Source organism: Streptomyces aureus (assembly GCF_000725495.1).
Taxonomy (GTDB): Bacteria; Actinomycetota; Actinomycetes; order Streptomycetales; family Streptomycetaceae; genus Streptomyces; species Streptomyces aureus_B.
On record NZ_JNZD01000028.1, the window covers coordinates 115344 to 157897 of the forward strand.

27 protein-coding genes and 4 pseudogenes (1 of these 31 only partly in view) are annotated in these 42554 nt (G+C 67.7%); 13 read left to right on the top strand and 18 right to left on the bottom strand.

The features are described from left to right. Positions 1–181: the start of a helix-turn-helix domain-containing protein gene (locus IO36_RS43405; protein ID WP_051901043.1), read on the bottom strand. It extends 671 nt beyond the left edge of the window; only the first 181 of its 852 coding nucleotides appear in the window; it begins with the start codon at positions 179–181; its stop codon lies off the left edge, out of view. A 10-nt stretch (positions 182–191) separates the two neighbouring features. After that, a complete protein-coding gene (locus IO36_RS29455; RefSeq protein WP_158997567.1) occupies positions 192–458 on the bottom strand; it encodes a hypothetical protein in 267 nt (88 codons plus the stop codon). 771 nt (positions 459–1229) lie between these two features. On the opposite strand from IO36_RS29455, the gene IO36_RS47080 reads away from it, so the two are divergent. Next, positions 1230–1391, top strand: a complete 162-nt coding sequence (locus IO36_RS47080) for a hypothetical protein (protein WP_158997569.1) — start codon at positions 1230–1232, stop codon at positions 1389–1391. 357 nt (positions 1392–1748) lie between these two features. On the opposite strand, the gene IO36_RS29460 is transcribed toward IO36_RS47080, so the two are convergent. The 3 genes from IO36_RS29460 to IO36_RS43410 all read right to left on the bottom strand — a co-directional run bounded on the left by IO36_RS29460 (position 1749) and on the right by IO36_RS43410 (position 5811). Continuing rightward, positions 1749–1928 (bottom strand): hypothetical protein, encoded by a 180-nt coding sequence (locus IO36_RS29460; RefSeq protein ID WP_037624132.1) that lies wholly within the window; start codon positions 1926–1928, stop codon positions 1749–1751. Positions 1929–2098: 170 nt separating this feature from the next. Further along, positions 2099–5044, bottom strand: coding sequence for a tetratricopeptide repeat protein (locus tag IO36_RS29465; protein WP_158997571.1), 2946 nt, complete (start codon positions 5042–5044; stop codon positions 2099–2101). Between the two features lie 350 nt (positions 5045–5394). After that, positions 5395–5811: a hypothetical protein gene (locus tag IO36_RS43410; protein WP_158997573.1), complete on the bottom strand. Its 417-nt coding sequence runs from the start codon at positions 5809–5811 to the stop codon at positions 5395–5397. Positions 5812–5987: 176 nt separating this feature from the next. On the opposite strand from IO36_RS43410, the pseudogene IO36_RS29475 reads away from it, so the two are divergent. Next, positions 5988–6431, top strand: a pseudogene (locus IO36_RS29475) (transposase); the annotation flags it as partial. A gap of 846 nt (positions 6432–7277) precedes the next feature. Here the strand turns inward: IO36_RS29475 and IO36_RS48475 are convergent. Then, positions 7278–7520, bottom strand: a complete 243-nt coding sequence (locus IO36_RS48475) for an NUDIX hydrolase (protein ID WP_063764913.1) — start codon at positions 7518–7520, stop codon at positions 7278–7280. 404 nt (positions 7521–7924) lie between these two features. Between IO36_RS48475 and IO36_RS47765 the strand changes: the two genes are divergently transcribed. The 4 genes from IO36_RS47765 (at position 7925) to IO36_RS29500 (ending at position 11388) form a co-directional block, all read left to right on the top strand. Continuing rightward, on the top strand, positions 7925–8110 hold the full coding sequence (locus IO36_RS47765) for a hypothetical protein (protein WP_209441286.1): 186 nt from the start codon (positions 7925–7927) through the stop codon (positions 8108–8110). Between the two features lie 679 nt (positions 8111–8789). Beyond that, positions 8790–9383 (top strand): sigma-70 family RNA polymerase sigma factor, encoded by a 594-nt coding sequence (locus tag IO36_RS29490; RefSeq protein WP_037624134.1) that lies wholly within the window; start codon positions 8790–8792, stop codon positions 9381–9383. Further along, complete coding sequence (locus IO36_RS29495; protein ID WP_037624135.1) at positions 9380–10051, top strand: hypothetical protein; 672 nt, start codon at positions 9380–9382, stop codon at positions 10049–10051. Before IO36_RS29490 ends, IO36_RS29495 begins: the two co-directional genes overlap by 4 nt. A 533-nt stretch (positions 10052–10584) precedes the next feature. Continuing rightward, positions 10585–11388, top strand: a complete 804-nt coding sequence (locus tag IO36_RS29500; RefSeq protein ID WP_051901045.1) for a hypothetical protein — start codon at positions 10585–10587, stop codon at positions 11386–11388. Positions 11389–11448: 60 nt separating this feature from the next. On the opposite strand, the gene IO36_RS29505 is transcribed toward IO36_RS29500, so the two are convergent. From IO36_RS29505 to IO36_RS29515, 3 genes are all read right to left on the bottom strand, one after another. Further along, positions 11449–11781 carry a helix-turn-helix domain-containing protein gene (locus IO36_RS29505; RefSeq protein WP_051901046.1) on the bottom strand — a complete coding sequence of 111 codons (333 nt, stop codon included), beginning with the start codon at positions 11779–11781 and terminating at the stop codon, positions 11449–11451. A gap of 388 nt (positions 11782–12169) precedes the next feature. Beyond that, complete coding sequence (locus IO36_RS29510) at positions 12170–13435, bottom strand: competence protein CoiA family protein (protein WP_051901047.1); 1266 nt, start codon at positions 13433–13435, stop codon at positions 12170–12172. A gap of 203 nt (positions 13436–13638) precedes the next feature. Further along, positions 13639–14997: a hypothetical protein gene (locus IO36_RS29515; RefSeq protein ID WP_037624136.1), complete on the bottom strand. Its 1359-nt coding sequence runs from the start codon at positions 14995–14997 to the stop codon at positions 13639–13641. 291 nt (positions 14998–15288) lie between these two features. Between IO36_RS29515 and IO36_RS43415 the strand changes: the two genes are divergently transcribed. Together IO36_RS43415 and IO36_RS47085 are read left to right on the top strand one after the other, a co-directional pair. Beyond that, entirely contained in the window at positions 15289–17241 is a 1953-nt protein-coding gene (locus IO36_RS43415; RefSeq protein WP_051901048.1) for a helix-turn-helix domain-containing protein, read from the top strand. Positions 17242–17324: 83 nt separating this feature from the next. After that, on the top strand, positions 17325–17708 hold the full coding sequence (locus IO36_RS47085) for a hypothetical protein (protein WP_158997575.1): 384 nt from the start codon (positions 17325–17327) through the stop codon (positions 17706–17708). Between the two features lie 977 nt (positions 17709–18685). Here the strand turns inward: IO36_RS47085 and IO36_RS29535 are convergent. The 3 genes from IO36_RS29535 to IO36_RS29545 form a co-directional block, all read right to left on the bottom strand. Then, positions 18686–19783: a hypothetical protein gene (locus tag IO36_RS29535; protein WP_037624140.1), complete on the bottom strand. Its 1098-nt coding sequence runs from the start codon at positions 19781–19783 to the stop codon at positions 18686–18688. Between the two features lie 38 nt (positions 19784–19821). Continuing rightward, complete coding sequence (locus IO36_RS29540) at positions 19822–22392, bottom strand: NACHT domain-containing protein (RefSeq protein WP_158997577.1); 2571 nt, start codon at positions 22390–22392, stop codon at positions 19822–19824. An 834-nt stretch (positions 22393–23226) separates the two neighbouring features. Further along, complete coding sequence (locus IO36_RS29545; protein WP_037624142.1) at positions 23227–24558, bottom strand: hypothetical protein; 1332 nt, start codon at positions 24556–24558, stop codon at positions 23227–23229. Between the two features lie 805 nt (positions 24559–25363). Here IO36_RS29545 and IO36_RS29550 point away from each other — a divergent pair. Then, complete coding sequence (locus tag IO36_RS29550) at positions 25364–25888, top strand: DUF4760 domain-containing protein (RefSeq protein WP_037624143.1); 525 nt, start codon at positions 25364–25366, stop codon at positions 25886–25888. Positions 25889–26062: 174 nt separating this feature from the next. After that, entirely contained in the window at positions 26063–27259 is a 1197-nt protein-coding gene (locus IO36_RS29555) for a hypothetical protein (protein WP_158997581.1), read from the top strand. A 513-nt stretch (positions 27260–27772) separates the two neighbouring features. On the opposite strand, the gene IO36_RS29560 is transcribed toward IO36_RS29555, so the two are convergent. The 5 genes and pseudogenes from IO36_RS29560 to IO36_RS49225 form a co-directional block, all read right to left on the bottom strand. Then, positions 27773–34117 carry a P-loop domain-containing protein gene (locus IO36_RS29560; protein ID WP_037624146.1) on the bottom strand — a complete coding sequence of 2115 codons (6345 nt, stop codon included), beginning with the start codon at positions 34115–34117 and terminating at the stop codon, positions 27773–27775. A 361-nt stretch (positions 34118–34478) separates the two neighbouring features. Continuing rightward, positions 34479–36494, bottom strand: a complete 2016-nt coding sequence (locus tag IO36_RS29565; protein WP_037624147.1) for a hypothetical protein — start codon at positions 36492–36494, stop codon at positions 34479–34481. A gap of 928 nt (positions 36495–37422) precedes the next feature. Then, positions 37423–37671 carry a hypothetical protein gene (locus IO36_RS47090; RefSeq protein WP_158997584.1) on the bottom strand — a complete coding sequence of 83 codons (249 nt, stop codon included), beginning with the start codon at positions 37669–37671 and terminating at the stop codon, positions 37423–37425. A 393-nt stretch (positions 37672–38064) separates the two neighbouring features. Continuing rightward, entirely contained in the window at positions 38065–38637 is a 573-nt protein-coding gene (locus IO36_RS48480; protein WP_078943513.1) for a TerD family protein, read from the bottom strand. Further along, positions 38626–40419 (bottom strand): annotated as a pseudogene (locus IO36_RS49225) (DUF742 domain-containing protein); the annotation flags it as partial. The gene IO36_RS48480 and the pseudogene IO36_RS49225, both read right to left, overlap by 12 nt. A gap of 255 nt (positions 40420–40674) precedes the next feature. On the opposite strand from IO36_RS49225, the gene IO36_RS47100 reads away from it, so the two are divergent. After that, a complete protein-coding gene (locus IO36_RS47100) occupies positions 40675–40842 on the top strand; it encodes a hypothetical protein (protein ID WP_158997589.1) in 168 nt (55 codons plus the stop codon). Positions 40843–41275: 433 nt separating this feature from the next. Continuing rightward, complete coding sequence (locus IO36_RS29580; RefSeq protein WP_037624149.1) at positions 41276–41545, top strand: hypothetical protein; 270 nt, start codon at positions 41276–41278, stop codon at positions 41543–41545. Positions 41546–41902: 357 nt separating this feature from the next. Here the strand turns inward: IO36_RS29580 and IO36_RS48490 are convergent. Continuing rightward, positions 41903–42049, bottom strand: a pseudogene (locus IO36_RS48490) (citrate synthase); the annotation flags it as partial. Here IO36_RS48490 and IO36_RS29585 point away from each other — a divergent pair. Then, positions 42018–42323 (top strand): annotated as a pseudogene (locus tag IO36_RS29585) (citrate/2-methylcitrate synthase); the annotation flags it as partial. The pseudogenes IO36_RS48490 and IO36_RS29585 overlap by 32 nt on opposite strands. Positions 42324–42554: the final 231 nt, after the last annotated feature.

Sequence of the window (42554 nt, forward strand, 5' to 3'; positions counted from 1 at the left end):
GCGGGAACGGCGGCAGATAGCTGCCGCCGGCCGCCCGCTTCAGCTGTGCGGCCGAGTACGGCACCAGCTCGGCAAGCTCGCGGTACGTCAGGCCTGCCGCCTTTCGCAGGCACCGCAGGTACTGCGCGAACACACCCCGCTCCGGCACGGTGAAGTCGACGGGAATCTCAGGACGTCCCATGCCCGCCCCCTCAGCTGCCGGTGCCGTTGTTCAGCGCCGCCCTCAAGAAGTGCTGCACCAGACGACGGCTTCCCGTCCCGCCGCTCGCGCAGATCAGCACGGCGACGGAGATTCCGCCACCGGCTGACAGCAGCGTCACGATGTCCGCGGCACCCATTCCCGCACCGATCCGCAGGGTGACCGTGGCGGTGACGAAGCCCAGAACGACCAGGGCCCTGGCCATGCCGAAGCCGTACCCGGCCGACGACGAGGGGGACACCTCGCACTTTCCACTCATGAAAGAAACGTCTCCTGTCCGAAGGGCGGGCGGGACCATCGCGGTGACCGCCCGCACCACCTGTTTGCTGCTGACTCCGCGAACCCGGCTGGCCGCGCAGGGGCTTGGCAGGCCCCCGCGAAACGCGGCCGTGAGTTCGTGACGGGGATCGGCCACCGGCCATTTGACGTATGGCCGCGCATGACACCGGTCCTCCGGTGCCCTAGCCTCGCACCCAACGCCCTTAGCGTGCGGACGAGTTACGGGTTGGCTCATGTTTCGTCTAAGTTGGAGGGCTACACCACTCACCCGTCTGACCTGGGCGTTCGCCACCGTACAGAGGGTTGGCTCATCATTTGTCCAGCTCAAAAAAACGGATTTCCATTGGTTTGTATCTACACTCACATCTGTAAGTGACCGTGGATGAACATGCTTCTTCACGCTCACGCTGTCCCCTGCATTGCTGCTGACTCCAACAGTCCGGGGAAACGAGGAAAGCCGCGATTGACGCGCGGCCGCGGTCCGGGGTGCCTCTGCCTGGCAGCGAGGCACCCCGAACCGCCACACAGAAGCGGGCGCCGCCCGCCGATCAGGGACGCGGTCGACCCTTCGGCCAGCCATACGGTCCTCCGCGCTCCTAGCTCCTCAGTGTCTTGCCGCTGTTCTGCTCAGCACCTTCGAGCGGCCACGAAAACCACCCGCTCAGGCGCCATACGCGATATTCCCCGGGCCGACCGCAGCCGCATCAAAACGGCTACCTCGCGCGGTCTTTGCGTTCTACCGTTGTCCGGCATGGGCATGCATGCCTTCCAGGGCCCCTGCCTTCTGCGGCTGTTCCACGCGATCGAGCAGGCCCGCGGTGAGCATGCCTACCGGCAACTGCCCGCACCCGTACCGGTCAGCAGCCTGGCCGCCGACGACGCCCCGCTCAGCCCGTACTCGCCGCGCACCTGATCCAGAACTTCTACACCGCGGACCTCGCCCTCACTGACGCGCTGCGCCGCCTGACAGCAACCGGCGAGGTCGATCCGACCACTCCCTGGCCGCTGCTGCGCGGCGCCCTGGAGAACTTCGCCATGGGCCTGTGGCTCCTCGACGGCACCGGGCGCGGCGAGCGCCGACGCCGCGCCCTGTCGCTGTGGGACGAGGACATGCGCAACCGGCAGCAGCACGAGACGGACACAGGCCACCTCCCGTCCAGCGGCGGCATGACCGGTGCGCAGCGCCGGACCGAGATGGGTGCGGCTCTTCTGGAGGGAAGGGCTGAGCTGGAAGAACGCTGTCGGGGCTGTTCGCGGGGCTGTCACGAACTCAGCACTCTGCGGTCTGGGCGGTGGACGCCGCCGCGTCGGCTTCCTTGACGAGGTTGTCGCCGGTGGCCTGGTAGCCGCCGCCCTTGCCCATCCACTGTTGTACGTCCGCAGCCGCCGTGGATTGCAGTTGGGTGACGTCGGCCACGGAGGTCACTTGGGCGGTGTACTGCGGTTGCATCGCCTGGGGCTGCTGGAACGTCGACCAGTCGGTCTTGAGTTGGCTCAGGGCACTCGGTCGAGGGCCCTGAGCCCTGCCGCTTCGCGGCGGCGTCCTGCTGTGTCTTTGCCAGTCGCTGCGGGTCTGGGCGAGGGCATTGTGGAAGCTGGAGAAGTCGACGCCCTGACCCTTCAGCGTGAGGGCTGCCCCTGGAGGTACGGCGGGATGGGCTGGCCGGTCATCTGTCGGTACTGTCGCGCAACCGCTTTCGGAGCGCCCGCGTGCGCGGTGCGGATCAGGTCCCCGATCCACGGCCCGATGTCGTAGCGTCGGTCTTCTGGTAGTTCAGGGACGAAGTTCGTGGCGAAGAGGAGCGGGACGACGGCTTCGGCGTACCGGCCGCCCCTGATGAGGACGTGGGCGAAGACGGCGGTGTTGCGGATGTAGCCCTCTCGGTGGGCGTCGGGGTCTGCGTCGAGGAGTTCCTGGAACCAACCTGTTGCCAGGCGGCAGTGCTCGAGGGCTTCGCCTTGCCGTCCGCTGTCCGCGAGGCGTGCCGCGTGGTCGCTCACTCGTGCCGCCAGGTCGGGGAGGTTGACGTCGGGGTCGTCCTGGTAGCGGCTGTAGGCGATTTCAATGGCCTCTGCCGAGTAGGTGAGCATCTCGGTGAGGCGGCCTGCTTTTTCGAGCCACAGGGCATGCCAACCGGCGGCGATGGGCAGGTCGACGGTGTCCGCCGGTCCGCCCTTCAGGTCGGCAGCTGAGGACACGGCCTCCAGGGAGAAGGTGAGGGCTTCGTCGACGCGGCCCGCTTCCATGAGGCGTGACGCGTGGGGGATCAGCGCGCGGACGAGGTCAGCGACGCTGTCAGCGGTGCGCTCACGCTGGGTCATCTCCCGGTGCAGGGCGATCGACTGCTCGGAGTATCGCAAGAACAGAGGCGTTGACGCGTCGGCTTCCCCCAGCAGGAGCAGGTGCAGCTTGATGGCTGCGATCAGGGGCGGCAGGTGCGTGGCGCGGTCCTCGGCAGCCAGCTCGCGCCGCTGGATAATCCCTTCCTCGGACACCAGCAGCGCTTCGGCCGCACGGCCCAGTTCGGACAGGCGCAGCGCGTGTCGTGCCAGTTCCTCCGCGAGTCGCGGGCGGTAGGCGCCTGGGTCGGTGTTCGCCAGTTCCTTCAGGGAATCGACGGATTCTGCCGAGTACGGCAGCGCGTCGAGGGGGCGGCCGGTCTGTTCGAGCAGGTCCGCGTGGTCGCGGAGGAGAGCGGGAAGTTCTGGCAGGAGCCGGGTGCGGTCCAGCCGGACGAGGTCCCGCAGGCCAGCCAGGGACAGTCGGGACAGGGTGAGGGCTTCGTCAGTCCGTCCCAGGTGCGCGAGGAGTTGCGCGTGACGGGCCGCGGCGGCGTTCAGGTCGTGCAGGGACGGCAGGTGCACGACGCCGCCGGGCCGCAGGGCGAGTTCACGCAGCTCGTCGATAGCGTCCTGAGACCATCTCAGGGCTTCTTCGTGACGTCCTGCTTCCGCGAGCCAGCCAGCGTAGTTGTAATGGGCTACGGCCAGTTCCGGAAGGAACCCCTCGCGGTCCTGTTTCGTGAGGATCATCAGCCACAGGATGGTCGTGTTCGCGTGGACGAGCGCGTCCTCAAGACGGCCTGCTTGGGCCAGGCGGACGGCGTAGTTGCCTTCGGCGAAGGCCGTTTCGGGCAGATACGCCGGGATGCCGTCCGGCGTCTGGCCGAAGAAACCGCCGGGGATGTCCTCCCTCTCCAGGGAGACGTAGCCCTTGAATGACTCCTCAGCCAGAATCAGGGCCCGTTGGGTCTGCCCGACGTTCGCGAGGCGGTTTGCCAAGCTCCCGCGGATCCGGGCGCGCTCAGCGTCGCTGGCGCCGTCAAGGCGACGCTCCAGCAGCCTGTCCGCGACGGCGGCGGCAGCCGGGGCCCACTCGCCACGCTCCTCAGGCAGTACCGCGTCGATGGCTTCCAGAACGTCCAGGTCGATGTGCGCGTGCGCGGCCAGCGCGGTAACGGTCGTGCTGCCCGCTTGCAGGGCAAGTGCCGGCCGGGCGAGAAGCAGTGGATACAGCTGAGTACGCGCCAGGTGAGGCCACCGGCCGGCCGCTTCAACGAGAGTCGTCAGCGCCCGGCGAGTCCACACAGGGCCGATGGCGTCCGCGCCGGCGCCGGTGCCGTCCGTCAGGGGCAGGAGCCGCGCGGGGGCTTCGTCGGACCACAAGTCGTCGGCGAAGTCGACGGAATGACCGGGCGTGAGGAGCGCGAGGTAGTCCTCGCCGAGGCGGTCCGGGTAGAGCGGCTCCAGGACCGTCAGGTGCGCCGGCGAAGCCTGGCCGGAATGCGCCCAGGCCGGGTAGCAGCGTGCGTGGTCCTTCAGAAGCGTTCCCGGCATCTCCGTGCTCTCGACGGACGCGCGACGGACCGCCCGCTTCGCGTCCGCGTAGCTGAGCGGGCCCGTGAGCGTGGCGGTGTACACCAACTGTCCCATCGCGTCCGCGGTCACCGTGAGAGGCTCCTCGCGCCGGCCGCGCAGCGCCACCCAGTGGTCGCGTTCCCGCTTGAGGAGGTAGGCCGACACCGCTGCCGGTTCACCGGGCGCCTGATCGCCCTGCCGGGCCGCGAGGACAGCGCAGAGCGCGGCCATGTGCACCGACAGGATGAGCTGGTACTCGGCGCGGACGAGCAGACCCGGCGGAGGTTGAACGCCTCGGGCTTCGGTGACTCCCAGCAGCCGGGCGAACGAGTCCCGGGCGGCCGTGAACAGCCCCTCCCGGGACACCATCGGGTCGCTCTCCACCGGCAGCAGTTCGAACCGTTCCGCGGGGACACCGACGTCCCGGTCGACGCGATAGGAGAGGTTCTGCCACCACACCCCACTCGGCCGGCTCAGCAGAAGAACGCGGACCCGAACACCCCGGCCCGCACCCACGGCCGTGTCCGCGAGCAGCGTCAGCAGGTCCTCGGTGTCCCACCGCTCCGCGTAGTCCACGACCACCAGGACCCCGGCCGCCTCCTCCAGACCGTCGGGGACGTTGAAGGCGGGCGGCGCCTGTCGATCCCGGGCATGAAACGCCTCCAGGACGATCCAGCCCTGCGCACCCCACTCCGCTGCGAGCTGCATTGCGAGCCGCGTCTTTCCCTGACCGCCAGGCCCGTGGACCAGGCCTACCCGCATCGGGCCGTCCGCGTCACGCCACTGCCGCGCCTGCGCCCGTTCGGCCAACCTGCCCGCGAACGCCACCGTAGCGGCGCCCGCCTTCAACAGCGCGCTCGGAGGCATCGAGCCTGCCTCCCCGGCGGACGGGTCGTCACCTCGATTCAGCGGCCACGGAGCGAGTCGGTACGGCTCACCGCCCTCGTACACGACCATGTCGCCGACCGCCTGGAAGACCCGGGCGAACCCGGACGCGACCGCGCGCTGCTCGATTGCGTCGCCGTTCGTATCCGCGGCTCGGTGGCCGTCCGCGGCCGTCACTGCGCTCGCTCGTGGATCGTCACGTCCCGGCCAGCCTGGATGATCTTGCTGCCTCCTGACGCGTCAGCCTTCTGATGCACGCCTCCCGGCTCGTCCGGTCCGCTCAGGTGACGGTCCAGCGCGTCGACCAGCGTCTGCAGCTCGTCCGCGAACTCGGTGTCATCCTCGGCGTGCTGCGCTACCGCGTCGCTGACGCGGCGAAGTGTACGATCGCTGACCTCTCCGTCACCGCCATCAACCTCCGTGACGAGGGTCTCCAGCGCCGGATCACCGGACAGATTCCGGGTCACGAGCTCGTGGATGGCGTCCATCCCAGTGTCGAGAACCTGATCGACTTCCTGGTCTGCACGTCCCGCCACCCGCCGCAACTTGCGGACCATATACCCGACCACGGCCCCCGCCAGCAGCTCCACGCCCGTCACCGAACCTCCCCCAGACCCAAAATGCGACGCCTTGTCCGCCCAGGCATACCCATCAGCACCACCCGGGCCACCTCCAAAGGGAACGAAAAGGGGTGCGGCTCCTCTGAAGTGAAGGTCGTGGGACTGTAAATCGTTCGGTGTAACTCCCGATCATGGAAGATGCATCGATGACCAGTGAGAACGTGTCCGAGTCCGAGACCGTCGAGCCCACGAAGGCTGCGTCGGTGAAGGCCGTGGACGACCAGTTGATCGACGAGCTGGTGGGTCGTGCCCGAGCCGAAGGCCTGCAGCTGACGGGCGAGGGCGGTCTGCTGCAGCAGCTGACCAAACGGCTGCTGGAGTCCGCCCTGGATGGCGAGATCACCGATCATCTCGGCTATGACAAGCACGACCCGGCCGGAAAGAACGGCGGCAACTCCCGCAACGGCACACGTTCCAAGACGGTGCTGACCGACGTCGGTCCACTGGAGATAACCGTGCCCCGCGACCGCGACGGCTCCTTCGAGCCGAAGATCGTCATGAAGCGACAAAAGCGCCTGACCGGCGTCGACGAGATGGTCATCTCTCTGGCTGCGAAGGGCCTGACCACCGGCAAGGGACAGGCCCGCTGGACCATGCGCTGGAAGACCGCACTGAACGCCTTCGACATCACCTTCGACGGCCGCCTCTCGGTAGCCCGTCAATAGCTCCAACTACCCCAATTACACCGCTCGTTTGACAGACCCGGCCCTGGCTGTGGCGGCAGTACCCCTCCTCCAGCCTGCTGCTGCGCGATGACCGGATCGTCGACGAGGTCCAGGCGGACACCGACCCGCGCACCCTGTGCGAACTGTTCGGCCTCACCCACAACGCCGTCACCCGCTACACCTGGCCTTACCAGGACGCCTCTCACCCACCCCGCACACCAGGATCCTGACCACTACTTCTGGCCCGGCCCGCCAGCCGTGGACCTTCGGGGCGGGCCGTCCGCTCCGGTGGTGGCCGCGGTCCTGCTCGCTTCGTCTGCCTTCGGGAATGTCCGCGTGCCGGGTCGTGTTGTGGGGGGTGTGGTTGTGAAGGGGACAGTGTCCCCGGGCCTCACCTATAGCCCATGAGGACGATCGTCCGGCTGAAGCCTCATGGAGCCTTTCGCCGCGTAGGCGACCGCCCTTCACCGCCACAGGCACGTCGACGGCCCACCCCGCGATTCCGCGGGGTGGGCCGTTCACGTTTTCCACCGGCTGCGCGACAGTATCGAGTGCTCCGCAGCCCACGGTTTGTGCCGGGTGGTCGATCCCGGGCACCCTTTGGTACCGGGTGCCGGCTGCTGCTGAAGCGGCGGTGTGCGGGGAGCAGGGGGCGTGGTCCGGCGGGCAGGAGGAACCGTTCCTCGAGCACGGCGCGCTGCGCATCCTTCACGGGCCAGGCCCTCAGTGGGAAGTCCTGCTCGGTCGCGGTCAGCTTCTTCGCTCCCAGGGTCAGGTGGCGGCCAATTCGAAGAGGTGGACGCGTGCGGGGGACTTCGAAGTGATCGCGTGCGCGCCCTGCGGTGTCCAGTGCCCGGCGCTTGCGCCGGCGTTCCCGGGGAGCTCGCGGCGGGCCAGCGGGCTCTCGCTCTCTTCCTGCCGTCCTTCGGGAAGGAAGAGATAGGCGCCGTCGTGCGCGGGGAAGTCGGCGCTCAAGAGCGTGACGAGATCGTTCTTGTCGCGCGCTACGACCACCGAGGCATCGCGCCGGGATTCATCGCTCCTGTCAGCTTCTCGAGAGCCGGTCGGTGACTGCGGGCGGCCGTGATGCGCACATCAGGCAAGAGGCCTTGAGCGAGGCGGACCGAGGAGAAGGGGGTGTGGCCCGGCCCTGCCAGAGCGCGGATTGGGCCGGGCCACGGCTGAGAACCCTAGACCGGGCAGCGGTATCCAGAGTCCTCAGCGTTCGCGCGCGGCCTGCGGGTCACCGATGACTCCACCAGCATCACGTTCCTGCCCGGCTGCTGCGACGGGCTGGAGGACTGGCGCGACTGGCACCGGCTCGTCGATGGCGGCGGCCTGCTCGGTTTCGGCCACGACCCCGTGTCACCGGTTGCGGAGCGCTTCGGCGACAACGTCCGGAGCAGATCGACAGCCCGGTGATCGAACTGTCCGTCGTCGAACTCCGCCACCTGCTCGCTGGTGCCGAGCGTGATCTGGCTGACTTCCTCGCACTGGCCGCCGACTGGGCCCTTCACCACCTGCCCGGGCACTGGGCTTCCGTCACCGCCGCCCTCGCCCGGGTCCTCGACCTGCCTGCGCCGGCCCTATCGCCAGAGCAGTAACAGCGGGCCCGGTTCCGCCAGCCGACGCAGACCGAGGCGGGCACAGTCATCGTGCGCGCCACGGTAAGCACGTCCGCGTGTACCCACCCGGGTGCTTCGTCGTGTACGCCGACAGCTGTTCGCTTGTGCGGAGGAGCGGAGCGCGGCGGTGGTGCTGCGCCGGGTCGGCGCGCTGCAGCCGTTTTGCGCGGTGCCGGTGCCCGGCCGGCAGCGGCTCGGTGCCGTGCGCGTCCTCGTGGGGCGGGGGCGGTAGGGCGACGGTTTCCGGCTGGTGCGCGGTGTCGCTCCAACGGGCGATGGCGGATCGGTTCTGCGCGCGGGTGTCAGGGTGTGGCGGGTGTTGGGCGGCGGAGCGTTCGGGCGTTGACTCAATGGGTGTGACGTGCGCCACGGTTGTGCTCGTTCTTACCGGCAGGACCGTGCTCCTCTTGCGCGTTGCCGCTGCTCACGGGCCCTGTCTTGAACAGGAGGACCCACAGAGAACTAACGTTCCGCTTACGTTGATGATCGGTGAGTAATATTTTTCGAGGTCGGCATGAGTCTTACGCCTCCGAAATCGAGAGTGTGGTGCCTGAGGACCCCGATCAACTGGGGCCTTACGCGGCCTGGTTGGCCCGCGTCTGGATACGCGCCGCTGCCCGATGAGGAGCAGGCGGGGCTTGCATCGCCTGGAGGTTTCATGGGCACTGGCGACATCAGCACCGACGTGTCGCCCCAGGACGGCGGTCATACGGCCCCTCCTGATCTGCCCCTCGACTTCGAGGGTTTTTACCTCGGCCATCAGGAGTTCTTCCACGACTTCGCGGAGATCCACCTCGGTGGCCGCCGGGTCGCGGAGGAGGTGGTGCACCAGGTGTTTCTCCAGATCCTCGGCGGCTGGGACGAGCTGCTGCAGCAGGGTGATCTCGAGCAGCAGACGCTGGCCGTGCTGCACCGGGGTGTGACGCAGCGTCTGCAGGAGGACGACCGGCCCCCGGCCTTCCTCATCGCCGGGCCGATAGCCAAGAACCTCGAGGCGGTCCGCAACCAGCTGGAGATCACCGGTGCGGCCGGCGGCCTCTACGAGGCGATCCTGGGTCTGCCGACCCGCCAGTTCACCGTCATCGTCCTGCGCCATCTGCTCGGGTATCCGACCAAGCGGATCGCCCGCTACATGGGCCTGGACACCCGCACCGTCGACTACCACGGCCGCAAGGGCAAGGAACGCCTGCGCATCCAGCTGGGCCTGCCCGCTCCCGCGGGCAAGATCGTCAAGAAGGGAGCAGGACAGTGACTGCCATCGATGACCTCCTCGCCGACGCACGGATCACCACCACACTGCGCGACGGGTTCGACGTGGGTGCGGCGCTGCGCCGCCTGGCCGCGGATGCCGCCGGCGCGGCGGCGCGGCCGAACCCGGACATGCTGCGGGCCGCGCAGGCCGGCCAGCGGCTGTCGACGGTGTGCCGGTGGATCCTCAACAAGCCGGATGCGGCCCACCACGTGGACCGTCTCGCGCAAGAACCGGATGCTCCTTCGGATGTTGCGCATCTGGATGTTGACGGCGCGCTGGTGTTTGCGTGCCTGCTCCATCTGACCGGTCATCCTGAGAGCGCCCAGTTCTGGTGGCAGCTCGCCGCGGGCGCCGGGCGCCGTGCGGCCGCCTACTGCCTGCACCTGCACCACCTCGCGCTGGGCGAGGCCCGGGAGGCGCGGCACTGGCTGCATGAAGTGACCGACGGCGTTCTGGACTCCGAGGCTCCCGATGACGCCTTCCTCGCCTTCCTGGAGAGCGTTGCCACCTACGTCCGCAAGTCCGGCCTGAGTCAGGCCAGTTCTCCGACCGGGGGGCTGGAGATGGAGGTCGACCGCCTTGCCACCGCGAAAGCCGGTTCCTGCATCATCGTCCAGCGCCCCGACCGGCGCCTGGCCGACCGGCTCTACGATTTCACGCGCCGCTGATGCCCCGGGGACGCGGCCGGCCGATGCGCCCGGGCACCCGCAAGCTCGCCGCCGGCCGGCCGCCCGCTCACCGGACGTCTGTCCGCCGGAAGCTGCTCGGTCGGCCGGCGCGGCGCAGAAGCCCGCTGCTCTCCTCTCGCGCACCCGCCCGCCATCCCCGGCTCCGCTCTTCGGCCTGGCGCGGGGGTGCGAGCGGTGCGGGAGGCGGCGGCCGTCTTCCGCCCCCCCGGGACTGTCACCGGTTGCCCCTTCCCGGCAGCAGAGTTCGCATCCCGGCCGGGGGAGGAGGCTTGGAGATCGGGACGGTGCCGCCTGACGTTCTGAGGGTGGCCGGATCTCATGCAATCCGTCACTTCACGTTGCTCAAAGTCAGACCCAAGGGCAGCGCAGGGTGAGATCATCGGGCCGTACTCATGCCGGGCGTTTTCGCCTGCCATGGGCGAGGGCTGGGCGCCGGTGCCGAGGGGGAGCCCGCCTCGCCTCTGCCGTCGGGCGACGGTCCTGCCTGTTCACTGGAAAATCTGGGGCCGTACATGCACTGGTATCAACACACGTGGTTCACCGATTTCGCATTACCGGCCGGGATCTGCGCGGGTGTCGCCTGGTTCGGTCTGCTGCGGCAGTTCGCCGGCAAGGGGCGGCTGCTGGGCACGCACCGCTCCGCGGCCCTGGCCTTCAGCGTCGTCGCCCTGATGTGCGCCATCGCCGTCGGAGCGGGCCTGCTGCTGCCGCACCTGGCGAAGGTTCCTCCGGCGGCGGCAGGCTTCGCTCTCGGCGCCACGGCAGCCCCCCGCCGCAGGCAGGACGGCACGGCCCAGCCGGTCGTCAAGTTCATGACCCTGGGCGTCGCCTGGCTCCTGGAGCGCCTCGAATACCGGATGCGCACCGACGCCCTGAACTGGAGCACCGAATTCCTCGCCGACTTCAGGGAATCACGGCAGCTGCGCCTGTTCATCCATGAACTCCAGCAGTACCTGCTGGCCCGGCAGGACCACGCAGCCGTCATCAAGTCGATCAAGGCCCAGTACGAGGCCGCCGAGAAGGCGATCGACAAGGCACTGGAGGTACAGACGTCGACCGACGACGCGTGCAACGTCCAGACGCCCTGGCTCAAGAGGGAACCGGACGCCGACGAGGAATTCGCCTGCCGCAGCACGTTCGCGGAAGCCCGCACCCTGAGCGAGCACTTTGTGAAGCTCGCCTACCTGCACGGGCGCCGGTCCGAGCATCCTGCACTGGAAGTCCTGCGGACGGGAGCCCTCAACGCCGGCGCCCACCACCGCGTCCCGGTGCCGCCGCAGAGGCGCCGGCCGTCCTGGCGCCGCAGCCGCCGCTGAAAGCGCCGCTCATCCCGCCAAGGCGAGCAAACACCCCGGGCCCGGGCAGCAGACGTCTCCTCAGCGATGCGAGGGCAGGCTGGCACCGCGCATCGGCGACGAGTCCCCGCTGCCCTTCGACGGCACGTGAGCGGTCTGGGGATGCACCGAGAACGTGATCTCGACCTGGGCTCCCAGCGCCTCGGCTGCTGCCGCCAGCGTGCGCACCGTCAGATTTGCGTCCCCGGACATGATCTGACTCACGCGCCCCGGGCTGACACCCATCGCTTTGGCCAGGTCGGAACGCGATCTGCCAAGGCCCGCAAGGATCCCCGCTAGAGAGGCAGTCGCCTGCCGCGCCAACTGCGCACCGGCTAAGTCTGTGCTGTTCTCACCTCGAGCGAAGAAGCTCATAGAGGACCCCCAAGTCCGTTGGCAGCAACGAACGTTGCCTCAACTAGAATGCCACCTTTAGCTCTAACTAAAAACTCGGTTCTCGCAAAAACCACGGAACATCATCTGCTCCAACCCGGCACGCACCCACTCTGGCCTGCACATACGCAGCCCAGCCAGGCAGCCGCGCCCCGGCAGCCAAATCACCCTGACGGCGGCTCTCCACAGCCTTTGCGACTGCAGTTCCAGCCACAGCCGCAAACCGGTCAAATCTGCGGGCGGCTGCGGTAACGGGAGCGTCTCACCGCCCCGGCAGCTGCTCGGCGCGAACGCGCATTCCCCGCAGATCCCTACGCCAGCCCGGAAGAGGTCGAAGTCCGCGAGACGGGGAGGTTCTGCATCGCTCCCGTTACGGATGGTGAGTGGTAGTGCGGCAGGTGGGGCATGCGAGGGGGCTTCGGGGGCCGTAGCGGTGGATGGGGGTGGCGCACAGGGTGCAGGGCCCGATTTCCCAGGGCGGGCATTTCAGTTCTGCGGCGATGACGAGGCGTTCGCGGGGGGAGAGATGCAGGGCGATGGGCCGGCTGGGCTGGAGCAGGGTGTGGTCGGGTGCTTGGTCGAAGGTGTGGAGTCCGGTGGCGGAGGTGGTCTCGCGTAAGGGGCGCGGGCTGCTGGTGTGGGGGCCGTCTTCGCCGTATCGGCAGGAGCTGTCGATTTCTTCTTCGGTGTAGGTGACGTGTTCGTCGTCGCTCTGGTCGGGTTCGGCCGGTGCGTCGGATTCGCCGGTGATCTCGCGCCAGCGCTGCACATCGCGGGCCAGTGCCCACAGGTAGGTGACGCGCCGGGGGTCGTGGGGATTGCGGGAGCGCACGGCCACGTGTTCGCCGTCGGCGCTGGTGATGACGAGTTCATCGAGCGCAGTGGCACGTTCCTGGGGCAGGCACAGCGCGGCCAGGTACCACCCGCAGTGCCATTTGCCGCAGGCGTCGCCCGTATCGGGGCAGGCACGCTCGCTGGCTGGCGTGCATTTCCATATCTGCAGGTGGCGGACGCCGGCGCGGATGATGAGGGCGAGCGGGGAGATGATGCGTTGCCAGGGGACGTCGTCGACGCGGGTCCAGGGAGCGCTGTCGATCAGCTGGGAGGTCGCGTCGCCGGTCACCCACAGGGGCGCGATACCGCGGGCCCGGGCTTTGGCGGAGCGCCGGCGGACGGTGTTGGCGGTGATGGGGGAGTACTGGGCTTCCCATCCGACGCGTGCGCCGGCTCCGGTCACCAGGACATCGGTGACCACTCGTCCGTCCTCGGACCGTGCTTCGGTCTGTACGTCCAGCCCGTGCCGCGTTGCGGTACGGGCGATCCGTTCCTTCATCGCTTTGTGCTTGTCGCTCTCCTGGGGTGTGGCGACGTGGGTGAGCGGCAGGTGGGCTGCCTCCCAGACCAGTTGGCCGTTGCGGCGCTGACGGCGGACGAACATCCAGGGGGTTTTGCCGTCCAGCGCACATTGGCATTCGCCCCCGTTGCGGTCCTCCAAGCACTGCAGCAGGTCGCGGGCGCGCTGGCTGACAGGCTGGGTGATCTCCTCCAGCAGGTGTTCCCGATCGGGGTTGGCGAGGTCTTTGCGGTGCAGGTTGATCTCTATGCCGTACCTGGTGTGAAACACCCCGTTGGCCATGCATTCCACGGTATGCGCAGACAACGGGTTCAGACAGAGCGCCGGAACCTGCCGGCCGTCCCCGGGAACGGGGTCTGCAGGCTTGAGGGTTGCGTGATGCGGGGGAGACAGCCGCAGATACCGATGGCGGGTCCGAAGCCGGCTCGGGTGCTGCCCCCCGGGCGGATGCCAGGGATGTCGTGCCTGGCATCCGCGGCGGGGCCTCAGCCGACGGGCGGTGTCGGGTTGCTTTTGCTGCGCCGGCCGCGGGACAGAAGGCGGCGCCAGGAGAAGCGGCTGCGTCGTGCAGCGGGGCGTTCGGGTGCCGCGGCGGCCCGACGGGGAAGGGATCCTGCCGGCGCCACGACGGGTGCTGCAGGGGGTGTGCTGGCGGGCTCCGGCAGACCGGCGGTTGCCGCGGAGTTCACGGCGGCTGTCACAGCTGTCTGCTGGGGTGCATGGCTTGGGGGCTCGTCTGGCGTGGGCAGTTGCAGTTGCTGGGGCGTGTGGTTGTGGGTGGTGGAGTGGGGTGCGTGGTCGCGGGCGAGGCGGCGGCGGTGGCGTTCGCGTCCTTGTTCGGCGTGTGCGAGGTCGGCCATGACCTGGAACGCTACTGAGGCGCGCAGGCCGGCCGGGCGGTCGAGGACGGAAAGCGGGACCGGGACCAGCCCCCACCAGTCGGCGTCGCCAGCTGGGCGGGGGCTGGAGATGCGCCAGTCATGGCGCCAGGACGCCATGTCGCCACTCCAGTCCTCTCCTTCCCGGGCGGCGTGCTGGTGCGCGTGTCCGCCGTAGGGGATGAGCAGGGTGTCCTCGGCGAGCCAGCACACCGCGCCGCCCCTGGCGTTGATCTGCCGCTGGGCGGAGGTGGGCTGCACCTTGCGATGGGTGAGGGCCCGGCCGCGCGACCGCACAGAGAGGCTGCCGGCGCTGGTGTAGTGGGCGGGATCGTCGCTGTCGAAGATCCACCAGTGCTGCGCGGCGGCGCCCTGCTGCGCGCGCACGGCTTTGAGCTGCTGGTCAACGAGGGCGGGGGAGAGCGGCCGTCGCGGGCGTTCGATGACCGCGGTCTCGTTTCCGCGGCGCATGATCAGAGCCGGTGGCACCTCCCAACGCTGCCCTGCCTGGCCGGGGTTGATCTGCAGCCACGCGGTGACGCCCGGCAGGGCGGACAGCCGGTCGCGCAGGTCGAGGACGCGTGTGAGGTCAGCCTGGATGTCTGCCTGCTGCTGCGCCGGGGCGCTGCAGTGGTCTGATCCGGGCCGCCTGCCGTCGTGACGGAAGCGCGGGGTGAAGTGGGAGGCGGTGTTGGCGGGGCCGGTGAGTATCAGCCGCTGTCCGCAGGCGCAGCACCGGTAGCGGCCGCCGGCCAGGCCGCGCGGCAGGCTGTGCGGGGCCTGCGGGTCGCGGCGCAGGTCGATGATGCGTCCTGCGGCGGACTGGTCGATGGCGAGTTCGCTCATGCGGGGCAGAGCGGTGCGGCGCCGGCCGGTCCGTGCGACAGGCAGCGTGGCGGGAGCTGCGGGTCCGGACAGGGCGCGCGGACGGGAGAGGGAGGAGCGGGAAGCGGCGGGGCGGGTCATGGACGACTCCAGGCAGCAGGTGTGGGGACGAGGCGGGCGGGACTGTTCACAGCCTTGCTCCGCCGCCTTTGTCCGACACGTTGTCCGCGCCTTTGACCTGGTGAAGTGCGGACATGGCACAGCAGCGCCGGACCGTCCGGGCGCCGTCGGGCCCGTCATCATCGGGCCATTCGGTGTCCTGAGGAGGCTGGTTGGTGCCCTGCCGCCCTGGGCACGATCTTCGTAAGCTGGGGCCGTCAGTGAACTGCGCACGGCGTCATCGGTGCGCTGCTGACGTGGGCGAGGGGGGCTATGGCGGAGAAGAAGGCTGGCCGGGGATGGGGCGACCTGCAGGCCGACACGGTCGAAGGCCAGGTGCTGGCGACCTATCTGCGCCAGCTCCTGGACCGCTCCGGAAAGCAGCTGAGAGACCTGGAGCCGTCTGTCGACTACGGCCGCAGCACGATCTCGGAGTTCTTCAGCGGCAAGAAGGTTCCATCACAGCAGTTCATCGTCAAGGCCGTCGACGCCCTCACACCGCGCCTGGAACGGGAGATCCGCCGCCAAGAGGCCCTGGCGCTGTGGCAGCAGGCAAAAAACCCCGCGCCGCCCTCAGCCCATCTGCCCGCCCCACGGCCCGCCGAGGAGGCCGCGGCGGCCGCGCTGGCCAGCGTCGCGGCCACAGCCCAGGACCAGGCGGCCCACGCGCAGGAACAGCTCACCCAGGCGCACGAGCGCAACGACCTCCTGGCCCAGGAACGCAACCGCGCTCAGCAGATGGTCACCGCCCTCAGTATGCTCACCGTCGACCTCCAGCAGCGCATGAGCAACCTCAAAAACCACCAGAGCCAGGAAACCCAGCAGGAACTGGCCCGGCTGACCTACCAACTTGACACCGCACAGCAGGACCTGGGACGAGCCCGAGCCAGCCGCGAGGAAGCCGAGCAGCTCACCCGACGCCTGCGCCAGCGCAGCGACGAACTCGAGGAACAGCTCGCCCGCCTGCGCGCCACCACACCCGCCCCGGGCGGCGACAGTGACCCCACACTCCTGCCACCCATGCCCGAAGACCTCCAAGAAGCCTTCTTCCGAGCAGACTTCGACCAGATGCTCGACACCGTGCACGGCTTCCTCGACGAAGGCCAGGCACTGCGCGACGAAGCCCGCGACGCATGGGACCTGACCCCGCCCCGCCGCACCGCCACCCAGATCATCCAGCGCTGGCAGACCGCCACCCACCTCCTGGGCCGCGCCCTGGGATGCCTGCTGCTCATGACCGCAGCCGTCGCCCTGCTCGCCGTCACCGACGCCGGCGCCCCCGGATGGGCCCCGTTCCTGGTCCTGCTCGCCGTGAGCGGGCTGGTCCTGACCGCCGACCCGTGGGAGCCGGCACGACAGCTGTGGCCCGCGCTGCGCAGCTTTCTGAGAGGCGAACCGCTCACCCGGCAGATCCGCTTCAGCGCCCAGAACCTGTCAAACCGCCTTGTGCGCTGGCTGGCCGCCGGTTCGGCTGCCGGCGCGGCAGCCTTCAGTCTGTTCACCGCCACTCGGTGGAGCTCCTGGTGGCTGCTGGCACTGCTCCCGACGACTGCGGTCCTGGCCGCCTACACCGTCGTCGGCAAAGACCGCCGCGTCCTGCCGATGCTGCAGGACGCCGTCGGCAGCATCGCCGCCGACCTGAAAGCACCTCGCAGCCAGCCGCCCGAGCCCACACCGCGCCCTCTGCTGCGGCTCACCGACCGGGATTGGCTCGACGCGCGCCGCCGGGAAGTCGCCGACGCCATGACCGGCCCGTGGCGCCAGACAGCGCTGTGGATCAAAACCGTGGTGGTCATCTCAGCCTTCCTCGTTCTGACATCCGCCACAGGAGCACTCCTGAGCGCGCTCTCCAGCCACGCCGCGAAAGCCTGGAACGGCAGCGGACTGACTGCCACCGTCGACCAGCCGGTCCGCACCTACCTGGACGCCCACACCGCGGGACTGCCCGTCACCGCCACCACCCTGCACCTGGTCTGGGTCGCCTCAGGTGCCGGACTGCTGGCCTTCTCCTTCCTCACCGGGACCTTCGGAGCACGGCTCACCTGGATCCTGTGGGGCGCCGCCACCACCGCCATGGTGTGGTCAGGAACGCCCGACCCCGCCCGACCGGTCGCCGCCGGACTTGCCCTCATCGCCTGGGGCATCGCCTCCATCCCAGGCCTGCGCGGCCTCGTCCTGCATCCTCAAGCGAGCCACAACGTCACCATCACCAATAACAACGACTAGCCTTCCCACCCCTCCTGATGACGGTGGCACGCCCGTATTTCCCCCGGTTCGGGGCCGGGGGTAGTAGGGACGACCTGGTCAGAGTGACGGGGGTCTCCGTCTCTGCCGCCCGATCCCAGCAGCATGTAGAGGAGTGTCACCACGCCGACACCGACCAACAGGGCGACTCCGGCAGCCGGGTGGAGGTACGCGAGGTAGGCCGTACCCGCCCCGGCAAGGAACAGGACCAGGACGCGCAGATCGAGGGGACCGTTCACCGGGGCACCGCCGAGCTGACCGAGGGGACGACGATGAAGTCGGCTGCCGCGAGTTTGCGGGCACGGCCCCGGACCCGGCTCAGGCGCCGCTCGACCGACTTCCGCGTGGTTCCGAGCCTCTGCGCGATCTCTTCCTGCGTGGCTCCGGTCAGCATCGCCTCGCAGACCGCCCGCTCCTCGCCAACCTGGAACGCGCATCGCGTCGTGTAGGCGGAGTTGCCGTGCCCGTACGGCGTCGTCCTTCCCGTCGTTCGCTGGTGCTCTTCATGTGGGGGCCGTGGGTCGACCGGACGCCGTTCATGCCCGTACCTACGTCGTCGCAGGCACAACGCTGTTCACGAACGTGGGCGACGGCGTGTGCAGTCCTAAGGAGAGCGCCGGCGAGCGCAAGCTCCTGGGCGAGGACGGACGAGTCCTCGTGACCGGCTGGGGATCTCAGGGAGAGATCCTCCTCCCGGTACGGCGACCTCGCAGGGCTGTGCCTGTATTACACCGAGTACCGCGATGTGCCCGCCGGTGAGGACGCTTACCACACGAGCCGAGCAACCCCACCGTCCACCTGTGGGTAGGCACTCTCCACCGCGCCATCCCGCTGCCGGCCGCCCTCGGCCCGATCCGAGAGGCCCTCACCTCACCCGACCCGGCCCGCGCAGCCGTCCCCGTCCTGCTCACCCTCCACGCCTTGCGCACCACCGAAATTCGCACCCTCACCCTCGACTGCCTGCGCGACCTCGATTAGCGCCGGCTCAACCCGCCGGACCGCACCGTCATGCTCGCCGATCCGGTCCAGGTCCGCGCCTGAGCGCCTACCGCCCCGTGGCCTGGCCGTACACCGCCAACCTGCACCTGTTCTTGACCCGCCGGACCACGATCTCCACCACGCCCGTCAGCCGTGCCTGGCTCGACCACCGCTACCCCTGCTCCAGTCACCTCCTGCGTGCCGACCGCCTTGTCGACGAAGCCCGCACCGCAGGGGACACTCGCATGATCTGTGCACTGTTCGGGCTCACCTTCAACACTGCGGCCCGCAATACCCGCCCGTACAGGGACGCGGCGGCTGTGAACGTCTTGGAAGTGTGCTGAGGAGTCCAGGGAGCGTGGAGGAGGTTTCCCGTTGCTGGCAGCGCGCGCTCCGAGTCCATGTCTGGGGGAGAAATTTCTGGTCAGTGCCGATGATTCTCAGTGACTCATGCCCTTGGCGCGGCGGCCCGCCACAGGGAGGCTGTTCCGGGCAGGATCCGGGCGGTCAGACGGGGGGCGATGGCGGAGCCAAAATTGACGGTGGTGCTGATCAGGTGGCAGGTGTCCGCGACGAGGGGGTCGTCGATTTGGATGAGCTCGCCGGTGTTGAACCAGTGGTCCGTATCGACGCTGAAATGGACGTGTCGCAGGGTTCCGGGTTCGAAGTCAATGTCGGTGACGTTCTGCACGAGCAGGGGACCTCCGTAGAGGGCGAGTTGACCGAATACGTCACTTGCGGCGAGTTCCACGAGCTTGTCTGCGTTGTCGAAGGCGTCGGCGAACTGCCGGGCGGGGCCGGTGAGTGTTGCGAGTTCTTCGTCGAGCACGGTGCAGCGGTAGTTGTGGCGCGACAGGACGCGGCTTGTTGCGTGGGCGTCGACGGCGGCGCCGGAGAGTCGCTGTTTGAGGCGTGCGCGCGCTGCGGTCAGCTCTCTGCGGCTGGCCTCATCTAGAGCCTGCCGGGCAGCGGCGAGTTGCTGCCATGGCTGGCTTGCCTGCAGTGCGGCGGCCAGGGCGCGGGCACTCTCCTGGAGTGTCCGCGTTTGACCAGCTGTTGCCTGCAGCGTGCTGGTGGCTTGGGGCGGCAGGTTCTTCATCTGGAAGCCGGCGGCGCGTTCGCCTGGTTGCCAGGCGAGGCGGCGCGTGAATTCGGTGGTGGTCAGCGCGGTTCCTGGGGCGAGCTGCGGGGCCGGTAGTTGCGGGTAACCGGGCATGCGGGAGCGCAGCCATGCGATGGTGGTGCGGTGTGCCGCCTCGATGCGTGCCGCCGCCTGCCGCCAGGCGCCCCACTGCGCCGGATCGAGGGGAATATCCGGGGCCAGATTGGGCAGTTGGTCGAACATGTGCACTTCGCGGGACAGCCGCAGGGGCAGACCGGAGACGTCGGCGCCGCCCGCCTGCATGTGCTGCAGCTTGCCTGGTACCCCGCACGTCGGATCGGACGAATTGCGGGGCAGTTGGTGGGCAAATTCCTGAACGATGGGCAGGGCTGCCCAGGCGTCTGCTTGCTGCGATACGGCTTGCCAGACGGCTGTGTCGGTCATGGTGCGCATCCGTTCGGTGGACAGGGCGGCTGTGAGTGTTAAGGCACGAGCCATGACTTGATGGTGAGCGCTTCCAAGGCTTCGCGTACGCGTCGAACAGCAGTAACTGCAGGCGAGCTGTCGAGCAGGTGCTCGAGGGTTGTGGAACCCCCGTTCTCCCCGCTCGGGAGTTCTGCCTCCCCGGACGTGTCGGTGATGTCGATGCCGGTCGCCCGCTGATAGTCGAGGGGCGTATGCGTGCCCAGCGCGTCCTGCCGCGGCTGGCCGATCACCGCCCGAAGGCCCAGCGGCCCCACCTGGGCTTGCAGGCGCCCAATGTGGCCTGGCGGAGCGACACGGGCGATTAGCCGTTCAGCCATGACGGCGGTCTGTTCAATGTGCTTGGTCAGCAGCACAACAGGGGTCGACCCGGGTTCCTGACAGAGTGGAGGAGCCGCGCGGTATCTGAAGCAGTCGAGTACTTCCTGACGCCAGATCCTCGTCGCAATCCCCAAGGGGCCGGTGTCGCTGTCCACCACGACTGCATGACAAGTCTGAGCGAGTTCAAGGGCGGACACCTCGCCGATCCACTCTGACTCGGCTCTGGGAGAGTGCACCACCAGCACTCTTCCGTCTCTCAGCCGGCTTAACACGACCGCTCGATCTTGCGCTGATGACAGGCAGCGCAGTAGCGCAGTTACCTCAGCGGGCGCCTGCGGGCCCAGCTCTCTGCGGTCATGGCGGGCCAAAGGCACTGTGGTGAAGGGCAGATCACGGGCCACCAAGCCTGCCGCATCCTCACTCACACCGCTGATTTCTGCACAGAACAGCATGCGCTGGTCGTCGCCGGCCGCGAGCCGTTTGGGAAGAGGCTCGGTGCCAGCTGCATGTGCTGCTCCGGCGAGGTAGTCCGCGAAGGAATCGTGCATGGCGACCACCGTCTGATCCCACCCCAGCGCAGTGATAAGCCCGCAGCGGCGAGCTGCTTCGTGGAGGGCCGATGTATCAGCTGGCAACCCCACGTTTCGAAGGGCAGATACGGCCTGGCTGAGGAGGTGGTGCCATTCGTAGACGTCGGCGTAGCGGCGACCTTCATTCAGCAAACGGGCAAACACGATGCCCAGCGCGGTACGCACAACCGCGATGCCAGACGCCCCGCTTCGTGCAGCCAACTGCTCGATGAAGGCTCGGTAGAGGGCCGCTCTGCTGCTGGGAGCGGGCTGGGTGCCTTGGAGTGACAGAGCCATGGTGAACAGCAGGGGGTTGGCTGCCGCGTCATTTAGCGCCTTTTCGAGAGGCACAACGACAGAGCGGGCCGTCTGCTGCAGGCATGGCGTACCGGCAGCGGCCGTTGCCTTCTCCACCAGTTCGACCCGCTGCTCGTGCTCCAGACCCACCATCTGGTACGTGGCTGGGGTCACGCTGCTCGGCAGCATGTCACGCAGCGCTGCCACATCGCGTCCCACCAGGACAAGCCGTGCTCCGCGACCGGCGGAAGTGGGAGCGAGTAGCTCCTGGTGCATGGCTCGACGCATCGGTTCAGCGATTTCAGAAGCGCCGTCAATCACCAGAGTGACCGTGGCGTCGGAGAGGGCCTGTGCGCCGGTGGTGATAGGAAATGGTTCTCCCAGTACTGCGGCCAGTCCATCTGCTGCCAGTGCGGCCAGGCGTCCGGGCAAGTAGCTTTCGGCGTGCGCCATGATCACGGGGTGGCCGGATTCCGCGGCCTGTTGGCGCAGGATGTGTACCGCGGTCGACTTACCGGTTCCCGTCCGGCTGGCAAGGAGCACGGGGCCGGTCTGATTCAGTAGTTCGTCGAGCTGCGCCTTCTGTTCCTTTCCAGGTTCGTGCTGTCGCATGAGAGCGGGGGCTTGCACCTGGATGTCGGCCACCGAAGGCACAACCGCCTCGTGCACAGCACAGAGCGCCGCCGCCTGCAGATAGCTCGCGCGCACAGTTGCCCAACGGTGTGCAGGTGACTGTTCGGCTGGTACGCCCAGGAGCGCTGCGATGAGACGACGGTCGATCTGACGGTGACGCGGCTCGGCGTTGCTGGTGAACTCGAACAGGGCACGAAACAAGCGGTCAACAGCCATGCAAGCCTGTTCCTGCAGGTCCTCCGCAGTACGTGCTGAGGGCAGCATTGCAGCCACCTGGTGCTCTGCACGCGCCAACAGAGCACCAGTGTTGTAAGGGTCCTGACGGATCGTCGCCTTACCCAGTGCGACGTACACAGGGTCGTCGACGCCGACACCGAGCAGCTCGGCGAGAGGATCCGTCTCGCCTTTAGCCGCAGACTCGAGAGCCTGTTGGACACGCTGACCGCTCGGACCGAGTCGGCCGTCCGTGAGGAACTCGAACGTTGCGTGCCTGGCTTCCGGGAGGATCGCCCAGCGCTTCAGAACTGCGAACAGTGCTGCCTCGCCCCATGTGTAGTCAGGGGCACGCACCTTGACCTGGATGGCGTGACGCAGGGTTCCGTCACGGCCAAGCAGTTCAATGTCGACGGCGTCGTCAGCGCCTTCGACACGGAGGGCCCCCAGGTCGGGGTTCTCCAAAACCTCGATCGCCTGGAGCACACCTTGTGCCTGTTGATACGCAATACCTCGGACCGTGTCTACGCCGCTCACAGATGCATGCTTCCACGCCCCTCTGACAAACCGGGCTGGCTCGGTGGTAAGCGCTGGGCTCACTGGGGTGACCGCGATGCCCAGCGTTCTCATCTATGTCCAACGGCCACGTCGACTCCAGTATCCCGATGCCGAAGCAACCGCCCTGCTCACCGCGCTGGTCGCGCTCTACGGCCTGACCGTCCACCATGGTCAAACGTCTCCAGCACCGACCTCGAGAGTGCCACCCTGCCCTCGGCAACAGCCGCGGCCTGCTGGCCGAACGGGTCCGCCACCGCCTGGCCGCCTGCCTGCCCACCGCCACCAGCACTGGCCTGCCACCCAAAACCGCGACCTCCTCATCCACTTCCGCAACGCCCGTACAACCGTGCATGTCGACCACCGCCCGGGTGAACGGCCACTTGGGTCCTCACCTCGGGCAAACCGCGCGATGACCGCCTCCGGAACGAAGTCAATGCGGACGGCGACACCAAACACCTCTTGGAACTCTTCGGCCTCAGCTTCCGCGCCGCTCATCGCTACACGACCACCCCTACCTCGCCACCCCACACCCCGGCACGCGCCCGGAGCAGTCCTCCCGCCACGTGCACAGGGAGCCGATCAGCGCTCGGCGATCGGCCACGGCATCCTTCGACGGCCGTCGCGTACGGCTGGCAACAGGTGTCCCCGACCGGCCGAGCTGCTCTTCGCGGCACGTCACTGCAAGCCGTTCACCCCGTTCTGCCACGTCCTGCGCTTCCACTGGCCGTTCCGGGAAGCGTGTTCAGTGGTCCGCGAGCCCGGAAGGCGCGTCTACGGGCGGTCATTGCGGCGCAGGTCCAACGCCGTGTGCTCTCAGAACCGGTGCGGCCAGGAGAGCGAGTCGGGGATCTGAACGGTGGGCGGGCGTCGAGGGACGACGACGCCGATAAGGTCCTCGGCGGCTTGCAGGGCTTGGCTGTGGCTGCCGCTGCTGAGGTGGTGAGCGGGACAGTTTTTGCAGTCGCCGGTCCGGGAGTGGGCACCGGGGTTGCCGTTGAGGCCCCGGACGTGGCTGAAGGCGTGTTGGGGGAAGTCGGCTCGCACGGTGTGCCAGGTGCCGCGCTGCTCTTCTTCGGTGAGGCCGGCGGCCACCTCCGGGTGCATCGGCGGGTACAACTGGCCGTCGTGCTCGCGGAGCATGAAGACACGGTCGAGATAGTCGACGGTGTCGCCCGTCGGCTGTTCCGCGTCCAGCCAGGCCAGCGCCTCGCTGCGGCTTCCCGGCCCCCAGAGGTACTCCGAGGGGAACTGCGTAGTCTCGAACCGAGTGTCGAACGCCGCCCAGTGCGGATCCTCGTACTGGCTGCCGGGGCGCGAGACGCTGAGGATCAGGATGTAGAGGAAGCCTTCGGCACCGGTGTCGTCGCGCAGGGCATCGGCCTGCGCCATATGGATGCTTCCCTCGTCGTTCCAGGCCATGACGACCACGTCGCGGTCCACGGGAGCGGGGTACAGACGCCCGCCAGGGGTCGGGTGCCCCCACAGCTGGTTGACGAATTCTGCCAGGTCGTGCAGGGTCCGTGCCGCCTCCACGGGCGTCGTGCGGTGGTAGCTGGTCGGGTGGGCGACAGCGTTGCGCAGATGCGACATCGCATGCTCGATGCCACGCGTGCGCTGCCCGCGCAGCAGACCGGCCGCTCGCGCCCAGGCACGCAGCCCGGCGAGCATCCCATTGAAGTCGATCGATGTGCGGCCGGCCTTCAACTGCCAGTGCGGCGACGGCTGCTGCCTCGGTCGATTCCTCCTGCCCAGCTTCTTCACCGCAGCGAGCACCTCGTCGTAGGTGCCCACGGGTTCGATTCTCGGCGGCTCCAAGCCGTTGGCGTCTTCGAACGCCACCGCGCCAGCACACCACTGGATAAACCGCTCGCGCAGCGCCTGCTCCATCACCAGCAAGGCGCGGTCGTCGACCACGGTGAAAACGTCATAGTCGAACAAGCCGTAGGCGAAGAGACGCTGAAGCCGATCGAACTCCCGGCGCGTCCCCTCCGCCACGCCCGGAGCGATCTCACAGCCCGCGACCAGTTGCTGCAGAAACTCGGCTGACCTCTCGGCCGGCATCGGAGCACCCAGCCCGTACGGGGTGAACACGAGCGCGGTGCTGTCCGGCGTCTGCAACTCCTCCAGTGAGCGAATCTCTGCCATCCTTGCGACCTCCTGCGTAGGCAACAGGCCAGGATGCATGAGGCGCCCGCACTGCGCCAATTCATTTGGCTCGGCCATGGCGGAAGCGGACGGAACGTAAGGCGTCGAGGGGAGGGACGGGGGAGAGCGACGCCAGTCCCTGCGCACCCAAAGCCTGCTCTTCGCTCGTCCCGGGCGCTGGGCGCGATCACCCTCATACGACAGTGAGGCAATGATCTCTACACGTCTTCACGAAACTCCCTCAACTCCTCCGAAGGGATGTCATGATCACGCGCATGGATGCGGACAACAGAACGACTGTGTGGCTCCTGTCCTTGGGTGCGATCGTGGCAGCGATCGGCCTGTACCTGGGGGCTGCACCGATGGACGACTGCGGATCACCCTGGTTTCCCGACTGGCAGGCTGCAGACAAGGAAGCGCGGATAGGAAAGTTGACCGGGGCGATGACTGGCTTCGGATACGACGGAGACCCGCGTCAGTCCTGTCGTGACCAATTCGGGTCCCGCGGCACCCTGGGGACCGGCCTGGTAGTGCTTGGCGGAGGGTCCCTGGTCGCCGGCGCGATCACCCGCAGCAAGAGCGGGCCAGGGCCGCAACCGATGCCGAAGGCAGCCGCAGCAGGGGGTCCGCCGACTACGCCACCGGACGCGGAAGGGTCGCAGGCCGGCGCATGACGGGTACCCGTGCAGCCAGGTCGGCCATCGTTCCATCTGGGGCGGCCGGTTCAAGGAGTTGTTCCAGGGCATTGCCGTGGCAGCAGGCTTGAGAAGACAAGAAGGCGTGACGACGGGCGATCGGGGGCGTGATGGGTGTTGCGGCGTTGATGGTGTCGGTGGTGGCCCTGGGTGTGTCTGGCTGGGCGTCAGTGCGGCAGCTGAGGCTGGCTCAGCACGCCAACACCCTGCCGGTGCTGGTAGACCTGTTTCGCGAGCATCGCAGTGCCCGTCTGGCCGGTGCCCGGCAGTTCGTGCACGAGCAGCTGCCAGGCTGTGATCTGTCGGCGGGACTGGACGGGGTCCCCGGAGCGCACAGGGAGTTGGTGCGTGAGCTGGCTTGGTTCTACGACAACCTCGGTGCCTTGGTCGCCCATGGAGTCGTGGACATCGAACCTGTCTCCGGGTACCTGGGCGGGTCAGTGATCTCGGTGTGGGAAGGCATGCGTCCGATGGTGGAGGCGGAGAGGGCCAAGCGGGCCGGGAACGCGATGCCGGATCCCAACCGCTGGCAGGAATACTTCGAGAACCTCTACCACCTGGTCCGTGAGATCCCTGCAGACCAGGCCCGTGCAAAAACCGAGCTCTGGAGGCTTCCGCTCCCACCGCGTCCATGATGCCCGACGAGGTGTTCACGCCTATGGCAGCCGCATTCAGGCAGGCAGCGCGGCGGATACGGTGAGGCTAAGTTGCCTCCGGAGTGAGGGCTGGCCTACGTCCTCCGGGAGACCTTCGGGCCGGATCACTTGGATCCAGGGCAGCGCCCTTCTGAAGATGGAGCACTTTTGCACATGAACGTCACCCCGAAGCGCCCGTTGGTCGGCACAAAGGTCAGGGTGTGGACCACCGAACGAGGCACCATTGCACCGAGCAGTGCTGAAGTATCGGCGACGTTGGTGAATGTCATGTTCGACGTGACTGGCGAAACGCGGGCACTCCCGCTGTCGAGCCTCGAGGTTCCTCGGGTTCACCGACCGCTGCAGTGGATCCCTCTGGCGGGTGATCGAGCAGCCGACGACCCCGAATTTCACTTTCCGGTGGTCCGCAACGGTATGGACTACCTGCTCAGCGTTTTGGAGTTCCTCGATGAACCTACCGCCCGTGACATAAAGTACGCAGTGCTGCACTTGCAGGCAGGCACTGAGGTTCTCCTCAAGTGGCCCCTTGCCCGCCGCGACTGGCGACTTGTCGTCGAGGTCAACAAAGAGGGCGAGATATGCGACGAGGCGCACTTCCAACGCGGCGATTTCCGGAGCATCGGTATCCCTGCTGCGCGCCGACTGCTCAAAGATAAGCTCGGTATCGCCATCTCGAACCGGGACTTTCGTGCCATTAAGGCCCTGGCCGAGTACCGTAACCGGTTGCAGCACTTCGGCATGGCCGGGCTGGCTGCCGCTCCAGTGGCAGCTATCGAGGCGCGCGCGGTCAAGGTCTTGGATTTCCTGCTCGACTTCATCCACAACCATCTGCGGCCCCACTTGGATGCTGGTGACAGTCACCACGTTGACGAGCAGATGGAACTCGTGCGAGCTGGGCTGAACCGAGTGAAAGCACTGGTTGAGCTGCGGATGGAGCGAGTGAGGAGCGACCTCGCGGCCGGTGCCCCTTGGGCGGTCGAATGTCCGCAGTGCGGCCAGTTCGCAATGGTCGTCGACGCGGACCAGGCGAAGGTTGAGTGCCGGTTCTGCCACGGAGCCTGGAGTTCCCAGGACGCGGCCGACGTGTATGTCGACGCGGTCTTGAAGACCTCGACGTTTATGTCCGTCAAGGATGGTGGTGAGCCGCCAGTCGTCTCCTGCATCGAGTGCGCGGAGGAGACCTTGTTCCCGCGAATCGTGGTCGCAAGTGATCGGAGCGGAACCACGGCGCGCTGTTTCACATGCGACCTGATCGCAGATCTGGTCCTCTGTGACACCTGCGGCCATTGGATGTACGAGGATGAGACTGGGATGTGTGATAGTTGTCTCTCCTGGGGGCAGGGTGACTAACCCGAATGCACAGTTGAGTGCTTTTTTCATGCTCTGCCAGTGCCATGCCCAGACGGACTGCGCGCCAATCGTTCTGGTCCTTCGCGCGGGATTGCACGGCGGGACAGCGATTCACCGTGGAGGAGATGGCACGCACGGACACCGGACTACGCTTCGAACGGGACTGGGCACCCACGCAAGGAACTCGCCAGCCTCCGCAACCTGGGACAGCTCCAGGCAACAGACCGCCGGCCTGCCTTGGATCCCGCCGACCGGGGACAACTCGCCTTTCAGGCGATCCTTTTCGATCCGCCGAAGCCTCCCACACCCACTGGAGGAGCCGCAAAGGAGCGCGATGGCCAGCATCAGCGGCTACCTGAACGTCATCTGCCGCCAGCCTCGGCATGATCCTGCGTACGCCAGACGTGACCGTGAGAGGCCCCGCACACGCGGCCCCTTGCGGCTGACTGGTCGCACTTGTTGCGGGGCTGCGGGTGCCGGGCCATCCGGTCACGGTGCCTCACCGGCTTCTGGTCAGGTGCTTTCCGCCGTGTGACGTGTGACGATGTCTTGGATGACGATCGGTGCGGGTGCCCGCTCGGACAGGACGTCCAGCAGGTCTGGGCGGATCACGACGGCGCAGCCGGTTGTTCGCGGCCAGGGCAGGCGGTAGGTGCTGCGCTCGTACTCGGTGCGCCAGCAGATGAGCCGCAGGGCCGGCCCGCGGTCGTCGTCCAGTGTCAGCGGGGCTCCGGGTGTCAGGCACAGTGTGGTCCGCAGCCAGAGGGTGGGTGTCAGGGCGAAACCGGGCAGGCCCAGGCCTTGGGCTGCGTCTGCGGCGGAGATCATGGTGCGGTCGAGGCCGAGGAGCGGGGTAGCCGGCGGGGCGTCGGCGGCGGGGTTGTGCCCTGACGGTCGGGGGGTCCACTCTTCGAGGTCTCCCTCTGAGAAGGCGAAGACGCTGCCTTGCGGGTTCCCGGTGTTCGTCACTTGCGGGCCCGAGAAGCTCCCGGTGGTCAGGCCGATCGTCCTGGTTTTTGGTGACAGGAACTTGCGTTCCTCTGCGGAAGCGAGGATGCGCCAGCCCGGGAGGGTCTGTCCGGTAAGGACGGGGGCCTGCGCCAGTGGCCGTGTGGAGATGGTTTCGGTGGTTGTTCCGGCCTGCGTGGTGTCCTGGCTGGACGGGTCGTACGAGCCGGGTGGCGGCTGCAGGTTGGGGCGCGGCCAGCGTGCTTCTTCGAAGGCCAGCGGGATGCGGGGGTCGTCTGTCAGCACGGTGGCCAGCTGGTCCTCCCAGAGGGCCGGGTCGCTCGCGCCGAGGCCTTGCGAGAGCCTGTACGCGCGACTGCTCGCCGCCACTGTCTGGATCGCCTCTTCGATGGCCTCTTCGAGGGCGAGGTAGGCGTTCGGCAGCTCGTCCTCGTCGGCACTGCGGTTGGCGCGGAGCTGGGCCTTGTTCCTTTGGATGGTGCGCTCGGTGTCGAACTCGTAGCGGACCTTGGCGAGGACCGCTGGGATCAGCCCGGGCTGCAGCTGCTCGGCTTCGTTCAGCCGCGCCCGGGCCACTTCTGCGACCATCCCCTTCACGAAACGGTCTTTCTGGCTGTCTTCCTGTGCGGCGGAGATCCACAGGCGGCTCGGCGGGTTCAGCGCGGCCGGCTCGGAGGGGCCCATGGGCACGCCAGCCGCATCGGTGAGCAGTCGGCGGGCGAGGGCGCGGACGGTGAGCAGCGGCCCTCGGGCCAGTGCTTCGAGCGCGTGCTGGCAGTGGTCCACGATGGGTTGGGCCGCCGGTTGCAGTTCCTGGAGGAGGCACAGCAGCCACATCAGGGACGCAGGATCGGACAGTTGCTCCAGGGCGAGAGCGACGGCGGGGGCCGTGGCTTCGGGGCGCAGTGCGATCAGGTACCGCGTCGCGACCATCGCGCGGCGTTTGCCTTCCCTGTCGGCGTGGGCGAGTGCGGCCAGGGCCGCGGTCGTGAAGGCGAGGTCGAGGTCGCCGGGTACGGGGATGCCGATGTCGTTGTCGGGCGCGCGGTAGGGGTGCTGGGGGTCGTCGCTGTCGTGGACGCGTGGTGCTCTGCTCTCGATGACCGTTGCGGCTTCGTCCCAGAGGGCAAAGGCCATGTCGAGGGAGCGGTTCGGGGGCAGGGCGAGGGCCTGGTGGGTGAAGGCGAAGATCAGTGCCTGGGTGATGCCATGGGTCCCGTACCGGCCGGAGCCCACCACTGCTTCGACTTCTTCGGTGATGACGCGGTGGGTAAGGGTGGAGTCGAGCTGTGAGGCCGTGCGAAGGGCGTCGAGGGCTGTCTCGCCTCCGAAGTTCAGCCATCCGCCTTGTCCGCGGGTACGCACCCAGGTCAGGGCGTAGGCCTCTGCAGCGACAGCGTCGTGGCCGTTCTGGTGGAGCTTGTCCGCGAGTCGGCGCAGCAGGAGAGGGCCGTCGCGGAAGTCGAAGGGGCCGGCGATGGCACGCAGAACCTGGGCGGCCTCGTCGGTCTGTCCTTGGGTGGCGAGGTCGAGCAGGCTGTTGCCGAGGAGGTCTGTCATCTGCTCGAGGGTGTGCTGTGGTGCGCCGGCCTCGTACGGGCTCCGGTGCCATGCGCGCAGTACCCGGATCAGGCCCACCGGTTCGGAGGGCGCGTGCGAGGGGGCAGCAGGAGAGGCTGGGGCCGGGGTCGGCTGCGCGGGGACGGGGGCGGTGGGGCGGTTATGGGGTTCGTCGGTGACCGGTGGTTCGGGCAGGGGGGTGAGCTGCGGGGCGCCGATGCGTTCGGCGACGGCGTTGAGTTCCGCGACCAGCTGTGCGTCGGCCGGCCTGGTCTCGTCGACGGAGGAGTCGCGGTTGGCCTGCCTCTCGTCGGCCCTGCTCAGTGCGAGGCGCAGCAGCTGTGGAACGTCGTCGGGCGTGGCGGGCCCGATTGCCTGGGCGAGCCGGTCCAGAAGCGCGGCGTCGCCCTGGAGGAGAGGAGTGTTCAAGGTGAGGCGCAGGGCGGTGGCCGCGACAGGGTCGACGGTGTCGCTCCACGCGTCCCAGAGGTCTTCTCGGGCGCCATGGAGGAGGGTGTTTGGGCCGTTGCAGTCGCTGAGCAGGCCGGTGGCGGCGAAAGTGGCGAGGGCCGCAGGATCGGCCCTGGCCAGGACGCTCCACCACTGAGGGCGGGCCGCCCTGGTCTCCTTGCCGTCGGTGTGATTGACCAGACGCTCGCACAGTGGCTGGATGCGCGCCACGCGTGCCCGGCCCCGGGCCGGGTCTGCGGCGACCAGGGCGGGCAGCGGATCCAGGACCTCGTAAACGGTGATGTCCTTGCGCCAGCCGTACGCCACCAGGAAGCGGCAGGCGGCCAGCCATAGTTCTTCGGCCTCGGCGAGGTCGTCGGCGGTGAGGGCGAGGCGGGCGTGGATGAGGTGGTAGCGGGCGAGGTCGCTGTAGAAGAGTCCGCCGGCCTGCTGTAGCGACTCGCTGCGGACTGCTTCGTCGACGTCGGCCTGCCGTGCGGGCGTGGTGAACTCGACGGCGATCGTCAGGAGCGTGTCGGCCGGCAGCGGTCCGCCCATCTCGCCGCGCAGGCTGACGCTGATTTCCCGGCTGACGTGGATGAGGGTCCTCCACGCCTGCGGCCATTCCTGGTCGGACACGAGGGCGGCCGCCCGGCGTACCGACTCTTCGATGAGTGGATGGATCGGGTAGAGGTCGCAGGCGCGCGGTTTGCCGGTGAAGGGGTTGAGGTCTGTGGCTAGGAGATCGAGGGCCTCGATGACCAGGACGGACCGGGTGGGTGCTTCGGCAGCTTCGGCGCGGGCCAGGGCGATCGCGTACCGCAGCCAGCAGGGGTACCAGCCGGGTCCCTGGACAAGAGCCGGTGCGGCATCGAGGGCGATGGGGTCGGTTCGTGCCGTGATCGCCAGCGCGTCGAGCCACCTGGCCACGGTCTCGGGGCTCCACCGGACCTGTTCGTTCTGTACGTCGTAGGTCAGGGCGAACAGGGTGTCGCGTGCCGTCGAGGCCTCTCCTGGCGCAAGTTCTGCGGCGAGATCGGCGGCGCCGACCCCAAGGGCGAGCAGCCGGTGCGCCGTTCCCATCACGTATCCCAGCTCGGCGGCCTTCTGCGCCCAGTTGCCGGCGCTGGTCGCCGTTCCGGGCACCGGGCCTTCGGCGATCTGCTCGGCGAGTGCTAGGCATACCGGGCCGCCCATCGCAAGGCGCGGCACCAGGTCGGTGACGGCCTCGATTCCGACGGTGTCGAGGAGCGTCTTCACGACGGCGTCGGCCGCTGCCTGGTCACTCCGTTCGTCAAGCCACTCGGCGATGTGGTCCAGCGACACCGGCCGGCCGGGCCCGACCTGGTGCGGCTGCTCTCCTGTCCCCTGATCGGTCGCCGACAGGCGCAACCGGCCCCGCAGGTATGCCAGTTCGACGGCCTGGTCGGACTCTGCGCCGTAGGAGGTGTTGTCCGATTCCGCCTCGTGGTCGTGTGCTGTCATGTATTCGTGCCAGGGTGCCACGGCGCCTGCCGCGTCGAGGACGGCGCACATCTGCAGACCTGCCCGGGCGGGCATGACGGTCCGCCCGTCGTACATCAGCCGGTCCGCCAGCTTCTGGGCCCCCATCAAAGCGATCGGCACATCAGCGAATTCCACCAGAACCGCGTCGAAGCGCTCGAACTCGAATGTCTGTGCGGCCCTGGCGAGTTCGACGTAACGAGCGACGAGGGGCCAGTTCGCAGTCCTGGCGGCGCAGCGCACCCCGGTCGCCAGATTGTCCGTGATCGCCGAGGCCGGGTGGGCGGTGGCGACAGCACAGGTGACGAAGTCCCGTCCGATGTAGTCGAGCACCTCCGTGTCTCGCCCCGCTTCGGCGAGGATCTGCAGGAGGCGGCGGAAAGCCCGCGAGTCGTCGAACAGTCCCTTCTCGGCTAGCCAGGTAGCGATCAGCGCCAGCGTCGATTCCAGGGCCCCGGGGTCGTTCTCGTAGCCCAGGCGGAGGTAGCGCGCGAACGACTCGTGGTAGACGCGGATTTCTCCGGGTCCGGCTGTCTCGGAGAGCACCGGGGCCAGCACCTTCAGCGCGCTGTCGATCCTGTGCACCCGGTCCGGAATGATCTCCCCAAGCTCCTCGCGAGTGACGGACATGCCGAGCAGGGCGATGATGTCCGCGACGACGTCGGCTTCGGCGCCGAGCGTTTCGTACAGGTGGGTGTAGTACCCCTCCAACGATCCCTGGTAGGCCGGGAGCGCCCTTACCACTGCCGCGGCTTTCGTGACCGTCTCTGGCCGGAGGTAGACCTCGCGGCAGAGGTACGTCGCGTACAGGGCGTTACCGCCCGAGCGTTCCTGCAGAGCGTTCAGGAAGTCAGTCACGTCGTGGTCGTCGGTCAGGAGCGATTCTGCGCGCTCCTCGTCCACCGCCGGGACAAGCCCGATCCGCTGCGCGAGGGCGCGGCACTCGTGCGCGGTAAGCGGCGGCACGGCGACGGATGCCGCACCCGCGTCCTGGAGGGGGACGAGGTGGTCTCCGGGCTGGCTGAGGACGATGAGGATGCTGCCGGCCGGAAGCGACAGCGAGCCGAGGACCGCGGCGAGGGCAAGGGACGGATTGGCTCTCCTGGTCCTTCCTCCTTGCACGCGTGTGACATGGTCCAGTCCGTCCACGACGAGCGCCACGCGCCGGTCGGGGTCCTTGCCCAAAGCGGCTTCCACCGCCGCGATCAGAGCTTGAGCATCAGCAGCGAAACGTGGGCGCTGCTCCTGGACGAGGTCGGGGTCTGACTCGGCCAGCCGGCCCAGCAGACTACCGAAGATCGTTTCAGTGACCACCCGGGTCAGCTGGTCGCCATCGGCATCGCCCAGGTAGCAGTAGTGCTCGGCGACCAGCCAGCCGTCACTGCTGAGTTGGTCGACCAGCTGCTGGCACGCCCAGGATTTGCCCTGTCCCGGAGAGCCCGTGACCAGCAGAACTCCGCCGGAAGCTGCTGCTGTCGCGGCCGCTTCCGCCAGGACGCTAACCGTGGCGGGCCTAGCCACTTCCAGGGCGCGGTTGACAGGGTTCGCGCGCACGAGGGCACCGAGATCGCTGCGCAACTGGGCCTGGCGCAGCAGCTCACGGGGTGTCACGTCCGTGCCGCGCTGCCGGGCGGAGCGGACCGTGCGGATCAGCGCCTCGGCAACGTCCACCGGCGAGCGCCCCTGGTTGGGATAGATTCCCGCGCCGAGCTCGCCGTGCACCCGTTGGAGGAGAAGCTCTTCGGCTGGCCCTGGCCGCAGGAGGTCCGTCGTCATGGCCGGAGCATTGACTTCCACCACCAGGTGCTCGCACAGCCATTCCAGGTTCTCCCTGGGCACGGCCTTGTCGCCGCTGGTCAGGAACTCGAAAATGTTGCCCGCCTTGCGCCGGCCCCGCGCGGGCAGGTCGAACCCTCGCAAGAGCGCTTCAGCGTCGAACCGCAGGAGTGTGGTGTTCATCCCTGCCAGGAACGGCAAATCTCCAGAGCTGGCTGGCACCATCACCGCGTTCAGGACATCGTCTTCCGGAGGAGCGTCGCGCATCACAACGCGCAACCGGTGGGCGGTTGCGCCCGCGCCGGGGCCGTCCCGGTCGGCGACTGCAGCCGCCGCGAGGCGGTCCAGCCTCAGTCCGCGGGCGTCGGACGTGAACGTCGTGTATGCGAGGGGGCTTTCCTCGTCCGAGTGCTTGAACTGGGTCCGCTCGCGGGATCCGTCGGTGGTGATCACCGTGAGGTCGTCGAAGCGGTCGTCCGTCACCAGTTTCTCGTCCACATGGACCCTGGCGATCCCACCGAGCAGCAGGTCGACGATGCGCCCTGCCTCCATCAGATCCTGGTACTCGTACCCGCGGTGCGCGGCAGTCAGTTCACTCATGTCGGCCGCATTCTTCCCGGTCGAACATCCGGCTGGCGCGGAAGTGACCAAACCGCGGCGAACGCTCCGGATCTGGGTCTGGTAGCGACCGGTCTATGGCAGCGCAGAGGGTGGGCCGGGCACTTTGGGGTCTGCCCAGCGGCCCGCTCACGGCAGTTCTTCCTACTTGAAGCGGGCGATCGGCTGTGTGTGGCGGGCATCGGGAGCTATAGTCCGGTCAGGGCCGGAGGTACTTCGGGTACGGCGATTCATCATCGCACCGGCTCACCAGGAGGAGACCGGGGTTCGAGTCCCCGCCCGGCTTTCGAGCCGGTTCGTTCAGTTGGCAGGACACCTCCACTCTCCCTTCTTCACTCCGACATCACGGGCGGTCCAGACCGGTCGATGTGGGACTGGTCAGGTGCGTCAGATTCAGGCCGCGGGCGCCCTTGTGCTCAAGATCCTCAAGGATGGACTTCTGGCGTGTGCCGAGGTCGCTGACAACCTTGCTTGCCTGGTCCCTGGTGCTTGCGTGCTGGTACCAGTTGCCGAGGACCTCCAATGTGAGATCGACCAGGGCCCGTCCGCCCAGCGCGTCAAGTGTCCCGGTCTCGGATTCGAACCGGCCTTCGTGCAGCGCGGTGTTGCGGGTGGCGTAGAGCCATTCCAGCGCTGCTTTGAAGCGGCCCTCGACTTCCTTGATCCACTCTGTGGTGGCCTCAGTGTCGGAGAGGCGCTGCTGCCAGGTTCGCACCACGTGGGCGGCCCATCCTCCGACGGCGCGGGTCAGGTCATCGAGCGCGCTGATGGCCTCCGCAAGGTCTGCGGGCACTACGGGGGGCGGCGCCAGGACGTCGAGCCAGCGGTTGACGTCCGCGATTCGTCCACGCCCGCTCGCCTCCGTCCAGCGGTCAAGCACCTCCAGCGGCTGGCGAAAGGCGGCCTCGGCCGCCGCGCACTCGCGCGTGCGAGCCTCGACAGCCTTCCGGCACGCTTCCTCAACCTCTTGGAGCTGGGGCGGGACCGTGCGGCCCTCGGCCGTTGCCCGGTCGTATTCACGCAGCACTTTTGCCCTGCGCTGCTCAGCGGAGGCGAGCGCACTGGTTGCGGCAGTGTGCCTTCCGAGCGCCGCCACGCGTAGCTCCTGGTAGGCGGAGGTCACCTGCTGGCGCAGGGCCTGCAGGCTCAAGGTCTTCGCGAGGGCTTGCGTTTTGGACTTCAGGCCCAGTGCCTCGAGGGTCGCCCAGCACAAGCCCGTGCTGGCCGTCAGGCCCTGGGTGGACCGGGCGATGTGAGCTGTTCGCATGCCTTCGCGCAACTGCGGTGGCCAGTGGCGGGTCAGCGGCTTCGCCGCAGCGGGGGCGGACAGGCTTCCCGCGAAGCGCCTCGTGCTCCCCGTAGTCTCCCCGCAGACCAGGGTCTCTTCGCCCAGACGCAGCTCGGCGAGACGGTGACCGGCCACGTACTGGTCCAACAGCTCTGCAGCCTTACGGCGACCAATGAGCATCGCCGCGCCGTGATCGCAGGCAGGCACCCGGAACGTCAACAACACCGCTTTGGAGCTGCCGCCCGCCCACTTCCCCCGCTGTTTCATGCGCTCCTTCACCAGCGTGGCAAGGGCGGCCAGTTCGGCCTTCCCGTAGGCCCACTTCTCGGGCAGCCCATCGACCGGGAACTGAACGCAATCGGCGCCCGCAGGCATCAGCCGGCCTGCGGTGGCCAGCCCGGCAGCGCCCTCCACCACCACTACCACTCGAAAAGGCGCCGCTGCCGGGAGCAGCACATCGACCAGGTCCTTGCCGCCAATCGGGTCTGGCCAGCGCAGGAGGGCGTGCACGTCGTCGAGTAGGAGGTCGTAGTTCCGCTCGCTCGCCAGACACAGCGCCGCTGCCTCGGCGGCAATCCACGCCAGGCACTCGTCCGACGGCGGTGACTGCCAGGCGTGCGCCGTGAGGTCGGCGATCGCGTCCTGGAAATCGCGCCGGTGGCCGTCCACCACCTTCGCCAGCGCACGACACTGCGCAGGCTGCTTCAACTTCCCGGCACCGTCATTCACGATCTTGTGGAGGAAGGACTTGGCATCGGCGAGACGCTGATCGGACGCGGCGAAGGCGCAGACCCTGTCGACCGCGTCCTTCGCGTCGATCTGGATCCGGAAAGCCCGGTCCTCGTAGGGCTGCGCCGCCTGGGCACTGGCCGCGGTACCGCGGGAATGCAGGACCGCGTGCGCCCTGGAGAGCGCGACCGCAGCTGTGCCCGGGGAGGCGGCGTGCTGAGTGAGCAAGCCACGCGGATCCAGTGCACGCAGGATCCCGCCCAGTAGAACCTGCTGGCCGTCCCCGATCCCTCGCTGCGCGAAGCGCTGGACCAGTTCAGCTTCCGCTCCCACATTCGACATGACCGCACCCTACCTTTCTGCGAGTGGCGAATTGCCCTCCCGAGCTGGGCAGTTGGTCTCGCTAAGTCCCAGCGCCCGTCTTCAAAGGGATTTGCCCAGAGTAGAAATAACGCGAGACCGCTGCCCCGTAGGAGGTGGCGGTCTCGTCATACCTGGTGCTGATCCGCAGAAGCTGTTGAGTCGGTCGAAGCAGCGCTCGACGACGTTGCGGCTGAAGCTCTGCCGGTCGAATGCTGGAAGGCCGACCATCGGTGTTCGACGCGGACACGTCCGACGAGGGCTTCTCCACATACTCGCTTCAACAACGAGATCCCAACGAGCACCTGCCATGACCGCGACGAGCACACTGAGCCCGGCGTTCGTCGCGACCTTCCCGACACCGATGGAACCGGCAACTCTGTACGTCTCCATCTCCTAGGCAACGTGCGGCCGCGTTCCGTTGGGGGAGTAGCGGTGGACCATGTCCAGGCTGTCGGTGTTGTCGAAGATCGACGGTCAGGGGGTACGGCCGCCACTCGTGCAGTGCCTCTCGTACCAGGGGGGCTGGTGATACTGGCTTGATTGCTGGTGAGGGAACTCAGCTGTTGGGCCAGTGCCACAAGAGCCTGTCCGATCTGGTCGGGTCGATCGGTGGGGATCCACTAGATGACGTGGTAGCGCCAGCTGGGTCCTGCCGACGCCGCCCACGTGGTTGTCCCTGCGAAGGCGCTTGCTCAGTGGTTCCAGAAGGTTCACGCAGCTGGTGAAGTTCGGGTTGTGCGGAGGGACGTTGCCCCAGAGACATGGCCCTCGAGGCGGCAGCGTTGAGGACTGCACCGGCCTCGTAGCGTAGTAGGGGCGGTATGAGACACCTTCTCGTCTCGTCCGCCCCTTGTATGGGTGGAAGGTCGCGATGCCCGGGGCAGATACGGGGCACCTCCGCTCCTTGTCACTCGGGCTTGGATGCCGGCGGGTGCCTGCCCCATTCGATGTCTGTGACCCGGCGTACTTCCAGTACGTGGCTTTCCAGTTCTAGGGCGGTACGGGCCTGATGCGCCGACCGTGCAGCAATGTGCAGGACGTCGATCTGGCCGGTCTCGCTCGGGTCGGTGAGCGATTTACGCTCAGGCAGGAGCGCTGCCTCCAGGGTTTCCAGGCGAGAGCGCAGGCCCGTGAGGCTCTCTGCGAGCTCGTTCAAGCGGTGCCCGCGGGCCCGCTTGAACAGCGTCCCGCTGTTCGGACGGGTGCGGGTGTCAACGTGTTCCGGGCTACAGCCTGCTACAGCAGCCCGCGCTGCCGTCCAGGCCGCGTGCCGCGTACGCCGTCACCAGCCCCAGCCCCAGACCCCGCCAGCCGCCGGTGAATCCGCCGGCCCTGACGTGATCCCCTAACCACGCCTGGGCATCCAGGCGGGCGGGCGAGGCAGCCCGGGCATGCCGCCGCGCCGCCAATCAACGCACGAGACTCCGCAGTCTCACACCCTCCGACTCAGTGCCGGACCGTGATGTCCAGCTGATGCCCAGTCCCCGGGGACCTCCAGGCTGTCCACGCTGAGTGGACAGTTGAGGATGAGATCTGTTCGCTTCGGTGGTCAGACGTTGACGCCGAAGTCCAGGGCGATCCCTCGCAGGCCTGACGCGTAGCCGTGGCCCACGGCGCGGAATTTCCACTTTCCGTGGAAGCGATACAGCTCGCCGAAGAGGACGGCTGTGGCTGTCTCTGCGGAGAGGCTGTAGCGAGCGATTTCATGGCCACCGTGAGGAGCGATGCGGATGTAGGCGCCGCGGACCTGGCTGAAATTCTGGCCTCGGTAATCGGCTTCGTAGATAGAGACGGGAAAGACGATCCTGTCGAGGTCGGCTGGGAGGGCGGCGAGGTCGACGAGGATTCTCGCTTGGTCGCCGCTCTTCACGGGTTCGCCGCTATGGAGGATAGAGCCGTCCGGGGTGCGCAGATTGTTGAAGAAGACGAAGTAATCGTCCGAGTAGACCGTGCCCCCCGCCGTTCCGATTGCGGACGCGTCCACTTCGAAGTCTGAGCCGTTGTGGTCGGGGGTCTGCCAGCCCAGGCTGACGGCGAGTGTGATTCCGGAATCCTGTGTCGTCACTTCGACGTTGCCACCCTTACGGAGCAACACGGATGCTGCGGCGGACTGAACGGCCAAGAGGCCTGCTTCTACGAGATCCGCTACAAGAGTCCTGGCAGTCGCAGGGGGAAGGGAAAGCTGCTTGGCGATGCGGCTGATGGTGTGCGGCTCCCGGCAAAGATTACAGATGCGTTGGTGTTCGGGCAGGTGCCGGAGCGGCGAGGCGTCGGCTGTCGTGCGAACGACGGTATCGGGCGGAAAAGCATGGCGCGATCGTGCGGAATCTCCGTCGGCCGTTGCGTATGGATGTACGTGATTTTCGTCCTTGGCTGTGCTGGTTCCCTCTTCGCCTTCACTGGTCAGCAAACGTGCCGGTCGTGGACGTGGGGGGAGAGAGGCTTCACGAGCGGCAGATCCTTCGCGCTGGCGGTGTGCGCGCTCGATTGTTGCAGCGCTGGCGGGCCGGAGGCGGCGCAATTCCTCTGCCAGAGGCGGTAGTTCGTCCAGGGAGCGGTCCCGGCAGGCTGCGTCCAGGATCCAGCGAGCATCGTGCTCGTCCACTTGTGTGAGGACCTTCAGGACCTCCAACGGGGGGCAGTCTCTTCCGGCAGCACCGAGAACCCGGTACGCCTCGGAACCTTGCCCCGCATCGCGCAGACACGTCACAGCCTCGACGATGGACGATGCCGGCCACGATCGCGCCATCTGATTCAGGATCTGGTAGAGCTCGGCATCGCGTTCGAAGCGGCGCAGTCCGCTAACAAGCGCGGGCACGTCGCCAGGTGGAGTGTTGGCTGCCACATCAAAGATCAGTTGGGTGGCCTGGCTGGCCAGGCCACCCTCGTGTAGTCGAGCGGCCGCCCGCAGGGCATCCGCGATGGAGAGCGTCTGGCCTGCCCTGCGGATAAGGCTCTGAGCCTGGGCCTGTTCCCCCGGGCCGTTCACCAGCAACTGGATGTTGGCGAAGACCCCTTCCGGGGTCAGGATGGCATCTTCTGCGGGGGACATGGGGGCATTGTCCGAGACGTTGTCCGGCGTATCTTCCGAGGCAGGGGGGTTGTCCGGGGGGTTGTCCAGGTGAAGTTCGCTGGCGAGCTGGTCGAGGCGGTCGGCTCGGTCGTCCAGATGCCGGGCAGCCCTGGAGAGAGCCAGATCGATGTCGTCGACTTCGACGTCGAGCGGCGCCTGCACTGCCGGCATCGTCGGTTCTGCTTCTGTGGTAGCGGTGGCGTCGGGTAGTTCACCGCGCAGTCGTTCGAGTTCCTCGGTGAGGAGCCGGACTTGTTCAGCAGCTTCTTCGGCGAGCTGGTCTGCCTTCTGACGCTCAGCTTTGGCTCGTGCCAGTTCCGTTTCGGCCGTGTCGCGTTGCTGCTCGCTTCTGGCCAAGCGCTCGTAGACCTGTTTCACGGGCTCTGCTGCGAGGTCAGAAACGCGGAGGCGGTCGCGTTCCCGATTCAGTGTGGTGATGTCGCGCTGGAGCTTGTCCACCATGGCCAGCAGGATGAGCACCATCTGATTGGCGTCGTTGCGTTCATGCTCCAGCTGCTGCTGGCGTTCCAGGGCTCGTAAGAGCCGGTCGGAGATTTCCAGTGATCGCTGTTGCACGATCACCAGCTGGCTCGCGGGGCCTGTGGACGTTGTCGGTGCAGCGCCTGCGGTACGCGCACGCTGCCGGGTGACGTCAACCGCATCGAGGAGCTGTCGCTGCGTGACGTCGCTGGATGAACAGATGTCCGCGACAGCCTCGATGAAGTCCTGCCGAAGCGCCACGCCGGCCAGCCGGTCGGACAGTGTGCTGCGACCAGGAACCCGCCCGTCCGTGAAGTGGTCTGGCGTCAGCCGGCTGTGAATGTCGTCCATGCGCAGGCTGGCGTTGTCCAGCCACTGCCTCAGCAACGTGGCGACAGCATTGTCCTCAGCGGACTGTCCCTTTAACGGTCCCCACGGACGCGTCCGTCTTCCCACGCCACCCCCCGGTATCGCGAACTACTTCGACCTTATCCGGGCTTGTCCGGCGTGAGGACCGAACATGTAGACCGGCCCTGCCGGACCTAGTGAGAGTGGGCGCTATTCAGTCCGCCCACGGCGGCCAACCGAGCAAGCAGGAGACCAACCGTGACTACCTATCTGCAGCATGCCTTCGACCTGGTGATCGAGGGAATCCTGACGCAGTTGCCCGCCCAGCTCATCACTGCTGCGGTCGTCGCTGCGGGCGCCGCATGGATGCGAACGCGGAAGAAGAACCGAGTACAGGCTCAGGACGCACTGAAGGATCCGGCGTAGGCAACCCCGGCCCGCCTCAACGCTGGGGATGCTGAACACCAGGCGCCGCCGCGAACTGGCACCCAGCTCCTGGTCGACCTTGAAGGTAGCCATCTCGCGCCGGCCGGCCGAGTGGGGTAGCTGGCCCAGGGTCTTCACCACCGGCGTCTTGGCCGTGGCGGTACCAAAGCCCCCGATGTCCACGAGCAGTCGCAGTAGGCGAAGCGCGCGGGGCGCGGCGTGAGGTAGGTCTGCCCCTGCATGGGCGGATCCCCGTCATCGACGTGGGTCCGGTGCATGGGGAAGGTGCGCCGAGAGCCCCCAAGAGTGTGCATGGCGACTCTCTGCTTCTGTTCGACCGCTCATTGTCACAGGATGGTCATGGCCGACACGCCCACGCTACGGGTGTGCCAGCGTGACGGGTGATCACATTTCTGGACTTGGGGGAGATCCTGTGCGCCACCGTTCGTTCCTGGCCGCCCTTGTGCTGGCCGCTCTCGCGCTTGTTGCGGGCTGTTCCGATGATGACGCGGGAAGCTCCTCCGGTGCCTCGACCGGTGTTGATCAGTGCGTCGACGCGATCCTTGCGAACCCGGACGGCAGTACGCCAGACGAATGTGCAGGCCTGTCACCCGAGGAGCAGGACGAGGCGAAGGACGCAGTGGAGATCAACTTGGAGCTCCGGCAGAAGGGGCGGGACAACGCCCGCGACCTGGTCGGCTGATCCGGTTCGGGCGTGTCCGCGGCCGCCTGGCGGTGAGGGGTGATGCTGCCCGCACCTGAGAGGCGGGCCTCATCCGCTGCTCCTGGTAGTCCGAGACGCCACCAGCCCAGAGTCGATGACGCTGACGGGGGCTTGTGCGTTCCGGTGCGCCGCGCCCTGGCGACCGGCACCGTCCTGGCGGAGGCGCGGGTCACCATCCCGCGCGGCTCGTAGAGGGCGCTGTGACGCACGAGGCTGCGGGCTCTGACGGCGTGCCCGGAGTTGCATGAGAGCGAGGGGAACAGCCGGCCCTCTGCTTCGGCCAACTGTTCTGCGGCGGCGCGTATAGAGGAGAGGTAGGCGAGGCCATAGCGGTGTGCTGTCCAGGACACGTAGTGACGTGTCGTCGGTTGTGCGCCTGCCGAGCCGGGCCCAGAGCTGGTGTGCCAGCGGGCCCTCGTCGGGGTGGTCGAGGCGCACGGTCGGGAGCGCGGCGACGAGGGTGGGGATGAGGGTGGTGGCGGTCTTGGCCGGGCTCAAGCCGGGTCGGGGGCTGTACACCAACGTGGAGTTCTGCGCCGGAGTGGTCATGGACCTCTGCGGGCTGCCCCGCGAGATGTTCACCGCGACGTTTGCCGCTGTCCGTGTGGTCGGCTGGAGCGCCAACATCATGGAGCAGGCGAGGGACGCGAAGATTATCCGCGTGCTGGCCGGCTACGGGGGGCCTCAAACGAGAGGTCCAGCACCGGTCGGGGCTGGACCTCGGGAGGTTTCTATCGAGCGCTTCGGCCTGGGTTGAGCGCCGGCGCCGCGTCGTGCAGGAACATGAGCAACCCTGGCCTCGGCAGAGTCAGAGAGTGCGCCTGTGCCCGAGGGAGCTTTGCTGGTGTCAGGTGCGGTTTCCGCGCGGGGGTCGGGCAAGTGCTCGGCGGCCTAGGCGGTTTCGTTTGGATCATCGTGCGGACCAGAGGAAGATGCCGGCGACGTGGAGTCCGGCCAGGTAGATGGTCGCTGTCTTCTCGTAGCGGGT

Excerpts from the sequence above, each read along its gene's own strand:
- IO36_RS29455 (WP_158997567.1), bottom strand. The coding sequence starts at position 458 with ATGAGTGGAAAGTGCGAGGTGTCCCCCTCGTCGTCGGCCGGGTACGGC.
- IO36_RS47080 (WP_158997569.1), top strand. The coding sequence starts at position 1,230 with ATGGGCATGCATGCCTTCCAGGGCCCCTGCCTTCTGCGGCTGTTCCAC.
- IO36_RS29460 (WP_037624132.1), bottom strand. The coding sequence starts at position 1,928 with ATGCAACCGCAGTACACCGCCCAAGTGACCTCCGTGGCCGACGTCACC.
- IO36_RS29465 (WP_158997571.1), bottom strand. The coding sequence starts at position 5,044 with ATGCAGCTCGCAGCGGAGTGGGGTGCGCAGGGCTGGATCGTCCTGGAG.
- IO36_RS29490 (WP_037624134.1), top strand. The coding sequence starts at position 8,790 with ATGGGCACTGGCGACATCAGCACCGACGTGTCGCCCCAGGACGGCGGT.
- IO36_RS29500 (WP_051901045.1), top strand. The coding sequence starts at position 10,585 with ATGCACTGGTATCAACACACGTGGTTCACCGATTTCGCATTACCGGCC.
- IO36_RS29505 (WP_051901046.1), bottom strand. The coding sequence starts at position 11,781 with ATGAGCTTCTTCGCTCGAGGTGAGAACAGCACAGACTTAGCCGGTGCG.
- IO36_RS29510 (WP_051901047.1), bottom strand. The coding sequence starts at position 13,435 with ATGGCCAACGGGGTGTTTCACACCAGGTACGGCATAGAGATCAACCTG.
- IO36_RS29515 (WP_037624136.1), bottom strand. The coding sequence starts at position 14,997 with ATGACCCGCCCCGCCGCTTCCCGCTCCTCCCTCTCCCGTCCGCGCGCC.
- IO36_RS43415 (WP_051901048.1), top strand. The coding sequence starts at position 15,289 with ATGGCGGAGAAGAAGGCTGGCCGGGGATGGGGCGACCTGCAGGCCGAC.
- IO36_RS29535 (WP_037624140.1), bottom strand. The coding sequence starts at position 19,783 with ATGACCGACACAGCCGTCTGGCAAGCCGTATCGCAGCAAGCAGACGCC.
- IO36_RS29545 (WP_037624142.1), bottom strand. The coding sequence starts at position 24,558 with ATGGCAGAGATTCGCTCACTGGAGGAGTTGCAGACGCCGGACAGCACC.
- IO36_RS29550 (WP_037624143.1), top strand. The coding sequence starts at position 25,364 with ATGGGTGTTGCGGCGTTGATGGTGTCGGTGGTGGCCCTGGGTGTGTCT.
- IO36_RS29555 (WP_158997581.1), top strand. The coding sequence starts at position 26,063 with ATGAACGTCACCCCGAAGCGCCCGTTGGTCGGCACAAAGGTCAGGGTG.
- IO36_RS29560 (WP_037624146.1), bottom strand. The coding sequence starts at position 34,117 with ATGAGTGAACTGACTGCCGCGCACCGCGGGTACGAGTACCAGGATCTG.
- IO36_RS29565 (WP_037624147.1), bottom strand. The coding sequence starts at position 36,494 with ATGTCGAATGTGGGAGCGGAAGCTGAACTGGTCCAGCGCTTCGCGCAG.